The organism is Collimonas fungivorans Ter331, assembly GCF_000221045.1.
Taxonomy (GTDB): domain Bacteria; phylum Pseudomonadota; class Gammaproteobacteria; order Burkholderiales; family Burkholderiaceae_D; genus Collimonas; species Collimonas fungivorans_A.
On record NC_015856.1, the window covers coordinates 3,213,077 to 3,270,747 of the forward strand.

Genomic DNA, 57,671 nt, shown 5'->3' on the forward strand with positions numbered 1-57,671 from the left:
CCGGTTTCCGGACGGCTGGTGGCCGACCTGATATCCGGCCGGCCGCCGGTCGTCGATCCGGCGCCCTACTCGGTAAAACGGTTTTAGAAACGCCGGATTCTCAGCCGCTGCAGATCCGGCTTAAACTTGCATCAAACTCGGGAGAAAACATGATTGTTCGCGGCGGACGCGCCATATACGGAGAGAGCGTCGGCATTCTTGTGCTGGATACGAAGTTTCCACGCATCCCCGGCGATATCGGCAACGCCACCACATTCGACTTTCCGGTGCGTTACAAGGTCGTGGCGGGAGCAAAACCGCAACAGATTGTTGCTACGCCCGATCGGGCCCGCGCGCTGCTGCCGGCATTTATCGAAGCCGCCAAGGAGCTCGAGCACGACGGCGTGCGCGCCATCACCACCACCTGCGGTTTCCTGACCGTAGTCCAGGATGAAATTGCCGAGGCTGTCAGCGTGCCGGTCATTACTTCGAGCCTGTTTCTCGTCCCGCTGCTGAGGCGCATGCTGGGCCCCAGGCGCACCATCGGCGTGGTCACTGCCGATGCGCATAGCCTGTCGGCCAGCCATCTGCGCGCTGCCGGCATCGAACCGGACTGGCGGCTGGTTATCAAAGGAATGGAATCGCGCCCGTCTTTCGGAACCATCCTGGGCACAAGCAGCGATCCTGAGCATGCGCTTGATGTCGACCAGGTCAGGCGCGAAGTGGTGGAAACATGCCTGGCCATGCAGGCCGAAGCGCCTGACCTGGGCGCGTTCCTGTTCGAATGCACCAATCTGCAACCGTACGCGGCGGCAGTGCAAGCCGCCACCGGACTTCCTATCTTCGGCATCTATCACGTCGTCAACCTGCTTCACTCTGGCGCAGTGGCGCCTGGTTTTGCGCACGGCTATCTGTAATCTCAAGCCTGGCCGCCGGCAGACGTGCCGTGGCATATGAACCTCACTCGCGCACCAGCCGCAACCAATGCAAGGTCGAATCATCGTCCGCCGGCAGTGCCGCCCTGAGGCCGCCGAGCTGCTTCATGGCAGCGTCATAACTTGCCTGGCTGTCCGTTTTGCGGGACCTGTGCTCAATTCTCTTGCTCCACTCCTCGCCGAAGTCAGCGATGCGTTCAAGCATCATGCGCAACTCCTGGTCATCATGCATTTCCGCCGCCAGGCGACGCCAGACCGCATTTTTATTCCAGCGCAAAAAACGCATATAGGTAGTGTTCCACTTGCCGAATCGTAGCGGCAAATCGTGCCAGAGGCGGCGCCCGGCCGAAATCCACAGGATGGCATCGATAAACAGGCGATTGTTGTGCGCCCTGGCGCCGCTGTCCCCTGCCTTGCCCGTCATCAGCGGTTCCAGCTTTTCCCACTGGGCATTTCGCAGTTTCATAATGAAGGTGGCCTCGCGCCGGTCCTATTTATTCCGCGTTGCCGCCGCTTCGCGCTGGCGCCGGCGGTTTTCCTGGCAGCGATAGCAGATCCAGCGCCGGGTCTTGTTGCACTCGACGAAATCGCCGTCGGCGGCGGGCACCTCGCCTTGATGGTGCGCGCAGAACCGCCTGCCGGTGGCGTTTGCGGCGGCCTGGGTCACCAGCACCAGCCGGTCCGGCCGCTGTGAATATGCACTCATTGTTGGTCTCCTTTTGCAAAAACAACTTCAGGAAATCCTGTACTTTCCGTGCGACTCAAGCCTGTTCCATAGTGCTGGCGCCGCAACGCCGGGAAGCACCGGCCACGCAACAAGGGAGACGCCGTAAGGCGGGATTGCTGCCGGTTGTCGGGGTTTTTTCATGTGCAGGCACTCGCCGACTGATCCTGCGGGCACTCACCGCTTGCGCGGAGCCGTGCCCTGGCTGTCATCAAATCTTTCCCTTCGCATGCATTCTTACCAGTTGTACCGTGCGCCCACGGCAAGGCCCTGGTCCTGGCCGTGCGCTGCAATGTCGCCGGTATAGTCGACCAGGAAAGCCCAGGCCCCGGCGTGGCTGGCCACCACTCCCAGGTTGAACTGGAGATGGTTGGGGCCGACGCTCGGTCCGCGCACTTCGAATGTCCCAGCCTCGGAAGCGTTGGCGAAGCGATTCGTAAAATATCCCTCGCGGTTGCCGAATGCACGTTGCACCAGGACCCGCGCATGCGGGGTCCAGCTGGTGGGACTGGCCGATTCTTTCGACGCCAGGGTGAAGGTCTTGCCCAGCTGCAACCCGGCGCCGATCCGGGTGTCGGTCACCTGGTCGGCATGCACCGACAATGCGATAGCCGGATCCGTGGCCTGGTCGCGGAAATCGACGCCCGGCAGGCGCACCACATCAACAGCCGGCAGGATCGGCTGCCACACCCATCCTCGCTGGTCTTGTATGGTCCAGCCATGCTCCACATGCAGCGACAAGGCGTTGCCGGTATTGCGCGCCTGGGCTTGTGCAGAAAAAGGCAGCCGCGACATGCTCAAGTCAACCGAGCGTGTGGCGGTGCTCGACAGATGCGTCGCTCCGGCCGAGGCATCCAGGTAATGGCGCTCGGTTGCGTAGCGCAGGTAAAGGCGGCCGTCGATGGCGTTGGTTTGTCCGCGGTAGCCGTTGCCGACGCCGTTCACCGACAGCGTGCCGTAACCGAGCGAGCCGCCCCAGGTCAGGCGTTCGCCGGCGCGCCGGTCCAGGCCCAGCACCAGTCCTGAGCTGTCTTGTCGCCAGGCCGACATCTGGTCCTGTCCGCTCAGGTGTCCGTAGTGGCCGAACACGCGGCCCCAAAGATTGGTGTCGCTGGCTGGAGCATCCGGTTTCGCAGCTGGGTCGTCGCTGCCGACCAGGTAGCTGAGCATGCCGGAGGCGTCGACAGCATGGCCAGGTGCGCCCGAATTGAGCGGCATCGCTGCGGCGATGGCAGCCGTGCCCTGCCGTTCGGCGGCGCGGTCGGTGGAACGCAAGTGCTGGGTCAGGGCCGCGCTGAAGTCGTTGATCAGATACAGCGAGGCGGTCCGCTGGGCGGCATAACCGGCGCCCTCGATCTGTTGCCGGGCCTGCGCCGCCTGGGCGTTGGTGGAGAACTGCAGCGCACCCAGCAGCGGCGCCAGCGCCGAGCCGCTTTGCTGGGAAGCAGAGCTGAGGGCGCTGCCTAGGCCGCAGCCTGCACGGTTGCAGAATGCGGACTTGCCGAGAAACGCTTCGTCGGCGCTGAGTGAAATGCTGTCATTCTTCTGGGTCACGTGGAAACTGATCACGGAATCGTCGAAAGGATGAAAGGCGTCCGTGGCGGGATTGACATCGTAGCCGGCGACCGGCTGGCCTTGCGCATCGGCGCGCACCAGGTGCGCGAAGCGGTTGACCACGATGTTCACATTGGCGGGAGCCAGGCCTTTCTTTTCCGCCTCCTGCAGCTGTGCCTGGAAGCCGGAAGAATAGCCGACCAAAGCGTACGATTGAGCCGTGTGATAAAAGCCGGGAGTCATATGCAGGGCAAGTTGCGCCGTATTGGAACGGATACTCAGCGCACTCATGGAGGTATAGCTACCGCCATTGTAAAGACCGAATCGCAACAAGGCCGGCTGCCCGGCCTGGCCAGGCGCAATATCGAAGGCCAGCGCCGAATAGTCATTCAATCGCGGATTGCCGCTCCAGTCGATCCCCTTTCCGGTCGGATGCAGGACGGCGCGATCCATGAAATTCATGCGCGCCCACAGCTGAGACTCGCCGAGCTGGCCTTCACCTTCAAGGGCGCTGCGCCTGTAAAATGTGTTGACCGGAATGTCAAGGATGCCGCCTCGCAGATGCAAGGCGCTGTCCTGCATGACCAGCGCATCCATAGCGGTATGGATTCCCTTGGGCAGGGTCCATTGGGAGTTTACCAAGGTCATGAAACCAAAAGAATCGCCGGTCGATATGCCCGAAGTGTCGATCAGCGGCGTCGCGCTATATTTTACGAAGGCCCGGATTGCCTTGTTGTAGTCTGAATTCGGATCGGCGCGCTGGCTCTTGGCTTCATCGGGATCATATTGGCTGGGGTCGTTGTAGACGGCGTTCAAGCCCTGCGTGAGCGCCTTGACCCGGTCGGCCGGACTCATTGCGTTGTATATGCTCCGTTCCTGGTCAACCAGGTTGATCAGATAGGGCTCGCCGCTCAGGACGGGGGCAGATCCCTTGGGTAAATAGGCTCCCAGCAGATTCCAGTTGGTCAGCCAGCTGACCAGCGTCGTATCTATCTTTTTAGCGGCAGGGTCATACTTGTTAGCGTAGTTCGGATTGATATTGCCAGACAATGCCTGGCCCGTTATGGTTACAGAGTCCACGGTCGTTTCGGGCGTGCGCTGGGTGACGAAGCCGGTGTTGTAGACATCGTCCTTGGGATAGGCCTTGTACTGTTTCGGGTTGGCGCAGTCCGGGTGGCACCAGAATACGGATGGCGTTTTGCCGGCGGCCGGATCGAACAGCCTGGCATAGGCATTGCCGTGGTCGCTGAAGGCATCGTCCAGCAACTGGGCGTCGGTGGCGGCAAGGTTGCCATTGGCGATCGCTTTCAGAAAATACTGGTAGAAAGAAGTGTTCCGGCTGGAATCCAGATAGCTATCGTGACCGCCGGTCATGCCATGGATGCCAAGAAAGTGGCCGCTGTTGATATCGCCAGGATTCGGCTGGTCGAGGTTCGAAAAGGCGCGCACCGCGCCGCCCGCAAACATCATGGTGCAGGCCGAGATGCAGTAGCCGGAGAAGACCGTCTTCAGGCCCTGGCGCCGCGCCAGGTCGCCAACATCGTAACCGCCGGTTACGGAGCCGCCGTTCGAATTGCGCATCACCAGCGTATCGATGACCCGTCCCTGGGCGCGCAGCCGGGCCAGGTAGTCCGCCAGCACGTAGCCATCCGAAAACACCACGTCGCCCGACAGGAACACCTGGTTCCCATGCACATGCATGTCCATCGCATACGCATGGTGTACGCCCGCCTCCATGCCCAGCGCCCCTAAAATGGCCAGCAACAGCTTGTATTTCATACCCTCTATCCCCTCACGTGTATTCCAGCGCCTTAACGTCCCCACTAGAGATGCCCGTCCAGAATAAAAAAAGGGCCACGCTGCGGCTCACAAAAAAACCTGAACAGGCCTGGCCCCTTTTTTTATCTCGCGGGGCAGGTTAACAAGGCCTGCCGGCAACATCTTCCACAAGAGGAATTTCGCGGCGACTGATTGCTCACTTCTAAACTATCAATAAGGAGTCATGCATATGTGCGGAAACACGGAATTGCCAGAGTCGGCAAGACACGTCTTTGATACCGGCGGCGCAATGTCGGGAGTTGAAATGAATGCTTCTTTTCACTATCAAGGATAGACATGACAGAACACATCGAATTGAAAGGCAGCCTGGCAGCCGCCACGCTCGCCACCCTATTTCTTGTCGCCGGCTGCGGTGACGGCAGCAATACCGGCGCCGACGCCCTGGCAAAACGAAACCAGAACGCGGATGCGGTCAAGCCGCCGGCCCAGAGTTCGGCGACTACCGCCGCCGTCTCCGGCAAGATCACCTATGACTTTGTGCCCGCGGTCGCCAGCAAGGACCAGCAAGGGCGCTGGCAAGCCAAGCTCGACTACGCAAAAACGGTACAAAAACCGGCCCGCAATGTCGTGGTCGAACTGATCGACGACAAGACAGGCAAGGTATTGCTGTCGGCGGAAACCGACGCCCAGGGTGGCTATGCGTTCCAGGCGCCGCTCAATACCGCCGTCCGCGTGCGGGCAAAAGCGCAGATGCTGCGCACAGGCAGCGCAGGACCAAGCTGGAATTTCGCGGTTCGCGACCACTCGTCGGCAGGCTACGGCGTATCGACCAACGGCGCCGCTCTGTTCGCCATGGAAAGCGCCTCCTTCAACAGCGGCAAGCAAGCCAGCATCCATGACCTGAACGCTGCTTCCGGATGGGACGCCACGAAATCGACCTATGCCACATCCCGCTCGGCCGGACCGTTCGCAATTCTCGACACGGTCTACAACGCCAGCCATAAAGTGCTGGAAGCCGATAAAAATCTCGCGTTCCCGCCACTTAACGTCTTCTGGAGCCCGGGCGACACGGACGGCACTTATTTCGGCAGCGAGAGCGGCAAATCCAATTCCAGAGGCTTGCATATCCTCGGCCAGGCAGACGTCGATACCGACGAATACGATGCCGGCGTGATTGCCCATGAGTGGGGACACTACTTCCAGGCCAGTTTCTCTCGCGACGACAGCACTGGCGGCAGCCACGGACAGGGAGACTTGCTCGACATGCGCCTGGCGTTCAGCGAAGGCTGGGGAAATTCGTTTTCCAGCATGGCGCGCAATGATCCGATGTACGTCGACACCAATGGAAAGAGCCAAGGCAAACGCGCGGTAGTTTTCAAGGTCGACGATATTCCGGCGGACGATCCGAAAGCCTGGTTCAGCGAAACAGCGGTACAGTCTGTGCTGTATCGCCTGCACCAGTCGCCGGACATCGGCTTCGGCCCTATCTACCAGGCCATGGCAGCGCAGAAGACATCACCGGCTTTCACCAGCCTGTTTTCATTCGCAGCCGCGCTGCGCGGAAAAATCAATGCGGCCGGCCAGGCCACGCTGGATAGCCTGCTGACCGAGGTCAATACGATAAACAAGGACAATCTAGACATGTTCGGTTCCAAACAGGCGAGCCTTCCAGCATCCATCATTGCTGCCAACAAGGATTTTGTGCTGCCGGTCTACACGCTTCTTGATGTCGGTTTGCAGACCACGGCCCAAACGGCCGGCAAGGAAAGCACAGCATGCAACACGACTGCATACGACGCGGGCAACAATTACAATAAGCTCGGCGTATATCGCTATCTGCGTTTCGGCATCGCGGAAAAAGGCAAATACCGGCTGCGTATCGTCCCCGACCAGGGCCTGGCGCCTTACCTCCAGCTTTATAGCAAGGGAACGGCACTGGCTGGCGACACCGTCAAAAATCAGCTCATTGAAGACCCGAATCATCCCGGCACTTATTATGCGAACTACGATTTGCCGGTGCAAAATGACTACGTAGCCACACTGACCACCGTGGGCGATGCTCCAGGATGCTTTAAGCTCCTGCTCACCCAAGTCAAATGAAAGGGAGAACAATCATGAACATCAAAAACATCCTGGGCAACGGCATGCTGCTGCTTGCAACCCTTGCCTGCCATGCGCAAAGCACCGTCGCCAAACCGCTTCAGCCTGTTGCTCCTGGCAAGGCAGCTGCGAAAAGCCAGCCCGACGGTAAAATCGGGGCGCCCGTCAGCGTCGAACTGATATCCGGCGGCGCCACCAGCAAGAACGTCACGCTGCCGGTGCAGCTGCAATTCAAAACCGACCAGCCCAATACCCCGCTGCAAGTGGAATACCGCAGCAATGACGGTTTGTCGCTTGTCACTCTCGGCACCGCCACGCTGATCAGCAACCAGCAAGGGATCGTGACCGATACGCCGAACGTGCGGGCAACGGCTGACGGCGTCTACGACCTGAACGTGTTCGTCACAGTCGGCGACCGCACACGGGCGGTATCGATTCCCGTCACCGTGGGTAATGCCAAGCCAGTGAAGAAAGCTTCAGGCAAGGCCATGCGCACGCCGCAAGGCGAAGACCTGACGATCATGCCGGCACAAGAGAAGTCGCAATAAGCGACGGCGAGCCGTGCCGGGGATTGACGCAACGACTATCAATCCCCGGCCAAATTCATCATTGCCTACTCAGGCGGCCGGATCGCAGCGGCCGGCGTTTCGTAGATGTATGGCGAGGCCGGCGCAAGTGCTGGTCCAATCCCGCGCAACAAATACCCCCGCTCTGCTTTCTCCACGCTTTCCAGGCCGGTGCCCCGCAATAATCTGGCGAATGCTTCGGTCAGCGGGAAATTTCCTTCCAGGCCCGGACTGCATTTGTTCCGCACCGACTCTGGGGCATAGACAATCGAAATGCCTGCAGTGGCGGCAAACAGCGCCAGTTTCTGGCTCAATGGTCCGGCTGCGATAGCGTAGCTGCGCCCGGCTTCAAAGCCGGTGTTCAGCGCCGGCGCCGGCAGCGCGCTCGCCGCCAGCAGCAAAGCGCACACCTTGATAGCCGCATGTTGTGCATGTTGGAAGGTCATGCCATGTATTCTCTTGTTTGTTCATCGCTAAAGCACTCTTACTTGATTGCCCCGCGAAACAGGAAAAAAGGCCAGTACTTTCCGGACTCAGAAATTGTAGCGGCCAGTCAGCACGATGGTGCGGCCCTGTTCAAAGCCGCTGCCTTCCGGAATGCTGGCGAAGCTGCCGTACAGCTTGCGATCGAAGATGTTCCGCATGCCGAGCGTGAGCGACCATAACCTCGTTTTATAGCGCAGGTTGGCGTCGGTGCTGAACTGGCCTCCTATGTAGGCGTCGTTGATGTTGCGGTAACCGCCGCGGCTGCTCATTCCCAGGCCGTAGCCCCAGCCTCGCCAGCCGGGGCTCTGCAGATCGTAGCTGCTCCAGAAACTGGCCTGGTGGCGCGCCACGCGATCCACCGCAAAAGTAAAATCGGACGGCTGCCCATCCTTGAATCCGGTGTAGCTATAGGATGCAATCAGATTCCAGCCCGGCGCCGGGCTCCCGGCCACATCCAGTTCCGTGCCATAGCTGACTGTCGGCGGCAGTGATCCCAGCGGGCGGGTGACGCCGGCATCGTCGACCTCGCCGTACAGGACTTTGGAATGGGTCGCGCGGAACACCGATGCGGTAAGCAGCAAGCGTTCGTCGAACAGGTTGAGCTTTAATCCCGCTTCGATTGACCTGCCTTCGGTCGGCGGAAAATTATAGATTCCGGCCGGGCCGCCGTTGGGGCCGGGTCCTGAAGCCTGCGCCTGCAGCACAAAACTCTTTTGCTGGTTAACGTACACCATCATGCTGTCGGTCAATTGATACGCCAGGCCGATGTTGTAGACCGGCTTGCTGCGCGGATGCAGCGCGGTGTCGTCGCCGGTCTGCACATCGATGCTGTGGGACCAGGCTTTGGTATAACCGAGATTGGCCAGAAAATGCCAGCGCCGCCAGCTCAGCTGGTCTTGCAAGAACCAGTTATTGGTGTGATAGCTCTGCGAAGGAGAGCCCTGCCACGGGGCCAGGCTGGACTGGGAAACTTCCGGCAGGCTGTCCGCCGACAAGGAAGCCATCACCGAATCGCCAATTTCGATCTGCGGCGCCGCGCGCCAGCTATGGTGAAACGCTAAGCCGGCCAGCAGCACATGTTTTACAGGTCCGGTAAAAAAAATGCCGCGCACGCTGTTCTCGACATTCCAGCCGTAAGAGGTCGCCCCTCCCGCCTGCGGCTGGCAGCCGCGCATGGCTGCACCGCTGCTATCGGCCTGGCTTTGCGCACAATAGTAGGACTCGAAGGAGAGCTGCGTCTTCATGTAGTTGCCCTTGCTCTGCCAGCTCCAGCCGCCGCCCAGTTTCTGCTGCCAGTCGTAGTTGGTGCCGGTGCTGGTGCTGCGGGTGCCGTCGTCAATCGCACCCAAGGGCCCAAAGCCGCCGCTTGCATGCTGGTTGCGTTGGTAACTCAGGCCAACCACCGCGCTCGTATCGCCGTGACGATAACCGAGCGACGGCGCGGCATACACCTCGCGCTCGCTGTCATAACGGCCAGTTGCGTTCGGGTCGCGGTTGCCGGACAGGATCAGCCTGTGGCTCCACGCCTGGTCCTCCGACAGCGCGCCGGCGAGGTCGAGCGTCATGCGCTGATGGCCGTAGCTGCCGGCTTCCAGCGTCAGCTCGCGCATCGCTTCGGCTTGCGGCCGCTTGGTGATGATATTGGCCAGGCCGCCGGGCCGCATCTGGCCGTTGGCGATGATCGAGTCGGCGCCCTTGAGCACGTCGATCCGCTCGATGGCCGCCAGCGGCGTATGCAGCGGCGAGCTGGCGTTGTCGATGGGAGAAGGCCCTTGCTCCAGGCCATTGATGCGGGACGGCGCGACAAACCCTCGGATATAGATGGCGGAATCGACGCCGCGGTTGTAGATGTTCACGCCGCTGACGTCATGCAGGGCATCCAGCAGCGACTGTGCCTGCTGGCTGGCCATGACATCCTTGGTCACCACCTGCACCGATTGCGCGATCTCGGACAGCGGCGTATCGCCGCGCGTAGCGCTGCTGCTGCTGGCGGCGGCAAATCCTTGGGCCGGCTCAGGCGCTTCCGTGGTCCCGGTGACCGTCATTGCCATCAGCACCGTATCCTCTCTTGCGCCTGCTTTCTCGGCCGCTGCAGCGGCGGTCGTAGCGGAAACGGCAGGCGCCGCCGGCGTTGCTGCCCGCAGCAGGTATCCGCCTTCCGCCTTGGCCGCGGCTTCGAGTCCGGTGCCGTTCAGCAGGCGGGCCAGGCCTTCGGCGACCGGATAACGCCCGGCCAGCCCCGGACTATGTTTGTCTTGCACCAGGGCCGCATCGTAGGCAAGCGAAATGCCGGCCTTGACCGCAAACACCGCCAATGCCTGGTTCAGCTTGCCGCCGGCGATCGAATAGTCTTTTGCCGGCTGCCCCGCTTGCGCCCACGCTTGCTGGGGAGTGATCGACCCTGCGGAAACCAGGAAGCAGCAGGCAACGTGCATGCGGATTGCCGTCGATAACGGCAAGGTCGTTCCGGAAATCCGCCGCCGAGAATTTTGTAGAACCATGCAAATTGCTTTCTCGGTTGACTAGACCTGCGTCCGGCCAATGGCCGGATCCAGCTGAAACGCTTGTGCGCGCACCCTAGGCGGCCCTTACAGTGACCCAGTACTGGGTGACTCTCTCTATCCGCACCGGCAGCGCCTTGCTGAGCAGGGTCAGCGCCTGGTCGGTGTCCTTCAGCTGGAAGGCGCCCGAGACGCGTTGCTCCGCCACCGCTGGATCGCAGCTGAGACGGCCGTGGCGATAGCGAGAGAGTTCCTGGACAAAATCAGCCAGCCGCATCTTGTCGGCGTACAGCACGCCTTGCGACCAGAGCGCCTGAGCATCGTCGACCGCCAGCACCGGTCCGGCCTGGTTCGCGGTAAAGCTGCACTGCTGGCCGGCTTGCACCACGACGGCTGCCGCTTTCAGCGGCGTCAGCTCGACTGCTCCCTCGAACACCGCTACATGGCTGCGCATGCCCTCTTGCCGGACATCGAAGCGGGTGCCGAGCGCACGCAGCAAGCCATGCCGTGTCTGCACTCTGAACGGACGCGCCGGCAGCATCCTGTCGGCTGCCGTGGTCACCAGCACTTCGCCGGTGTAAAGCTGGACCAGGCGCTGGCGGCCGTCGAATTTGACATCGACCGAACTGGCGGTATTCAGGATCAGCTGGGTGCCGTCCGCCAGCGCAATCGTGCTGCGCTCGCCGGTTGCGGTCTGGTATTCGGCAGTCCAGTCCTGCCACGGCAGCTTGGCGGCGAGCCAGGCCACCGGCGCTGTGCTTAGCAGCACAACCAGAGCCTTGAGCGCTGCCCGACGCTGCTGCGGATAGGCCGGGCGGTCAAGCACCGGCATGCCCAGTTCGGGCGGGATATCGCTGAACGAGTTGGTGAGCCGTTGCGCGCATTGCCACGCGCGCTGGTGTTCGGGGCTGCGTGAACGCCAGTGCTGCCAGGCTTGCTGGTCGGCTTCGGTAGCGTCGTCGCCATGCAGCTTCATCAGCCAGGTGGCGGCTTCGCGAATGATGGCCGGATTGATCGATGTCTCTGTCATGGCAAGGAAAACGTCAGGCACTGTTCAAAACCCAGCACCATATGGCGCTTCACGGTCCTGACTGAAATGTTCAGCTGCTCCGCGATCTCGGCGTAGGTCAGGCCTTCCAGCTGCGACAGCAGGAAAGTGCTGCGCGCCTTGGGCGGCAGGCGGTCCAGCATGGCGTCGATTTCGAACAGGGTCTCCAGCAGGATGGCGCGATATTCCAGCGACGGCGTCTGTGCTTCAGGCAGCAGTGCCAGCGTTTCCAGGTAGGCGCGCTCCAGCGCTTCGCGCCGGTAGGCATTGGCCACCAGCCCTTTGGCGATCACCGTCAGGTAGGCGCGCGGCTCTTCGATCACCTCGATTGCCGGCTTCAGCAAGACCCGTACAAAAGTGTCTTGCGCGATATCCGCAGCGTGGTCGATATTGCCGAGGCGCCTGCGCAACCAGCCTACCAGCCAGTTGTGATGGTCAATGTACAACGACTGCATCGGCGTGGCCTCCACCTTGGGCATGAGCGGCTCTCCTAACAATGTGCTTCTTTCAAAGCCAAGACAAAATCAAAGATGCTGGCAGTTGCATGAAAACCGCCGGTCCATGTCCGGCGCGGCGTTTCCAGGCAAAAGGAAAACATCGCAGAGATGATTGCGTTTTTCCTCTACTCAATCCAAGACCAAAATGTATGACCAATCTGCGTCGATCGTCAACAAGACGACAGGAACAAAACAACACAATCGCCACTAAACATTTAATTATTTGAACATTTCCCTTTTGCGCTCAGCGATTCTAACCAGCAAAGTCCGATTGTTACCCGATATTTTATTGGACCTCCGCGCGGCGCCGATTCACGCATTTTTACGAAAATGCCGCACATGGATTGCGAGAGACACTATCACTCCGGGAATGAAGCAATATCGAGGCCAAGATGCGGCAGATTGCGCCTGTTTTGGGCTCGGCAAACAAATATGGAAATTTAAAAAAAGAATGGCACTTTTTTTTGTCTCAAGTGGCAAGACTAGTGACAGGTCTTAATGCGTGCAGGAAGATTTTGAGCGAATGTTTACAGTATCCGCTAAACAATCATTGCGATAGTCCAGCGGCAAGCGCGCATTTTGGTGCATCGCGCACCGCTATTGCCTTGTCGGCAAGTGCACAACGGAAACCGGGGATAAGCTGGATATGCCGATTGTTACCTGGCCGGCCAGGCGCCTATGGCAGGCCAGGCGCGCGATCCCAGGAAAATTTTTCCAGCGGACCGGTATAGGGCTTGGCCAGGGGAAACGCCAGGTCGCCGCGCTTGCCTGTCTTCAAACCCAGCTGCACCAGGCTTTCCGCCAGTTTCAGCGCCACCGTCACGCCGTCGATCACGGCGATGCCGAGCTCTTCTGCAATCGCCTTGCAGAGATCGCTCATGCCGGCGCAGCCGAGCACGATGCTGTCGACCCGGTCCTGCTCCATCGCCTGCCGGCATTCGGCCAGGATGATGCGGTACGCATCCGAGCCCGGCCGCTCCAGCTCCAGCACATTCAGTTCGCAAGCGCGCACCTTGCGGCAAAAGCGCTGCATGCCGTATCTCTCGGCCAGGTGCCAGGCGATGCCGCAGGTCCGCTCCAGCGTGGTAACCACGCTGAAACTGCCGCCGATCAGGCTGGCGGCGTGCATCGCCGCTTCGGCGATGCCGATCACCGGGCCGCGCGCGGCTTCGCGTGCCGCGTACAGGCCGGGATCGCCGAAACAGGCGATCACGTAGGCATCGATGCCGGCCGCCTCGCCCTTCCTGATTTCATCGAGGATGCCCGGCACGCTCAGCGCTTCGTCGTAGTGGCTTTCAATCGATGCCGGCCCCATGTCCGGGCTGACCGCGATCACCTCGGTGCCGATGGCGGCGACCCGGCGCGCGCACTGGCCGATTTTCTCGGTCATGCTCCAGGTCGTATTGGGATTGATGATTTTGATTTTCAAGATCAGGCGCTCGCTGCTCCTGCCGCCTTCGGCATTGTCTGTTTATCGCTGATGGTCCAGTAAATCGCCAGGCCGCAGGCCATGCCGATGAACCAGGTGAAATTGGCCAGGCTGGCAAGCGACGGCAGCAATACGCACAAGACCGGAATCACGGCCGACGGAATCAGCGCGATGATGGCCTTGGGGTTATAGCCGTTGCTGTACCAGTAAGCGCCCTTCGGATCCATGCTGTACAGATCGTCGACGATCACCTGCTGTTTTTTCACCAGGTAGAAATCGGCAATCAGGATGCCGAACAAGGGGCCGATGAAGGAACCCAGGATGTCGAGCGTGTAATGGATCACGTGCGGATTGTTGAACAGGTTCCAGGGTGTGATGAAAATCGAGGCGACCGCGGCGATCATGCCGCCCATGCGCCAGCTGATCAGTTTCGGCGCCACGTTGGAAAAATCGAAAGCCGGCGAAACGAAATTGGCGACGATGTTGATGCCGACCGTGGCGATCATGAAAGTCAGGCCGCCCAGCACCACCGCAAAGGTGTTGTCGATATGGCTCACCATCTCTACCGGATCGGTAATCAGCTTGCCGTACAACGGCAAGGTGGCGGCGATGCAGACTACGGTCAACAAGGAGAAACCGAGGAAATTGACCGGCAGGCCCCAGAAATTTCCCCGCTTTACCGATCGGTAATCCTTGCCGTAGCGCGAAAAATCGCCGAAGTTGAGCATGGGTCCAGAGAAATAAGACACTACCAGCGCGGTAGCATTGATCATGATCGGGATCGCCGCCGCGCCGCTGTATTTGATGCCGCCCAGGTTCAGGTCGATATTGCTCCAGCCGGCCTTGCTGATCAGCCAGGCGGCCAGCAGGAACATCACCACGTATACCGCCGGCCCGGCCCAGTCGATGAACTTGCGGATCGCATCCATGCCGGTCCAGAACACGATCGCCTGCAACACCCACATCACCATGAAACCCAGCCAGCCGAGATAGGACAGCCCGGCAAAACCGTATTGCCTGAGGTCGGCGTAGACTGCCAGCTGCGGGAAAAACTTGAGCACGATCAGCAGGAAGGCGCCGGACGCCAGGTAGGTCTGGATGCCGTACCAGGCCACCGCAATCAGTCCGCGGATAATCGCCGGGATGTTCGCGCCCAGTACGCCGAAGGTAGTGCGGCAGATGACCGGATAAGGGGCGCTGGTGACTTGGCTGGGCTTGGCCACCAGGTTGGCGAAGAACTGCACGATCATGATGCCGGCCAGCAGCGCCACCAGCACCTGCCAGCTGCTCAGCCCAAGCGCAAACAGGCTGCCGGCGGTCACGTAGCCGCCTACGCTATGCACATCGGACATCCAGAACGCAAAAATATTGTAGCTGCCCCAGGTCTGTTTTTTCAGCGGCGCCAGGTCGTCGTTGGTCAGCCGGTCGTGGTACGAGGGCTTGATAATCGCATTGTGCTGTTCCATCGTGACTCCTAATCCAGAGTGTTAACAAATCAGGCCGGGCTGGACATCGCCGGGGACTGGCGTTGATTGGCAAAGCTGGTTGACAATGAAACCGCATAAATCATCGACAATCAAATACACAATTGCGCACAATCATTCCTGATCTGTAAGCCAGAATCGTGCCAAGCATTGTAGAAGCCAGGGTAAGCAAGAATAGGATGACTGTATAAAAGGGATTTTTCCGGCTGCGAGACGGGCGATGACAGGGACTTGGAAACCGGCACAAACTGGTGCAAACCCAGCCATAATTGTGCACCTGCCTCGCAATGATGCAATTTTCAAGGAGCTGGACACGCGAAAGCCAAGCTAGCCGTGCAAGCTGCAGGCTTCGGACTTATACTGTTGCCATGTCAATGGGAAAATGCTGCGATCCATGTATAAATTGTGCACAATACCGATATTGAATACGCTTGTAACCGAACCGGAGGCCGCGGCATGAGCGCAGTTCCCAGAGACGAGCAGGCCGAATTGAGCAACGATGAAATCGATGCTCGGATCCACCTCGCCATCATCGACGCTATCCTCGACCACCAGCTGCCGCCGGGAACACGCCTGGTAGAAGCGCCGCTGTGCGAAGCATTCGGCGTCACGCGCGGCACCTTAAGGCGGGTTTTTGTGAAACTGGCGCATGAGCGCGTGATCGACCTGCAGCCCAACCGCGGCGCGGTGATCGCCATGCATGACGTGAAGGAAGCGCGCGAAGTGTTCGAGGCGCGCGTCATCCTCGAAGGCGGCTCGGTCAAGAGCCTGGCCGGCAAACGCAAGGTGTTGCCGGAATTGCGCGCGCTGGTGAAACGCGAGCATGCATTGCGCGAACAAGGCAGCTGGGGGGAATGGATACGCCTGTCGGGCGAATTCCATATCAAGCTCAGCGAAGCCAACCAGAACAACATCGTCAGCGCCTACCTGCGCACCCTGATCGCCCGCACTTCGCTGCTGATAGGCTTGTATGAAACGCCGAAGCGCAACAGCTGCTCGGCCGACGAACACGGCGGCATCCTGGATGCGATCGAACAAGGGGATGCGGAACGCGCCGCCAGGCTGATGGAGCATCACCTGGGCGAATACGCCTCCGAGCTGTTGACCGAAACCAGCCAGCCCAAGGAAGTCGATTTCGCCAGGCTGTTTTCGCCGGTGCGCGCGGCCTGACGCTTCTTTCCCGGGCTTAGTCTTTGCCGTTGGCCTGGTCGTCCAGGCTTTTCAGGAACTGCATTTTCTCGGCGATCTTGGACTCCACTCCGCGTGGCACCGGCTGGTACCAGCCGGGGTCGCCTATGCCGTCCGGCAGATAGGTCTCGCCGGCCGCATAGGCATGCGGTTCGTCGTGCGCATAACGGTACTCATGGCCATAGCCGAGTTCCTTCATCAGCTTGGTCGGCGCATTTCTCAAGTGTACCGGCACTTCCCGCGACTTGTCCTTGCGAACAAACGCCATGGCCTGGTTGAAGGCGTTGTAGCCGGCATTGCTCTTGGCCGCGATCGCCAGGTAGATGACCGCCTGCCCCAGCGCCAGCTCGCCTTCCGGCGATCCCAGCCGTTCATAGGTCGCCGCGGCGTCGTTGGCGATCTGCATCGCGCGCGGGTCGGCCAGGCCGATATCTTCCCAGGCCATGCGCACGATCCGGCGCGACAGGTACATGGGATCGGCGCCGCCGTCCAGCATGCGGCACAGCCAGTACAGCGCGCCGTCCGGGCTGGAGCCGCGCACCGATTTGTGCAAGGCTGAAATCTGGTCGTAGAAATTATCGCCGCCCTTGTCGAAGCGGCGCGCATTCAGGGTCAGCGCATTTTGCAGGAATTCGCTGGTGACCTGGGTCACGCCGGAAGCCTTGATGGCGCTGCCGATCTGCTCCAGCAGGTTGAGCAGCCGGCGCGCATCGCCGTCGGCATAACCGATCAGGGTATCGACCGCGGCCTCGTCGAACTGCAGGTGCGACAAGACCCGCTCCTGCGCACGCGCCAGCAGCAGCTTCAGTTCATCCTCGGTCAGGGCCTGCAGCACATACACCTGCGCCCGCGACAGCAAAGCCGAGTTGACTTCAAACGAGGGATTTTCGGTGGTGGCGCCGATGAAGGTCACCAGGCCGGATTCGGCATACGGCAGCAAAGCGTCTTGCTGAGACTTGTTGAAGCGATGGATTTCATCGACGAACAGGATCGTATGCCTGCCTTGCGCCAGGTTCTGCTGCGCCTGTTCCATCGCCGCGCGGATATCCTTGACGCCGGAAAACACCGCCGACAGCGGGATGAATTCACAGTCGAAGGCATTCGCAGTCAGGCGCGCCAGCGTGGTCTTGCCGACACCGGGCGGCCCCCACAGGATCATGGAATGCGGCTTGCCGGATTCAAACGCCAGCCGCAGCGGCTTGCCCGGCCCCAGCAGGTGGCTCTGCCCGATCACCTCGTCCAGGGTCGCCGGACGCAGGGCTTCGGCCAGTGGCGGTGTGGGTTCTACTTTGAAGAGATCGGACATGGTTCGGTGAAAAATGGTCTTTGTTTGAAAAATCAAATGTCATGCAGCATCTGTAAAGCTTGGCGGCCGGCCCCGAAACCTGCCGGCTGCGCCCCGGTGCGCGAAGACGGCGATTGTGAGAGAATCCCTGTCGATTTCGACCAGCTCTCCGCCCCGCCATGCCCTTTGTCGTCACCGATTCCTGCATCCGCTGCAAATACACCGACTGCGTCGAGGTCTGCCCTATGGATTGCTTCCGGCAAGGGCCGAATTTCCTGGTGATCGTGCCAGAGGACTGCATAGACTGCTCGATGTGCGTGCCGGAATGTCCGGTCGGCGCGATCTACAACCAGGCCGACCTGCCCGACGAACAGCGCCATTTCGCCGAAATCAACGCCCGCCTTGCCGCCCATCCGGACTGGAAACCGATCACTCGCTCGCAACCACCGTTGCCTGACCACGAAGCCTGGCGCGAGGTCGCCAACAAGCTGGAATTCCTGGAACAGGCGTAGGGTGGGCAGTTTTTTCCCACGCGCCACTTAAATCTGCGTGGGCACCCGTGCCCACGCTACTGATTCAATACATCCGCCCCCTTGGGCACGACAAACTGGAACTGCCCGGTCGACAGCGGCGGATTCTTGACGAAATTCTTGAAGGTCAGCAGCGATACCTGGCCAAACGAATCGCGCAGTTCCATCGCCTGCGGCACACCGTCCTTGAGGCCGATGCCGATATGGTCGAAGGTGGTGTCCTTGGCTTTCGGCGTCGCTTCCAGCCACTCCATGCCATCCTTGGCCTGGCCTTCTTTCAGGACAAAGTTCTTTTCCAGGTCGTTGCTGCCGAACAGGATCGCCGCCGGTGAGGAACCGAGCGCATTGCCCAGGCTCTTGGTGGTGACCTGGTTCAGGTCCTTGTCGTAGATGTACAGCTTGTCGCCGTCGGCTTGCAGCACCTGTTCGTACGGCTTCTGGTAAGTCCAGATGAACTTGCCGGGCCGGGCGAAGATGAAAACGCCGCTGGAAGTGCTGGTGACCTTGGGCGCCTTGCCGGCGTCGATTTTCACCAGTTGCTGCGAGAATTCACCCTTGGCCGACTGCGTGCTGCTGACGAACGACTTGAACTGCTCCAGCGCACTGGCATGGGCCAGCGACGGCAGCAGCGCCATGCTCAGCGACAGGCCGACGATCAGGCGGCCCGATTTGAACTTGGCGAACATGTTGCTCTTGCCGGCCAGGCTGGCGATGATTTTCTTTTGCATATCTTATTGCTCCGTGTTGCTATTCCCCGCCGGCACCAGGATTTCCCGGTTGCCGTTGGATTGCATGGTTGAAACCAGTCCGCTTGTTTCCATCTGCTCCAGCAAGCGCGCCGCGCGGTTGTAGCCGATGCGCAGATGGCGCTGCACCAGCGAAATCGAGGCGCGCCGATTCTTCAGCACCACCGCCACCGCCTGGTCGTACAATTCGTCGCCTTCGCTGCCGCCGGTCGCCGCGCCGCCGAGCGGGCCGTCGGTGCCGTCTTCCAGCACGCCGCCTTCCAGTATTCCTTCGATGTAGTTCGGCTCGCCCTGTTCCTTCAGGTAGTCGACCACCCGATGCACTTCTTCATCCGAGACGAACGCGCCATGGACCCGGATCGGCAAGCCGGTGCCGGGCGGCATGTACAGCATGTCGCCCATGCCGAGCAGCGCTTCCGCTCCCATCTGGTCAAGGATCGTGCGCGAATCGATCTTGCTGCTGACCTGGAACGCGATCCGGGTCGGCACATTGGCCTTGATCAGGCCGGTGATCACGTCTACAGATGGGCGCTGCGTCGCCAGAATCAAGTGGATGCCGGCGGCGCGCGCCTTTTGTGCGATACGCGCGATCAGCTCTTCCACCTTCTTGCCGACCACCATCATCAGGTCGGCCAGCTCGTCGATGATGACGACGATGGTAGGCAGCTTTTCCAGCGGTTCGGGCGCATCCGGCGTCAGGCTGAACGGATTCGGGATTTTTTCTTCGCGCTTGTCGGCGTCCGCGATCTTCTGGTTGTAGCCGGTCAGGTTGCGCACGCCCATCTTCGACATCAGCTTGTAGCGGCGCTCCATCTCGTTGACCGCCCAGTTCAGCGCATGGCCGGCCTGGCGCATGTCGGTCACCACCGGCGCCAGCAGGTGCGGGATGCCTTCGTAGATCGACAGCTCCAGCATTTTCGGGTCGATCAGGATCAGGCGCACCTGGTTCGGATCGGATTTATAAAGCAGGGACAGGATGGTGGCGTTGATGCCCACCGATTTGCCCGAGCCGGTGGTGCCGGCCACCAGCAAGTGCGGCATCTTGGCCAGGTCCGCCACCACCGGATGGCCGGCGATGTCCTTGCCGAGCGCGATGGTGAGGCTGGAGACGCCGTCATTGTAGACCTTGGAGCCGAGGATCTCGGTCAGGCGCACGATTTGACGTTTGGGGTTGGGCAATTCCAGGCCCATGAACATTTTGCCGGGGATCACTTCCACCACGCGGATCGAAGTCAGCGACAGCGAACGCGCCAGGTCGCGCGCCAGGCCGACGATCTGGCTGCCCTTGACGCCGGTCGCCGGTTCGATTTCGTAGCGGGTAATCACCGGGCCGGGATAAGCGGCCACCACTTTCACCTGCACGCCGAAATCGGACAGTTTTTTCTCGATCAGGCGGCTGGTGAATTCCAGCGTTTCGACGCTCACGGTCTGCTGCTGCGGCGGCGCTTCGTCCAGCAGCGACAACGGCGGCAGGTTGGTGTCCGGCAAATCGGTGAACAAGGTGGTTTGCCGCTCTTTTTCCACCCGCTCCGATTTCGGCACGGCAACTACCTGCGGCTCGATCCGGATCGGCGACGCCACCACGATCTTGGCGCGCTCCTGCACCACTACTTCTTCACGCTTGACGGCGGCGACCTGCCCGACCTTGCGGTCTTCGCGCGCGACATAAAAATTCTTCAGCCACAGCAGCCCGTTTTCGATGCCGGCACCGATGCGCTCGGCCACGGTCAGCCACGACACATGGAAAAACAGGCTGATGCCCAGTGCGAACAACAGCAGCAGGAACAAGGTGGAGCCGGTAAAACCGAGCGCGGTTTGCGCGCCGCTGCCGATCAGCTGCCCCAGCACGCCGCCGGGCGCGCGCGGCAGTTGCACGTGGCTAGCCAGCCATTGCATGCGGGTATATTCGAGGCCCAGGCTACCCACCAGGATCAGGACAAAGCCGGCGCCGCGGATCAAGCCTTCGTGGCGATGCTCGGGTTCGGCGTTTTTCTCAACCACAAAACGCTGCGAAATGCGGCGGTAGCCCTGCCACAAGGTGCGCAGCAGCAGCGCGCACCACCACCAGGCCGAGGCGCCGAAGACAAACAGCATCAGGTCCGACAGCCAGGCGCCGATGCGGCCGCCCCAGTTATGCATGCGCGGCACCAGGGTGCCGTGCGACCAGCCCGGGTCGGACTTGGAATAGGTGGCGAAAATGATGATCAGATAGGCTGTGATGACCGCATAGACGATCCAGCGCGCTTCATACAGCAGCCGGACCAGGCGGCTCGGCAAAGGCTGCGCCTCTTGCGGCTTGGTGTTGCGGGTATAGGCTTGGCTTGTTCTAGTCATAAATCCGGTTGGTGTTACTTCGTTATCACTTTACAGGTGCGCGGAATGCATTCGCAAGTTGAAATTATGCACCTAATACCTATATATATAACCAGTGTTTGATGTTTCCATTTGAAACATGAGCAAAAAACCAAGCTTGGGGAGCAAGGATTTTTGATGCGCCGCCACTTGAAAGCGTCGGCTCGACTATAATCTTACCGAGTTTTTGAGCGCAATTTGATGATCTTGACAATATTTATCCGCCGCCAGCGGCCATAAATCCGCATTCATCATCTGATCAGCCGGGGACAGCATCATTCGCCGCAAGTCTGTGCTGGCGGCAACCCTGTCCGACAACTGTTTTTGATATCTGTTACCTGAGGCACACGATGACCACTACCAAACCCGCCAAGCACGCCCATGTCCTGATCCTCGGTTCCGGGCCCGCCGGCTACAGCGCCGCTGTCTACGCCGCCCGCGCCAACCTGAAGCCGGTCCTGATCACCGGCGTCGAGCAAGGCGGCCAGCTGATGACCACTACCGACGTCGAGAACTGGCCCGGCGACCCGCACGGCGTGCAAGGTCCGGAACTGATGCAGCGCCTGCTCAAACACGCAGAAGAATTCAACACAGAGATCATTTTCGACCATATCCACACCACCAAGTTGTCGGAAAAACCATTTCGCCTGATCGGCGATTCGGGCGAGTACACCTGCGACGCCCTGATCATCGCCACCGGCGCCTCGGCCCAGTATCTCGGCCTGCCGTCGGAAGAAGCGTTCATGGGCAAAGGCGTCTCGGCCTGCGCCACTTGCGACGGTTTCTTCTACCGCGGCCAGGAAGTCGCCGTGGTCGGCGGCGGCAATACCGCGGTGGAAGAAGCGCTGTACCTGTCGAACATCGCCAGCAAGGTCACCCTGATCCACCGCCGCGACAAGTTCCGCGCCGAACCGATCCTGGTGGACCGCCTCAACGCCAAGGTGGCGGAAGGCAAGATCGTCATCAAGTACAACCACACGCTGGATGAAGTCACCGGCGACGCCAGCGGCGTCACCGGCATCAACATCAAGTCGGTGGCCGACGGCAGCGTCACGCCGATCACGCTGCACGGCGTCTTCATCGCCATCGGCCACAAGCCGAACACCGGCATTTTCGACGGGCAGCTGGAAATGCACAACGGCTACATCAAGACCCGGACCGGCCTGGAAGGCATGGCCACCGCCACCAGCGTGCCGGGCGTGTTCGCCGCCGGCGACGTCCAGGACCACATCTACCGCCAGGCCATCACCAGCGCCGGCACCGGCTGCATGGCGGCGCTGGATGCCCAGCGCTTCCTGGAAGATTAAAGGTCACGCGTGGGCACGGTGTGCCCACCCTACCCCGCCGCCTTTCACCATCAGCAGACGCATATATCATGGCCGGCCCGATCAAAGACTTCAGCGCCCTCAAATCGCTGCGCAAGGAAATCAAGGCGCAGGACGAAGCACGCCAGGCCGCCGCGGCCGAAGCCAAGCGCCGCGAGCAGGAAACACGGCGCGACGCCGACATCTTCCGCAGCAGCATCGGCAACGTCAAGCCGCTGGCGGTTCCGCCCAAGTTCACGCCTGACATCCCGCGCCCGCTGCCGATCGCGCGCCAGCACCTGGCCGACGAGCAAGCCGCGCTGGCAGCATCGCTGTCCGACGATTTCAACATCGAAACCCTGCTCGACACCGACGAAACGCTCAGCTTCGCCCGCAACGGCATCGGCCCCGACGTCATGCGCAAGCTGCGGCGCGGCCACTGGACCATCCAGCAGCAGCTCGACCTGCATGGCCTGCGGCGCGAAGAAGCACGCGAAGCCCTGGCCGAATTCCTGCGCCTGGCGGCCAAGCGCGGCTGGCGCTGCGTACGCATCATCCACGGCAAGGGACTGGGTTCCATCAACAAGGAGCCGGTGCTGAAATCCAAGGTCCGCAACTGGCTGGTGCAGAAGGAAGAAGTACTGGCCTTCTGCCAGGCCACCGCTGCCGAAGGCGGTTCCGGCGCCTTGCTGGTGCTGCTCAAGGGCCAGGCCGCCTGATTCGTAGGGTGGACACCTGTGCCCATCCTACTAAAACAAACCCATCTGGCCCGACAAGCGGTCTTTTTCCGGCTGCACGTACGGCCGCTTGAAACGGCTCGTATCCAGCGTGCCGAACGAACCGCCGTGCGTCATGCCGAACCTGAGCACGGCCTTTTCAAAACGCTGGCGCAGCAGATCGGCCCACACGCCCTCGCCGCGCATGCGGGTGGCAAAATCGGCGTCATAGTCGGCGCCGCCGCGCATCTCGCGGATGCGGTTCATCACGCGGTTGGCGCGCTCCGGAAAATGCGCCTGCAGCCAGTTCTTGAACAAGGGATTCACCTCCCACGGCAGACGTAAAACGGTATAACCGGCGCGCACCGCGCCAGCCTCGGCGGCCGCCTCTATCACGCGTTCCATGTCCGGTTCGGTGATGAACGGAATCATGGGCGCCACGCTGACGCTGACCGGGATGCCCGCCTCCGCCAGCGTGCGGATGGTGCGCAGGCGCCGCGCCGGCGTCGCCGCCCGCGGCTCCAGCGTGCGGGCGATGGTCGCATCCAGCGTAGCGATGGTGACCGCCGCCACCGCCTGCCGCTTGGCCGCCATGGCGGCCAGCAAATCGATATCGCGCTCGATCAGCGACGATTTGGTGATCAGGGCCAGCGGATGTTCGCAATCGTGCAGCACCTGCAAGATGCGCCGCGTCAGCAGCAATCCGCGCTCGCAAGGCTGGTAGGCATCGGTGTTGATGCCCAGCGCGATCGATTCGGCGACATATGACGGCCGCGCCAGCTCCCGCTGCAACAATTCCGGCGCATTCACCTTGGCAAAAATCCGGCTCTCGAAATCCAGCCCGGGCGACAGTCCCAGGTAGCTGTGGGTCGGCCGCGCGAAACAGTAGATGCAACCGTGCTCGCAGCCGCGATAGGGATTCAGCGAGACATTGAACGGCAGGTCCGGCGAGGCATTGCGGCTGAGGATGCTCTTTGCCTGTTCTTCGGTGACGATGGTGCGCAGCGCTGCCGGTTCATCCAGTTCATCTTCCGCCGCCCAGCCGTCGTCGAACTCCTCGCGCTGCGCAACTTCAAAGCGGCCTTGCATATTGCTGGTCGCGCCGCGGCCCTTGCGCGCCACGCCGGCAGGCTGGAACTGGATTACCTGGGGAAAAGGCTTTTTTTGATAATCTGACATCGCGGCGCTAATATACTGTACATATATACAGTATATTAGCGCAAATCCTGCCTTTTGCAATGGCTACATCCAGTTCAGGGCAGCCTAAAGACTTAGCGGCGTCTCGGCGCGTTTGCGGCGCAACCGCTGCACCATTCTGTCCATATACAGATACACAACAGGCGTCGTGTACAAGGTCAACACCTGCGACAGCAGCAAACCGCCCACCATGGCGATGCCCAGCGGCCGCCGCAGCTCTGATCCCGCGCCCGCACCCAACGCCAGCGGCAATGCGCCCAGCAGCGCCACCATGGTAGTCATCATGATCGGCCGGAAGCGCAGCAGGCATGCCTTGTAAATTGCCTCTTCGGGCGACAGGCCGCCGGCTTCCTCCACGATGGCGACGTCGACCATCATGATTCCGTTCTTTTTGACAATGCCGATCAGCAGCATGACGCCTATCAGCGCCACCAGCGAAAAATCGTAATGCAGCAGGATCAGCGCCAGCAGTCCGCCGATGCCGGCCGAAGGCAGGGTCGACATGATCGTGATCGGGTGGATAAAACTTTCATACAGGATGCCAAGCACGATGAAAATGGCCAGCAGCGCCGCCAGGATCAGGAACGGCTGGTTTGCCAGCGATTCTTGAAACGCTTGCGCGCTGCCGGCGAAAATCGAGCTCAGGCCGGCAGGCTTGGCCATCGAACGTTCCTTCGCATTGATGGCGTCGATGGCGTCGCCCAGCGCCTGCCCTGGCGCCAGGTTGAACGACAAGGTCGAAGCTGGAAACTGGCCGTCGTGGTTGACCGTCAGCGGCGCCGATGAATGTTCGAACCTGCTTATGGCGCTGAGCAGCACCGGCACGCCGCTCTTGGACGGCACGTAGATGCGGGCCAGCGCGCTTTCGTCGAGCTGGAAGCGTGGATCGACTTCCAGCACCACCCGGTACACACTGACCTGGGTGTAAAAGCTCGCCACCTGGCGCTGGCCGAAGGCGTCATACAAGGTATCGTCCACCGCCTGCGTGTTGACGCCGAGGCGCGCCATCGCCTCCCGGTCCAGAACGATTTGCAGGCGCGGCGCCGTCGGCTCGCTGTCGCCTTCGACGTCGCGGATCTGCGGGATTGTCCGCAGCGCCGCCAGCATGCGCGGCGTCCATAGCTGCAGTTCGGCCAGGTTGGCGTCGCGCAGCGTGTACTGGAATTGCGTTTTGCTGACGCGCGCGCCGATCTGCAGATCCTGGCGCGCTTGCATGTGCAAGGTGATTTCCGGAATATTCCTGACCCGCTTGCCGATGCGGTCGATGACTTCGTATACCGAGGCACGGCGCAGCTCAAACGGCTTCAGGTCGATCAGCAGCCGGCCGACGTTAAGCGACGGATCGCCCTCGATCCAGAAATAGACGTTCTGGATATCCGGATCTTGCCGCACCGTGTTCGCCAGCGCTTGCATCTGGCGCAGCATCGCCGGGTAGGAGATATCCGGCGAGGCTTCGGTCACGCCGGCGATCAATCCGTTATCCTGCTGCGGGAAAAACCCTTTCGGGATATAGACATAAATGCCAAGCGTGACCACCAGCGTCGCCAGCATCACGCCCAGCGTCAGGCGCTGGTGCCGCAGCACCGTGCGCAAGCCGCCGGCATAGGCCTGGCGCATGCGCTCGAGAAAATGTTCGCAGCGCTGGTGGAACCAGTCGCTGCGGTGTGTTGACTGGACGCTCAGGAAGCGTGCGCACAGCACCGGGGTCAGGGTCAGGGAAACCACGCCGGAGATCAGGATGGCGATGGCGGCAGTATCGGCAAATTCGCGGAACAAGCGCCCTACCACGCCTCCCATGAACAGCAGCGGGATGAATACCGCCACCAGTGAAATCGTCATGGAAAAAATCGTAAAGCCGATTTCATGCGAACCCTTGAACGCTGCCGCCTGCGGTTCCATGCCCTCTTCCACATGGCGCAGGATGTTTTCCAGCATCACGATCGCATCGTCCACCACAAAGCCGATCGAAATCGTGAGCGCCATCAGGGAAACGTTGTCCAGCGTGTAGCCAAGTCCGTACATGGCGGCCATGGTGCCGAACAGGGACAGCGGGATGACGATCGCCGGGATCAGGGTGGCGCGGATGCTGCCCAGGAAAATGTAGACGACGAACACTACCAGCAGGCAGGTCAGGAACAGCGTAAATTGCACGTCGCTGACCGATGAACGTATGGTCTGGGTGCGGTCGCCCAGCAGCACCAGGTGCAGCGAAGGCGGCAGGTTGCGCTCAAGCGCAGGCAATGCTTCTTTTACTTTCGCCACGGTAGCGTTGACGTTGAATCCTATCTGCTTGTGCACATCGATCATGACCGCCTGGTGCTGGCCCAGCCAGGCACTCTGCTTGACGTCCTCCACGCTGTTGACGATGACGCCGGCATCGCGCAGCTTGACTGTGGCGCCGTTGCGCGACGTCAAGGCAATGGCGCCATATTCCGCCGACTGGCTGAGCTGGTCGTTGGTATCCAGGGTGATCGATTGACGGCTACCGTTCAAGGTCCCCTTGGGGCCGTTGGCAGTCGCTTCAGCTATGCGTTGGCGTACGTCTTCCAGCGTCAGGCCCATCGCGGCGACACGGTTCGGGTCCATCTGAATACGCACCGCGGGTTTTTGCCGGCCGTGGTAATCGATCGCACCTACACCGCGTACGCGCGCAATCTCGGGCGTCAGGAAATTCTCGACATAGTCATCGACCTGGCCGATCGGCATGTTGTCGGCATAGACCGCGATCGTCATCAGCAAGGCATCCGACGGATTTTTTTTCTCGAAGGTCGGCGGATGCGGCAGGTTCTTGGGCAGGTCGCCAAGCGCTGCGTTGATCGCACTTTGCACATCCAGCGCCGCCGCATCCACGCTGCGCGCCAGGTCGAACTGCACGCTGATCGAGCTGGCGCCGAGCGAACTGGTCGAGGTCAGGGAGGTGACGCCGGGCAGGATCGCCAGCGCCCGCTCCAGCGGCGAGGTAATCGAGGAGGCGACTGTTTCCGCGCTGGCGCCAGGTAAATCGGTATTGACAGAAATCGTCGGGATGTCAACCTGGGGCACGCCGGCTATCGGCAATTGCGTATAACTGGCGATACCGATGAACAGCAGCCCTATCATCAGCAGGAATGTGGCTACCGGGCGCCGGATAAACCATGCGGAAAGGTTCAAGGTCTCGATCCAGGTTAGCGTGAAACCACGCTGTTTGTCGCAGGCTTGACCTGCGCCGGCGGCGCTGGCGCGGCCTTGACATCGACGCGCGCTCCCGCCTGCAGCTGGAACTGCCCTTCCACCACGACCCGTTCGCCGGCGGCAAGCCCGGCCAGGATCACGGTCCGCTCATCCGATACCGGCCCGACCGTGACTTCCCGCGATTCGGCGATATTGTCAGCTGTAACGATATACACGAAAGGATGCTGCGCTCCGGTCTGGATCGCCGTCGACGGCACCGATATCGCATTCGGCAGATCGTTCAGCACCACGCGCACCGACGTGAACGCCCCGGGCCACAGGTTTTCCTGGGCATTCTTGAAGATCGCCTTGCAGCGGATGGTGCCGGTGGCGACATCGATCTGGCTGTCGATCAGCGTCAGTTCGCCCTCGTCCAGCACCTGCCTGCCGTCGTCCGCCAGCGCCAGCACGGGCAGAGCCTGGCGTTCCTGCTGCCGGCGCAAGACCGGGAGCAAAACCTGGGGCAGCGAAAAGACCATGGCGATCGGCTGGATCTGGCTGACGACCACCAGACCGTTGACATCGCCGGCGTGCACCAGGTTGCCGGCATCCACCAGCCGGGCGCCGAGACGGCCGTCGATCGGGGTGCGGATCGTGGTGTAGCCCAGCTGCAGCTGCGCCAGATCAATCTGGGCCTGGTCGCCGTCAAGGGTGGCGCGCAGCTGGTCCAGCTGCGAGCGAGTGGTGTCGCGAATCTGCGTCGTGCCGGAATCGTGCTGCACCAGGAATTCGTAGCGCTCCAGATCGCGCCGGGTGTTGACGAACTGGGCGCTGTCTTTCTGCTTTTGCGCCTGGGCCGCGTGCAGTTGCACTTCAAAAGGTTGACGGTCAAGCTCGATCAGGACATCGCCGCGTTTGACGTTCGCGCCTTCCTGGAACAACACCTTGTTGATTTGAGCGTCGATGCGCGCGTGCACCACCACGGTATTGAGAGCCTGCACCGTAGCGGCGCTGTCGAGGTAGCTGCGCACGTTCTTCTGCTCTGCCAGCGCAACTTTGACGGCAACCGCTTTTCCCGCGCCGCCGCCCTGGCCGGCGCTCTGGCCAAACAATCCAAAATGGGCGCCGGCGATGTACAACCCCGCCGCAGCGACTGCCGTGCCGACCAGCCACCGAGATTTTGCCAGTTTCATTCTTTGTCTTTTTGATAGAGGGATGAGCGCGTTACAGATCGACGCATCAGCGATGCACAGCGCTCCGACGCGAGCAAAGCCCAAGCAGCGGAGATTTTATGGCGGGACATTGCTGGCGCCGGGACATGCGCACAACTCTGCGCGAGTGCGAATTTATCAAGCGATACTTAGCCGAAACTTAGCCGTGGCCAGGAATCACTTGTCCAAAAGTCTTGCCTCGACAGCATCTTCTGCCCTACGAGGTTGCAGAGAACCACCTTCGAGCCAACTCTCGACCCGGACTATCTCCTCTTTCTGCGCTTGCGCGGCATTTGACTCTTCATGCGGCCGTCTTTGACTGAAAGAGGAGGACGGACAGGCAGCAAGCCTGCCCTATAGGCGAAATGGCAGGAAACGCAGGAAATAAATCAGGGGAATACAAAGCAGGATAGCCAGGGCGCTGCTGATCACACTCCAGCCGAGCGCGTAATGATAGTCGTTCGTAATGATATGCAAGGAAATCGCTGCGCCGCGCACCAGGCCCAGGAAAACGAAATGCGCCGGGAAAATCACCAGCGTATTGTCTGAAAGCCAGCCGGCTATCCCTGACGCCGGCAATAACTTGGAAATACATAAAACGGCGGCGATCCCGAACAGGGAAACCGGCAGGTAAAGCAGCGGTTGCGCACCGAAATACATGGTGGCCAGATCTACCCTGTCGTTCAATTGCCCGAGACCGACCAGCAGCGCACAAGCAATCAGGCCCGCCAGGAGCAGATTGCCGGCGCGCATATTGTCAAACCAGGCGCGTTCGCGGACATACTGTCCGATGGCGTAAAACGACAGCGCCGGCCACATCGTATCCAGGCCAAGCAGCAGCCTGTATGGCGGACGGCTGACGGCCAGCGTGACGGCAAATCCGAGAATTACAAACCAGCAGGTGGCGGCGCTCAGGTTCAACAGCTTGCGCGCCGCCTGGTACACGATCACCGTCGCCACCAGGCAAGGAAAGAACCAGAGCGGCGGATTGATATACAGGTCCGGCTCCAGGCCAGTCAGCAAGCCGGCGATGGGGTCGTACCACAGACGTCCGGCAGACATTGCGGCCTTCGCTCCGATGTTGCGGGTAGCCAGCCAATACAGGTAAGCGAAGCAGAAAAACAGGAAATACGGCCAGGCCAGGGTGCGCAATATTTTTTTTGCATTGCCGTACACGGACTCTTCCAGTTTTCCTGGCTTGAGCAAGAATCCGGAAATGAAGAAAAACAACGGCACGTGGAAGCTGAACAGCAGGCGCACCATGTAGTCCGACAGGCCTTTGCTGTGGCCGATAACGATCAGGACAATGCCGATGGCCTTGGCATTGTCGATGAACACGTAGCGAGCGGCTGTGCCCGGGTTGAGCGATGAACGTTGGAGCGATGGAAAAAAAATCATCGGGAAAACTACGGGAAAGGCAGCGCCGCATCCGGCTTGACGGCCAGGATTACGCGCTTGAATTCCGCCTGTATGCGCAGCAGCGCCGATGGCGACTCGGCTTCGAAGCGCATCACGATCACCGGCGTGGTATTGGATGAGCGCGCCAGGCCGAAGCCGTCCGGATATTCGACACGCAGGCCGTCGATTTTGATGATGTCGTCGGCGCCGGGGAATGTCGCCTCGCCTTGCAGTTTTTCGATCAGGCTGAAGTTCTCCCCTTCTTCCAGTTTCAGCTGCAGCTCGGGCGTGCTGGACGATTGCGGCAACGCGTTCAACACCGCCGACGGATCGCTTTCGCGGCTCAGCAGTTCCAGCAGGCGCACGCCAGCGTACAGGCCGTCGTCGAAACCGTACCAGTGGTCCTTGAAGAACACATGGCCGCTCATCTCGCCGCCCAGCGGCGCCCCGGTTTCACGCATCTTGGCCTTGACCAGCGAATGGCCGGTCTTCCACATCAGCGGCTTGCCGCCATGCGCGGTAATCCACGGCGCCAGGTGGCGCGTGCATTTGACGTCGTACAGGATCTCGCGGCCCGGATGGCGTGTCAGCACGTCCGCGGCAAACAGCATCAGCTGCCGGTCCGGATAGATGATCTGGCCATCCTTGGTGACCACGCCGAGGCGGTCGCCATCGCCGTCGAAGGCCAGGCCGATTTCGGCGTCCGAATTTTGCAGGGCGCGGATCACGTCCTGCAGGTTCTCCGGATGGGCCGGATCGGGATGGTGGTTGGGGAAAGTGCCGTCCACTTCGCAGAATAGTTCTTGCACCTCGCAGCCGAGCGCACGGTACAGCTCGCCGGCAAAAGCGCCGGCGACGCCGTTGCCGCAATCGACCACGATCTTCATCTGCCGCGCCAGCTTGGTGTCGCTGACGATGCGCTGCAGATAAGCCTGCCGGATGTCGTGCTGGCGGTAGCTGCCGCTTGGCACAGATATGGTTGCCTCGACGCTGCCGTCTTCGATGGCCTGGTACAGCTGCTGGATGGTCTCGCCATATATCGCCTCGCCTGCCAGCACCATCTTGAAGCCGTTGTAATCAGGCGGATTATGGCTGCCGGTGACCATGATGCCGGACTGTGCGCCCAGTACATGGGTCGCAAAATACACCATAGGCGTCGCTACCAAGCCCAGATCGACCACATCCACACCGGCATCGCGCAAGCCGGCAGCCAGGGCGGTGGCAAGTTCAGGTCCGGATAAACGGCCGTCGCGGCCGATAATCACCGTTTTTTCGCCCTTGGCCCGGGCGGCGGTGCCGAAGGCCTGGCCGATCTGGCGCGCGATGCCGGCGTCCAGGGTTTTACCGACGATGCCGCGAATGTCGTAAGCCTTGAATATGGAATTTTGAATCGGGAGCATAGTGTTGTACCAGGTTGGCTGCCTTAGCAGCGTTTATAGATGTCTTCGAAACGCACGATGTCGTCTTCTCCCAGGTAGCTGCCCGACTGCACCTCGATCAGGTGCAGCGGCAGTTTCCCTGGATTCTCCAGCCGGTGCCGGACGCCGATCGGAATGTAGGTCGATTCGTTCTCGGTCAGGAATTTCTCCTCGTCGCCGCAGACAATGCGCGCCGTGCCGCTGACCACCACCCAGTGTTCGGCGCGGTGGTGATGCATCTGTAGCGAAAGTTTCCCGCCCGGATTGACGGTAATCCGTTTCACCTGGAAGCGGTCGCCGCCGTCGATGCCTTCATAACAGCCCCACGGCCGGTAGACACGTATGTGGTTCATGTGTTCCGTGCGGCTGTTTTTCTTCAGGGCTTCGACGATTTTCTTGACGCCTTGCACCTGGTCCTTGTGCACTACCAGCACCGCGTCCTTGGTTTCCACCACCACCGTGTCCTGCATGCCGATCACCGCCACGAAGCGGCTCTCGGCACGGATCATCGAATCGCGGACACCGTCGGTATACACATCGCCGCGCAGCACGTTACCGTCGGCGTCGCCGTCCAGTATCTGCCATAAGGCCGACCAGGAACCGATATCGCTCCAGCCGATGTCCGCCGGCACCACCACCGCGTGCCGGGTATTCTCCATGACGGCATAGTCGATCGATTCCGCCGGGCAGCTGGCGAAGGCGGCCTCATCCAGGCGGCAAAAATCGAGATCATGGTAAGACGCCTGGAAAGCCCGGGCGCAGCTCTCGGCGATCGCCGGCCGGTACTCGCGCAGTTCCGCCAGGTAGCGCGCCGGCTGGAACAGGAACATGCCGCTGTTCCAGCTATAGGCGGCATCCGCCGCAAATGTCTCGGCGCGCGCCTTGTCCGGCTTCTCGATGAATTTCTCCACCGCGTAGCAGCCGTCGATGCCATTGAATGCGGCCTTGGCGCGGCGAATATAGCCATAACCGGTTTCGGCGGCGCTAGGCACGATGCCGAAGGTCGCCAGCGCGCCTTGTTCGACTGCCTGCGCTGCGCACTGGACGGCCTTGTGGAAGGCTTGCGCATCGCCGATCACATGGTCGGCCGGCAGCACCAGCATGATGGCGTCCTTGTCATGTTGAAGCAGGAAATGCGCCGCCACCGCGACCGTCGGCGCAGTATTCTTGCTTTCCGGCTCCAGCAGGATGGCCAGCGGCGCCATGCTGATGCCGCGCAACTGCTCCGCCACCATGAACCTGTGCTCATTGCCGCAGGTGAGCAACGGCGGCATCAGTTCCGGCCAGTCCGCCAGCCGCAGCAGCGTTTCCTGCAGCATCGAATGCTGCGAACGCAACGGCAGCAACTGCTTGGGCATGGCCTCGCGCGAGAGCGGCCACAGACGCGTGCCGGAACCTCCGGCCAGGATCACTGGATAGATTTTCATGGTCAGCTCACCGCGCTTTCATTTTCCGGCAGCCGGTCGCGGGCATCGCCCCAGTCGGGTATGCCGGCTTCAGGCAAACGGCGCATCTGGCCGGCACGGTCTACGCTGTATTGCTTGAATACGATCGCCTCGTCCAGCTGGGCGCCGCCCAGGATCCGGGTGTATTCGAACAATACGCTGCGCACTACTTGCGCGCCGGAGCATATATGGCTGCCATGCCCGATCCAGGTAGGGCCGACGATCTTGCTGCCGGCATCGATGCGGCAGCCCGAACCGATATACACCGGCCCCTCGATCGTCGTACCATCCCAGTCTATGCTGATGTTGAGGCCGGCCCAGACGCCCTCGGCGATCTGCTTGCCGGGTATTTCCAGCTGCGCTACCCGGCCCTGCATCACGTTCTGCAGGACGCTCCAGAAATCGGTGACGCTACCGATGTCTATCCAGTTGAAAAACCGCTGCTGCGCATAGAATGGCAAGCCCTTCTTCGCCATCAACGGAAACAGCTCGGAGCCGATATCGAACATGATATCGGCCGGGATAAGGTCTATCACTTCCGGCTCGAAAATGTAAATGCCGGTGCTGGCGAAATTGGATAAGGCTTCATCTTGCTTCGGTTTTTCCTGGAACGACTCGACCCTGCTTTCCTGGTCCATCACCACGACGCCGTAATTATCGACCTTGTCCCACGGCACTTCCTTGGTAATGACACTGGCCAAGGCCCCTTTCTGCTTGTGCTCGAACAGCGCCGAACTGAGATCGAGGTCGATCAAGGCATCGCCGCAGATCACGATCACGGTATCGTCGAAGAATTGCCCGAACTGCTGGATCTTCTTGATGCCGCCCGCCGACCCCAGGGGTTCCGCCGTCACCTCGCCGAAATCATTGATATAACCCTCGAAGGAATAACCTATCTGCACTCCATACTGGCTGCCGTCGCCGAAAAACTCTTCGATCTTGTGGTGCAGATGGCTGACGTTGACCATGATCTCGCGCACGCCGTAACTGGCAAGATATTCGACCAGGTAAGCCATCACCGGCTTGCCCAGGATCGGGATCATGGGCTTCGGCAGGTCGTAGGTCAGCGGGCGCACGCGGGTGCCTTTGCCGGCCGCTAGAATCATTGCTTTCATGTTTCACCTCACACAAGTTGAATCAAAAACAGGCTGAATCAGTCGTAGGGTGGGCACCTGTGCCCACGCGGACCGTCGGTCATGCAGGGACCGCCTACAGCGTGGGCAGAAGATCTGCCCACCCTAGGTCCAATTGCGTTTTCTAACTGCCGCTTTTCTTGCGGCACAGCAGCAGGAACGTCAGGATATCGAAGGTATAACGACGCAACAGCCGCCGCGGCTCCAGGCACAGGCGGTACAGCCATTCCAGCCGCAGCCTTTGCACCAGGTGCGGCGCGCGCGGCTTATAGCCGCCCCAGAAATCGAACAGGGCGCCGACGCCGACCACGACTTTGGCGTTGAGCGCCTGGCGGTTCACCAGGATCCACTCTTCCTGCATCGGATTGCCCAGCGCCACCAGCACCACTTCCGCCTGCGAACGGTTGATCAGGGCCACCAGGCCATCCCGCTGCTCCTGCAAACCGCGATAGCCGTCGCAGCTGCCGACCACGATCTGCTTCAACGGCCCGCCCACATGCGCTACCGCCTTGTCCAGGATTTCCGGCCGGCCGCCCAGCATGAACACCCGTTTGGGCGCGCCCGTTCCGCACAGGAGGTGCGGGATGAAATCGGTGCCGTTCAGGTTTTCCTTGAACGCCTCGCGGCCGAACAGGAAAGCTGCGATATCCATGCCGACGCCGTCGTTGACGATCGTCACCGAGGCATTCCGCATTTTCTCCAGCAGATGGTTGCAGCGCACGATGAAATTCGTGTTGGCGAAAAACAGCGTTATTTTTTTATTGACCCACATCGCATGCTGCAAGTACCTGGCCAGCACGGAGGCGGTAGTCTTGACCACCGGGAAACCGGCGATCGGGATTGTCTTCTTTGTGTTCATGAAAAAACTCTCCTAAACAGCGTCTCCTGAAAAAAAAGCAAGACGCTTGAACCCATCGCGCTGCCGTCTATCGGGCGCGGCCCAGCCGCATAGCCGACAGCAATAATCCATGCCAGGAAGCGTTGACCGACCTGATCTGCCAGCCGGTGACAACCACCATGAATGGATACAACAAGCAGGCGATAAGGACACCGCCCGCAACCAAGGTCACGTTGCTGATTCCCGGCGGCACCAGCAACAGGTATGCCGTCAGTCCAAGGACCAGGAAGGTGCTGCCCACCAGCGGCGGCGCCAGCGCGTACCAGACCTGCTGCGCGTTGAGGCCGAGCTCGCGGTTGAGCCGGATCTGGGACGGGGGAAAAACCAGCAGGTAGGCGCCGCAAAACGACAGGCTCATGCCAAGCAGGCCGAAGCGGTAGCAGCTCACGGCCAGCACGGTCGCCAGCGTCAATTGGGCAATGCCGAACAGCACCGGCAGGCGGTTTTTTCTTATGGCGAAAAACAGGTAGTCGTTCAGGTGCACGATGGACGACAGCAGGTACAGCAGCGCCAGCACGCTGACCACCGGCGCCGCAGGCAGCCACTTGGCGCCGAACACGGCGGCCACCAGCGGCTCGGCCAGCACCGCCTGGAAACACAGCAAGGGAGCGACGCAGAACAGCGTGATGCCAAGGATCTTCAAGTACCCGCGCCCCATCGCCGCCATATCCGCGCCGGCGTCGGAAAATACCGGCAACGCCACTTTCTGCATGGAGCTGGCGATCACCAGGTACACCGCCGAGGTCACCCGTTTGCCCAGGTTGTACAAGCCGGTGGCGTATGGCCCCAGGAAAATGCTGACCAGCAGCGAATCGCCATTGGTATTGGCAAACTGCAGAATGCCGGTCAGTCCGACCTGGCGGATGTCGCTCCAGTATTTCTTGTTCAATGCGCGGTCAAACACGATGCGCGGCAGCCAGCGGCTTTGCGCCACCACCAGCACCAGCGCCAGCCCGGATGCCGCAACCTGCTGCACCACCAGCGACATCGCGCCCCAGCCGCCGGCAGCAAGCGTTATGCCGACCACGCCGCCGGTCATCACCGAGCCGATCGAGCGGATCGCCAGCTGGCGGAACATCATGTTGCGCACCAGCCTGGCCTCGTAGGCACGCATCAAGCCGAAAAACAGCACCGAAAAGCTCATGCCCTGCAATACCGTTTTCAGCTCCGGCGCCCGATACAAGGAGGAAACCAGGCCTGCCGAAAAAAACATCAGGGCGGCGAGCAGCAAGCCCGCCAGGGTGCAGCATGTAAACACCCAGGAGAAAAACCTGTCGTCCGGCAGGCCGGCGCGTATCACCGGCATCGCAATTGCATCGAACACCACCAGCCGGGTGAACAGGATGAAAAGATGGGCGATGGTCAGCAAACCGAATGCGTCCGGCGCCAGGAAACGTGCCAGCACCGCAAAAATCACGAATGAAATGACTTGCTGTGCGAGATTGTCCACGATCGACCAGATCGATCCGGACGCCAGGCCGCCGCCTGTGCTTTTCTGATTCATCGCATTCCTAGTCTCAGATCGGGCATGGGGTTCTCCATTGCTTGCTAGCCGCGCCAGCCGCGCACGCGCGCCAGCACGCTCAGGTATTTGAAACGCGCCTTGAGGAAATCGCCGCGGGCCAGCGCCAGCACGATGCCGCCGCAGGTCCTCAGGCAGGTAGTCGGGAAATACCAGAACGGATATTTGTTGATCCGCATTACGCGGCCGATCCCGGTTTCATATTTTTTCTGGCGGTGGCAGGCGCTGGCGTCGAAATCCGCCGTCTTCACCGGATGATGCAAGGTCATGTCGACCAGGAATTTCAATTTGAACCCATGCCGCAGGCTGCGCAACAGGTAATCGGTCCCTTCCGCCGCGCCCCACACCGTGCCGGCGCCGACCCCCAGCGATTCGTCGAAACCGCCGACCGTATCGACCACGCGCCGGCGCAGGAAAATGCTGAATTCGATCGCGCCGCGCCAGACGTTATAGCGGTTCAGCAGCGCGCTGTTCTCCAGCCAGCGCCCCTCGACATTGCCGTCGCCGTCGGTGAAGCGGCCGGTAATGCCATCCAGCTCCGGATGGCTGGCCAGCACCGTGATCACCTGTTCCAGCAAACCGTCCGGATACCAGCAATCGTCGTCGGGAAAAGCGATCACGTCGCCGTCGGCCAGGACCAGGCCGGCATTGCGCGCGCGCGAGGCGCCCAGCGCAGCCGAACGCACGTGCCGCAGCGGGAATTTCCGGCGATACAGATCCAGCAGCGGCACCAGCCTGTCGTCGCCGTTCTGGTCGACCACGATCAGCTCAAAATTCCGGTAGTCTTGCGCATCCAGCGATTCCAGCAAACGGGCGACTTCGTCAACCCGCCCTACCGTCGCCAGCACCAGCGAAAATTTCATTTGCATTCCTTTACAATCGTGTCACGCACTGCTACATGCCTTTTTTCAGGATGGTCATTTGCGGCCGTTCGCCGTTGCCGTCGGGCTGCACGCTGAACGGATAAGTCCCCAGCCACTGCCCGGCGGCCCAATAGGTCCAGCCGCCCCAGGCGGAATTGCCCTTGATGGCATCCATCATTGCCGTCAAGGCCGCCAGGCACTGCTGGTTGGCCGGCACCCCGAATTCGCCAAGAAACAGGCGGCGCCGGGTCGAAGTGGCCCACAGGGCGACGTTGGCCATGATTGCGCTCAGGCCGGCCGGCTCCACGCACTCGTTGCCGGTGCCGGAAAAATTCGCGTCCGCGTACTGATGCACTTCGATCATGTAGTTATCGGCGGGATCACGAAAGAAACGGAAAGCGTCTGCATTCGACACCACGCCGTCTTTTGCGTACCAGGAATGGGCGCCGCTCCAGCCGCCGCCGGGAACCAGGATCAGGTGCCGCGAGCCTTTCCTGCGCAAGGCGTTCAGCGTTTCCTGCGCGGTTGCCGCCCATTCCGCGGTCGGTAGTTTGGCCGGTTCGTTCATCAAGCCGAAGGCGACGTTCGCCGGATCCTTGAAATTGGCCAGCAGGCGCTGCCAAAGGTCGGTCAGGGCCGCGCGCGGCACTTGCGGCGAACCGATAGGCTGACCGCGATATTGGCCATAGTTGTGCACATCGAGGATCATGCACACGCCAATCGAACTGGCGGCTGCAACGCTATCCTTGATACGCTGCAGTTCGGCCTGGTCCAGTTCGCCGAACAGCTTCGGCTGCACCCTCTCCCACAGAAACGGCAGGCGGAAGGTGTTCATGCCCATGGATTGGAACAGGCGCATTTCATCCAGGTCCGGGTACACGTAGTCGGTAAATACCTTGCCGGGCAGTTTTTCCGCGGCGAATTCGGCGCCGCTCAGGTTGACGCCGGCCATCGGCTTGCCGTCCATGCAAGCGGCGAACGAAGCCTGGCCAGACAAGGCGCACGCCAGGGTCAATGCGGAGAACAGGAATTTGATCATCTGGTGTCACCTCCTAAGGGCATTGACCGGGATCCGGCCGCCAGCGGAAACGCGGTCAAGAATTTCCGCTTGAACAGGCTGCCCGCGGATTTGATCAGGCGCGCTCCGGGTTTCTCGACCAGCCGATAGTTGAGCCATGAAAACAGCAAGACAAGGACGGCAACCGGCAGCAGGATAAACGTCGGGAACGGCTCCGAATGGATTTTCCGGAGCAGGTAAATAATCGGCATATGCAGCAGGTAGATGGAGAAACTCCATTCACCGCATAAAACCATGGCCCGGTTTGCGAAAAAGACATTACCGACGGCAGACGGGAAGGACAGGCCGAATACCAGGAAGGCGCTGAAAACAGCGGTGAGGATGCTGTTATAGAACTCCTGGTTGCCGGCGAACGGCAGCACTGTCCAGCCCGCCGCAATCGATACCAGAGCGGCAACCGAAACCGCATGCAGGAGCGCGAACCATTTCCGGTTCTGGTCGCGGCTGTCGACATGCGAGCGCATAACGCCGGCAATCATGCCGAACAGGAAATAGTGCAATTTCGAGCCGACGAACGTGCCCGGAAAAATATCGCGGTACGACAGCAGGATCAGGCTGGCGAGCGCCAGGAACAGCAGTCCGGCGACATCGGACCGGCCCAGGAACCGGCTGCCCGCGGCCCAGGCCAGCAGGAACAGGAAGTAGAACTCGACTTCGGGCGTGATGCTCCAGAATACCGACACATTGCCCGAGAAAAAAACATGGCGCAGGATATTCTTCCCCGATATCCCATAGACAAAATTCGGATCGAGATTGACGTAGATGACATAAGAAACCAGGAGAATCACGAGATAGGCGGGGGCAATCCTGGAAAAACGGGAAAACGCATAATCGGCGACGTTGATTGCCGAAAACCGCTTTCCGAGATACAGATAGGCCATGAGAAAGCCGCTCAAGGAAAAGAAGATCGCCACGCCGATTTCACCGAAAAGGTGATTTTTCCAAGGCAGGGCAAACCAGTCCAGCGCGTGGCCGTATACCACCAGCAGCGCCGCCAGCCCGCGCAAGCCCGTGATTGCGTCAATTTTTTCTCTATCCATGGAAAATCCCGGATGCCTTGGGCTGCCGCCTCAACGCACCAGCTCCTTGTACACGTCGATATATTTTTCCGCGATGCGCCGCCAGTCGTAGCGTTCCACGAACTGCTGCATCTGCGTGCGCCGCCGCGCGTAATCGGTCTGCATCTCTTGATGCAGCAGCATCAGGCTCGCCACGTTTTGTTCCTGGGTCGGCGCAGACAGCAGCAGCCCTGCCCGCGATTGTTCAAGCAGGTTGCGGAACGGCGGGATATCGCTCAATACCGGCGTCAGACCGGCGCTCATCGCTTCGATCGGCGCAATGCCGAAGCCCTCATGCCTTGACAGGCAGATGAAGTAGCTAGACTGCGCAATCAGCGCCGCCAACTCATGGTCAGCAGGATTCGCCACGATCTGCACCGCATCCGCAAGGCCGTTCTGCCTGGCCCAAGCACGCAGCTCTTCCGCGCTATGGTCATATTCGCGGCCGGCGATGATCAGCTTCCAGCCCGGTTGGCGCTGCGCCAGCTGCTGGAACAAGGCGAGCGTTTCGAGCAAGCCTTTGTTGACCGACCAGCGGCCGAAATAGATCAAGGTCCGCGTCAGCGCCGGCGCCGACTGGTTGCTGTATTTCTCGACGTTGACGCCGTTTTCGATCACGGCCAGTTTCGGCGGCTTGACGATGCCGGAAAACATGTCGCCGTCGTTGTCGCTGGTGGCGATGATCTTGTCGTACGCCATGGTCGAAGCGCGCGTGATTGTGTTGAAGTAGACTTTCTTGAGCCCGGAAGCGAAGCTGGTATGGAAAAACCCGCCATGGGTCGACGCCACCAGCGGCCGCCTGTGCAGGGGACGGGTCAGCGCCAGGTAATCGAAAAAGAAATCGATGCCGTGCACATGGATCACGTCGGCGTCCGCCACATGCTCCAGCACGCTGGGACACAGCGGATACCTGCTGCTGCCGTGGAACGGCAGGCGCACCACGGCGACGCCGTTGACCAGTGCCTCGGAACTGAGGAATTCGGCGGAATTCCTGAACAGCCGGTTGAGCGTGACCACCTTCGGCAGCTGGCCGTGGTGCTCGCGCTGCTGCCTGGTGATATTCTGCACCACGTCTTCCATGCCCCCGATCGAGGGAGAATACTGGCGCACGATGTGCGTAACCTTAATCGGCCTATCCTTGGGCATGTTGTTTCTCCTTTGCTTTTCCCGACGATCGTGTGGCCGCGCCGGCAGGCGATGGCGAGGAGTCAGCCGCTTTTCCTACAGTGCAGCCGACCAGGAACCAGAGGATGCCGGCGGTTTTCAGCGCAAACAGCGAGGTGCCGCTGACGCACAGGATCAGGGAGATGTACAGCGTGATATAGGCGCGGAAGCGGTTGCCCCGCTCGTCCTCCATCCTCAGCATCCAGAACGGCAGCCATAACAGGAAACACAGCGGCAGACCGAGCCGCGTCAGCAGGGAGGGATAACCCATGTCGCCGAAATTGGTGTTGTAGCCGTCCAAGCCCAGCAGCATGCCGATATCCAGGTCCAGCAGCGTGCGGCCGCTTACGTACAGCCGGCCCAGGAAACTGTCGCTGTACCGGCCGTCGAAGAAGGTCCCGATCAGCAGCAGCATCAGTGCGCTCAGCAGCGGCAATACGATCAGCCAGGTGTTGCTGCTCTTGGCCAGCGGCGAACAGCGCAGCGCGATCAGCACGGCGACCGTGATCATGCCGTAACGCGAGTCGCTCATGATGATCATGAGGGCGGCGGCCAGCAGGAAAAAAAGCATGTCTTTGAACTCTTCACGCCGTTTCGACAAGCCCCAGGCAGCGACGATCACCGCAAAATTCCCGAGCGAAACCGGCTCCAGGAAAACCGAGGATATGCGGTGACTGCCGAGCAGCGACGGCAGTATGGTGCGGCCGATTCCCTCCGGCCTGATCCCGTTCAGCCCCAGCACGCTGTCTTTGGCCCAGTTGGAGCCGGCGGCGAGGCCGCCCTGGTTGACGTAATAGGAAAAGATATTGAAGATGCGCGAATAAAAATCGAGGAAAAACCATTCGGCAAAACCGAAAGCCAGCACCAGCAGCACCGCCAGCTTGAGCAAGCGGTCGGCATACCGGATATCGCCGATCTGGCGGCCGATGCCGTAGAACAGGATAGGAATCATCACGTCCCGGAATCCTTTCGGATCCAGCTGGTTGCGCATGATCGCCAGCAGGAACAGGTAGGCGGCAGCCAGGGCGGCGATGGCGACCAGTTCCAGCCGGATGTTCTTGCTCAGCACCACCATGCACAACAGGTAGATGACAAATTCCGAAAACACCACGCCTGCAGTCGAGATGGCATGGACGTTGGTATGGATGGCGCACAAGGCCGCCTGGTACAGCAGCGCGGCCATGAGTATCCAGAACGTCATCCGTTCGGCCGGCACCGACAAGCTGGCTGAGCGCGGGAAAATATAATCCCTGATGTTTGCAAAATTCTGCATGCGCTTGATCCCCTTTATCAGAAACTCACCAGCACCGAACCCACCACTTCCGTGCCGCTGCGGCGCAGCTGGTCGCTGAAGGCGGTGAGATCGGCCACCCGGGTATGGTCTTTGCGCACCACCAGCAGCACCCCGCCGGCGCGGGCGGCGATAGTCAGGACGTCAGCCGCGCTGGAGCATGCCGGGGTGTCGTACAGGATGACGTCGAAACGGCTGCGCAAAGTCTGGTTCAAGGCGTTGAAGCTGGAGCGGTTGATCAGTTCCTGCGGATTGGGCACCGGCGCTCCGGCCGGCAGCAGCGACAGGTCGGCGAACGACTCGGCGACGGCGAGCGGTTCCAGGCCGGCGCGCCCTGCCAGTACATCGGCCAGCCCATGCCCCGCCGCCAGGTTGAATATCCGCTGCTGGCGCGGCTGGCGCAGGTTGGCGTCCACCAGCAGGGTCTGCAAGCCGAGCTGCGAAAACACGATAGCCAGGTTGGCAGCCATCAGACTGGTGCCGTCGCCCGCGTTGACGCTGGCGATGGCCAGCGTCTTGCGGCTGGCGGTGAACCAGCGCAGCATCAATTGGCTGCGCACCGAACGCAGCATTTCCACTTCGGCGCTGAAAGGCTGGTAGGCGGCAACCAGGGCGGCCGGATAATTTCCGGCGCTTTCCTGATAGGGATAGTCGAACTGGCGCGACAGCACTTGCTGGATATCCAGTTCGCTGACCAGCCCCAGCCGTTGCGCCGCTTCGCCGAAACGCAGCCCCTGTTCCTGCTGCAGCCGCCGCACGCGTTCTGCCTGCTCGGCCGTGAGCTTGCCTTGCTCCACCAGCATGCGGCCCATATTGCCATCCTTGCGGTGCGACATTGCGCTATCAAAGAGAGGACTGACCGGTTTATTCATTTTGTTTCACCTTTCCGGTTGGCGCGCGATCACCGCGATAAAAACAGCTGAGGGAACGCAATCCTGCGCGCCGGCTTGCGCCAGACGATGGTGCCCAGCACCGGCGCATCCAGCACGTTGAGCAGGTCGCTGCCGGTCCTGACGCGCCGGTTTGTCAGTTCCGCCAGCACCGCCAGGGCTAGCCCCAGCATGCTGCCGAACAACAGCGACAGCACCATGTTGAGCGGGATATTCGGGCTGGCGGGGCGAGTCGGCACTGTGGCCGGACTCAGCACGGAGACGTCGGACTGGTTCGACTGCCCTTCCAGTTCGGTCTGGCTCAGGCGCTGGGCGGCGGCATCGTAGGCATGCTGGGCGCTCTCGACATCCTTGGCCAGCACCGCCAGTTCGTCGCGGGCGCGGTTGAGCTGCAGCACCTTGGCGGTCTGCGCCGTCAGCGCGGCGCGGATTGCACCCTCGCGCTGGCGCTGGATGCGGGCGTTGTTGGCGGCTCCCGCATTGGTGGCGCTGATGCTGTTGTTAAGCTCGGAACGCAACTGGTCGACCTCAGCCTTGGCGGCCTGGTACTGCGGATGGTTGCGGTCCAGGTTCTGCGACAGCAAGGCAAACTTCCCTTCCGCCGCCGCCAGCGACGCTTTCAGGTTTTGCACCAGCACGTTGGAAATCACGTCCGGCGAATCGCGGCCGCCGCTGCCCATCGCCTGGCTGCCGCGCGACGACGCCTCCGCCCCCTGCCCTTGCGCCAGCACCAGCTGGCTCGACAGTTCATTGAGGCGTGCGGTCTCGACATCCAGATGACCATCGGCGCTGACCAGGCCATGCTCCTGCTGATAGCGCGACATTTTTTCCTCGGCTTGCTCCAGCGCGGCGCGCAAGGTCGTGGTCTGCTGCGTGAAATAGGTGGCCGCCTGCCGCAACGGTTCAACCTTGATCTGCAGGTTCATCTGCTGATAGGCTGCCGCAATGGCGTTTGCCGCCTGCGCCGTGAATGCCGGATCGCTGCCCTTGGCGGTGATTTCTATCATGCTGCTTTCACGCGAAGGCGTTACATCCACCATCTTTTGCAAGGAATCGGCCAGCCATTCGCGGATCGAACCCTTGCCGTTCGCCACTTGCCGGAAGCGTTGCTGAGTGACCGGACTGTCGGCCAGGCCCAGCATGTCGACCGCCTTCAGCGCCACGCCCCTGCTGCCGACGATATCGACCTGGGTCGCGACGTAGCCGGACACCAGCTGCGCCGGCAGCACCCGGCCCGACACCGGATCCGTGCCCTTGTAGTTAAGCAGCAGCGTAGTCGAAGTGCGGTAGATCCTTGGCAAGGTGAAACTGACCGCGGCAGTGGCCACGACAGCAATCAGCAAGGTCAGCAGGATGACCTTGTAGCGTGCACGCAGGATGCTCAGAAGCTGTGGGAAAGTCATGAAAGCTCCTCTCTAATGGCGGCGTGAAAATGATGGCGGATCAACATCAGAACAGGCTCTCTTTCACATAGACGACATCGTCCGTCTGCAATACTTCGTCGCGCTTGGCGTCTATCATCACGGTATTGCCGTTGCTGTCGCGCCGCTTGATGCGTACTCCGCGCTCGGTGCCGCGCGGCGTCAGGCCGCCCCCGATCGACAAGGCCTGGGCGATGGTCATGTTGCGTTCCAGCCGGTAGCCGCCGGGATGCTGCACTTCACCGTAGATATAGAATTTAGGCGCGCGGTCGACATAGATCATGTCGCCGTTGACCAGGTCCAGGTTCGATTTCATGTCGACGGACTGGATCATTTCCTGCAGGTTGACCACCTGCTTGCTGCTCTTGCCGTTGCGGGTGCGGATCACCACGGCGGTATCGCCGCCTTCCGGTCCGACACCGCCGGCCATCGCCAGCATGTCGGTCACGCTGCGCTTGCCTGCGATCGGATAGCGGCCCGGATGCAGCACCTGGCCGAGCACCGATACCTGCTGGCTTTGCAGCTCGGTGACCGTGACGTTGACTTCCGCCTTGCGCAGGAATCCGCCGCCGGTCAGCATGTCGGAGATTTTTTTCTCGGCTTGCGCAGTCGACAAACCGCCGATGCTGACCGCGCCTATCAGCGGAAAGGTGATGTTGCCGGCATCGCTGACCTTGGTTTCCAGGCTCAGGTCCGGATTCCCGAATACCGAGATCTTCAAGCCGTCGCCGGCGCCGATCGGCGTATCCGCCGCGCTGGCGGAATTGCTGGAAAACGCCAGCAGCAGCGTCAGCAACAACGCCAAGCATAGGTAAGTTCGTCTCATCATGATGGCCACCCCATTCATTTATTGTTCCTTCCGGTACAGGTTATTCATTTGAGCCCCGCGACACCGGACACCTCGATGCTCCTGCGCACCACGGCCTGCTGCTTGCCTGGCGAAGTTGCCGTGACCGGCAAGGCATTGTTATCGATATCGCCGGCCGGTTTCTCCGCGGGTTTCTCTATGTATTCAAGCTTGGCCGCCGCGCGCAGGCGGGTGATTTCTGCAATCGCCGTTTCCTGCATCTTCTTGTTCACCAGGTAGCGTTCGATCTGCGGTTCGGCGGCGTCCGGCGCAACCGGGCTATCCCTGAGTTCGGTCAATGCGCACAATAAATCGCGCTGCCCGTCTTTCATGACAAACAGGCGGTTCCTGCCCAGCGCCTGGAGCCGGCTGCCGACCTCTGGCGGAAGCTCGGCGCTGCTGTAGGAATACTGCCTTTGCACATGGGCGATCTTGCGTTGCCGGAGCCAGGCAGCCACCTGGTTCAGCGACTTCGAGGAATCCATCATGGCTTTCAGCGCCGCGCTGAAATCCTGGTCGGCGATGACCAGCTGTTCAACCTCGAATACCTTGCGGCGCGCAAACATCTCCGGATGCGCGTGAAAATAGCTTTCGATTTCCGCCTTGCCCGGCTGTTCCTGGTTTCCGGCCTTGGATTCCAGGTAAGCCTGTACGATGGCCTGGGTCTTGAACCGTTCGATAATCTGTATCAACGCCGGATCGCGGTCGATCTTGTTGCGCAACGCTTCGTCCAGCAGCAGCTGGCGATCGATCAGCGCCTCCACGGCCTGTTCGCGCACGGCTTGCGGCGGCGCAGTGCCGTCCTGCCTCAGCCGCTTTGCATATTGCAGTTCGACCTCAAGCTGCGGCGCGCTGATCTCTTCGCCATTGATCCTGGCTACCACCTGGCCGTTCTTTTTTTTCTGGTCGTCGCAGGCCGATAAATTTATTACGGTAAGCAGCATCAGGATGCCTATTCCTTTCACGCCTAGCATGTTGTCGATGAGAGACCTGCGGCCTATGCGTTCAGAGCACATCAAGATCCGACTCCTCCGATTCCTGTTATCAAGACAATGTCCACCGGCGCCATTGCGGCCAGCACGCCGATGGTGGCCGGGATCATGCCGCATGTTGTGCGGCCAGCCGCGACGCAGAACCGAAACCGATGGAGGTGCGCATCGGCCGACGGCGAATCTGGTACAGCAGCAAGCTGAGCGCGATCAGGAGCATCGCCCAGCGCGCAGGCTTTTGCGGCGGTTTGGCCCTGAAATCCTTCAGAAAATAAAACAGCAGGTCATCCGGCCCATTGATGCCGACCGCCATTTTCCTGGGAGCCTGGAGCAGCCCGGGGCCGGTCGAAAATGCCGTCGGCACAATGCCGGCCGCAGGCCAGGCGTGAGCGCTGCGTGCGGCAAAGATGTCCGGCGACGGCGCTGCCTCGGGCTGCGCCGCTTCCATCTCCGCCATCGCCGATGCGGAAACAGAAGCGGCAGCTTCGCTTCCGGGGTGATAGCCATACACCGCCGACGCGCTCACGGGTTCCGGCTGTCCGCCCAGCTGGAAAACCGGCGCCGCCGCCAGGCTGGGGCCGCAATAGGCAGCCAGCAGCAAACTCATCGAAAGTACAATTCCTCGCATGATTCCCTCCAGGTAAAATTCATCACATTTCCTGAACCGTCTGATACAAAAACAGTCTCCGCCGACGCGCAGTTACGCCTTCCTGTTGCGCTTAATAAGCGTTATCTTTCTTCAACACCTCTTTGACGGTGCGCACGATGATCCACAGGTCCAGCGCCAGCGACCAGTTGCGCAGGTATTCCAGGTCGAACTCGATCCGCGACCGCATTTTGTCGAGGGTATCGGTCTCTCCGCGGTAACCGTTCACCTGCGCCCAGCCGGTGATGCCCGGCTTCACCTTGTGCCGCAACATGTAGCCTTTGATCAGCTTGCGATACATCTCGTTGTGGGCGACGGCGTGCGGACGCGGTCCGACGATGCTCATGCGGCCTTGCAAAACATTGAAGAACTGCGGCAATTCGTCCAGCGATGTGCGCCGCAGGAAACCGCCAAAGCGTGTCACACGGGCGTCGTTCTTCTTGGCCTGGTCAACCACCGCGCCATCTTCGGCAACCGTCATCGAGCGGAATTTGTAGACGATGATTTCCTCTCCGTTCAGCCCGTAGCGGCGCTGCGCAAAAATGATGCGCCCGGGCGAAGAAAGCTTTACGCCGATCGCGATCGCCAGCATCACCGGCAACAGCATGATCTGGATCAGCAGCGCCAGGACGATGTCGCTGCCGCGTTTGAGGACGCCGCGCAAGCCGATAAAAGGCGTCTCGCAAATGCCGATCACCGGGATCCCCGCGATGTGGTCGAGCCGCGCCTGGATCAGGCCGAAGGTATAGATGTCGGGCACGAAATAGACGGATGCCGTGGTGTCGCGCAATTCCTCCATCAGCGCCAGCACCCGCGGCTGCGCCGACATCGGCAGGCAGATGAAGATGGTGCGTATCTTGTGGGCGCGTACATAGGGACCGACGTCCGAGATCGCGCCGAGATGCTGGCAATTTATCCCCGCCGGACGGACGACCTGGTCGCGGTCATCGAAAAAGCCGCGCATGTCGATGCCGGCATTGCTGCCGGAAGACAGGCACTTGAGGACGTCGTCGATCGGATCGTTGGAGCCGACGATGATTGCCGAGCGCAGCCTAAGCTCACGGCCGAAATGGAAAGCCAGCATGTATGCCGTGAGGCGGCTTGCTAGCAGCGCGAAAGGCGCCAGCGCAAACCAGGCCAGGATGACGCGGTCCGAAAACTCGTAGCGCAGCCCGGTTCCCTGGCCTATCAGGATCAGGATGATGACGGTGATGGCCCAGCCCATGAAGATATCGCCGGCATAGGCGAGCTGCTTGCCGATATGCAGGGTGCGGTACAGGTCGATCTGCTCGTAGACGTAAGAGGAAATGAAGAAGGCGATAATCATCAGCACCAGGTAATCGCCGGTGAATATTTCGTCCTGGGTCATGACGATCAGGTACAGGGAACCAAGGATAATGAGCGGGTCAAGCAGGCGCTTGAAAAAAGAAACCAGCGGGATGTCGTTCTCAGTCATTTCTCCACCCCTAGAATGCATAACGCGTGTTGAGCGTCACGCCGTTGCTGACATAACCGCCCGGCCCGCTTTTCACGGTCTGCGTGCTGCGGATGCCGGACAGCTGGACGCGCCAGCGCTGCGTCGGGTTGTACACCACGCTCAGCGCGGTGTCGCGCAATATATCGTTCTGGTTGATATTGCCCAGGGTGCCGGTCCCGGCCGATGGACCGAAATCCCGTTTCTGGTATTTGACCTGCGCCACCAGCCGGATTTTTTCCGAATACTGCCAGGCCGAGGCAAGACTGGCGCCGCGGTTCAAGGAATAGATGGTGGACAGATCGTCCACCGCGCCGATCTCGCGCCAGCCGGACACGGTGACGTCGATTTTCCCGGTCGGCGACCAGTCCGCCGAGAGACGGGAATTGACGCCGCTGAAGTTCCTGACCGAGGCCGCATCCTGTTTCCTGCTGACCCAGCCGCCCAGGAAGTGCAGCTGCGTCTTGCCGGTGAGCAGCCAGTCGATCTTGGCTTTGACTTCATCCTGGTTATAGCCGTTGAACACCAGCAAGCCGTTGTCCAGTTCCGGATTCGGGAAATCGGCATGCGTATGGCGCAGCTGCAGGCCGATGGTGCTGCCGCTGGCGGCGAGATAATCCAGTCCCGCTTCGGTCTGGTTGCGCGTGTTGTCGAGCGGTTGCTGCGACGCCAGGTCGTACTTCAGTTTTGTGTAAGTCAGTCCGCCGCGCACGCGCCAGCTCGGATGGAACAGCCAGGAACCGTCGGCGTAGGCGTTTTCCTCGGTCCGTATATTGCGCTCCAGCAGATGGAAGTCGATGAAAGGCGTCAGGCCCTGCGAATAACTGGCGCCGACGTTTCCTTCGAAATGGTCGCCCGCATGCCAGTTCCAGTTCGCCGCCAGGTTCTTGTCGTAATGATCGAGTTCGCCGAAGCGGTCGTAGTCGACCTTGGTCACATTCAGGTTGGCTGTCAGGTGCTGCCGGCTGAGCGTCTTGTCGACGGCCAGGCCGAACAGGTAGCGTTGCGTGGTGTCGGACAGGTCGCTGCCTATTCCCAGTGCTTGCGCGGCCGCGGAATTCTGCAGCCTCAGCAGGTTGCTGTCGTAGCCGACGCTGTAGCCGGCATAGGGAGTAATCGCGTCCGCCGGCGGCTGCACGATGTCGGCGGGCGGCATGATGTCGGTCGGCACCAGGTCGCTGGCGCCGGCTTGTGTGGCGACGCAAGAGCATATCGGCAGCAGGATAAAGATTTCCCACGGCGCGATCTTCCATCGCGTTCGGCAAAACTGGGCGCCGGATTTTGAACGTCTGTTCATTACACACCTCTCTAACGCAGCAGCTGCGTCATTAATGCATCGATCCAGACCGGGTATTTGTAGTTTTTTGCCGCGGAAATGACACAGTGGAAATTTCCGTTTATGGATCGATTCGCTTTTCGGAAAACCAGTCAGCGATCAAATATTGAATCTTTCGAAAAACCGGGCCTTGCACCCTCATCGCAGACGGATTCCCGCCTCGGCGACCAGTTGCAGAAAACTAAAGCTGCGCAGCAGGCAACAATGCCTGCATGTATTCAAGCTGCCAACGGCAGCTGTGGCAACGAATGAAATATGAGCGGATGGAAAGAAAAGCAGGAAACGCCGGGTACCGGCGCGATGCCCGGCATGCGGACACCGGTTTGCAAGGAGCGGATTTTATCCTTTGCATCTATGGCAAAGGAGACTCCAGGGCGATCAAGATTCTCACAGAGAGATTGAGCGGTTTTCAGCATGATATTCCCCTTAACAAGATGCTCATCGAGCCCACTGCGGCTCATACTGCAATCTGAATAAAGTTGAAACTGTTGGTCGGTTTCTGACAATCTGAGAACGCCAGAATTCGGTCGGCATTTCTGGAAAAATCGCACTGCGAACGCATGTTGCAGGACAACATAATGACACCAGCATGAGAAATTTAGTTCGGAATTGAAACGATTTGTTACATGTTTCCGCTCATCAGTTCTCACGTTGACAACTACTTCGTTAACTGTTTGAAAATACAGATAAACATTAAATTTCCAATTCAACAAATTTCTTTACACATCCCTTGTAAGCCAATAAACATAAGGCTTTCACAATGTAATGCATTAATCAAACTAAATTTATCAGTGCTCCGATCGACGTGCCTCTGAAAAATTTCCAGACACCTCTTCGTATGCCTCGAGGATTTTTGACAGTCATCCATTGACGCTAGTTTCATTCAAAAACGCCTCATTGTGCAAAGCAATAAATTCATCGCAAAAATCCCTTTACATAAATGGCGACTGCGGATTCAATTAGGTCAATTCGCAGATCACTTCGAGAAATGTTATAAATCGTATGCCCATTAAAACGAAATTCTTTTTCCGAAAAATCGCGAAAGGAAAATTAAAATGTGGAACAACCATGTGAATCTCGCGGTGATGCATTGGCTATCTCAATTCACAGCAATGTCGGCCCCCTTCAACCAGATCGTTCACTACATTTCCGGCTCGAACCTGTTCAAGGGCCTGCCCATCATCGGCATACTCTGGTATTTCTGGTTCAGGGACGCCGATCCGAAATCGGACAGCAGGCGGATCATCGTCGGCACCTTGATCGGCTGCGTGGTCGCGGTGCTGATCGCCAGGACCGCGAACAATCTGGGCCCATACCAGCCGCGGCCTTTCGCCAACACGGCGCTGGCCTACCATGAGCACATCGGCCTGCCGGTGCCTGAGAGCCAGGCCTTGTACATATGGAGCTCTTTCCCCAGCGACCACGCTGCCTTGTTCTTCAGCCTGGCGACGGGAATTTTCCTGATTTCACGGAAAGCCGGTTCCTTGCTATATCTGTATGTGCTGGTCTTCATCGCATTGCCGAGGGTGTACCTTGGCTTGCACTATCCCACCGACATTGCGGCGGGAGCAATCCTTGGAATAGCGTGTGTCGCCTTGCCGACGCGCAGCAGCGTGAGCAAGCTATACGACGCACGCAGCGCAACGCTGCTGGAGCGATATCCCGCGGCCTACCAGACGGCGCTGTTCATCGTCAGCACTGAAATAGGCATGATGTTCGGGGATGTGCGGCTGCTTCTGGAAGGGATAGTGAAATACTTTCCCAGGTAAGGGCGAGGTCTGCGTTGCCAATACTTCTTGCGGCATTGAGCAATTTTGTGGCGCGAGAAGTCATCGAGCTATTTTTTTCCCAACTTGATAAAGTTGCGCAACGCAAGTATATTTGTTGCACTACGCAACTTTTATTGAGGGCGCCATGAATTACTTCAGCTTCCCTGCCAAACCCCGGGAACACACCATCCTGGAACTGCGCGAGTTTTCACGGAAACTGGTGCGTGAGCTGGGTTTCATGCGGCCGTCGCTGGCAGAGAGCGATCTTGCGCCCTCTGCCGTGCACGCCATCATCGAAATCGGCCTGGTGCCAGGCATCCAGGCGCGCAACCTGGCTAGCGTGCTGCGGCTGGACAAGTCGAATACCAGCAGGCAGGTGGCAAAACTTGAAGCACTGGGACTGATAAGGCGCGAGAACTCGGACGACGACGGCCGCTCTTTGATGCTCTATCTGACCAGCGAGGGCCAGAAACTGCGCAAGAAAATCGACCGGTTTGCCACCGACCAGGTATCCGGCGCATTGCGGCAGCTGAGCCGCGCCGATCAGCAAACCCTGGTGCGCTCGCTTGCGCTTTACACCGATGCGCTGACGCAGAACAACGCCGGCAAGGCGCCGCCTTCGGGCGCATCGATAGACGAGCAGATCCTGCAGGGCTACCGGCCCGGATGCATAGGCGATATCGCCAGCCTGCATGGACGCTACTATGCACAGACCTCGGGCTTCGGCGTTTTCTTCGAAAGAAGGGTGGCGACCGAACTGGCCGCATTTGCCGAGAAACTGCCCTGCGATGGCAAGGCGCTCTGGCTCTACGTCGAAAACGGCAAGACGCTGGGCTCGATCGCGATAGACGGCGACACGAGCAGCGGCGTCGCCCACCTGCGCTGGTTCATCGTCGACGATACATTGCGCGGATCAGGCGTCGGCCGCCGACTGCTCTCGCTCGCCATGGATTTTGTCGACGGCAGCTTCGACCAGACCTACCTGTGGACCTTCAAAGGCCTCGACGCCGCACGCCACCTGTACGAGTCGTCAGGTTTCAAACTGACTGAGGAAGCCGAAGGATCACAGTGGGGAACCGTGGTTGTCGAACAAAGGTTCAGCCGCCGCTCGGCAAAAAAGCGCCGCTGACACGCACGACAGGCTGAGACAGCAGCATCGTCAGAACGCCCACACCGGCTGGCGTTTACCGAGGAAGGCGTCGATCCCCTCGCCGGCATCCTGCTCCATCATGTTGCGCGCCATGACCTCGCTGGCGTAATCGTAGGCCTCGTCCAGGGCCAGCTGCCGCTGGCGGTAGAACATCGATTTACCGTAGCGCACCGCCGCCGGGCTTTTTGCCACGATTTCGCTTACCTTGCGCGCTACCGCTGCGTCCAGCTCTTCTTCGGCTACGGTTTCGTTGATCAGTCCCCAGTCAGCCGCCGTGGCGGCGTCGATGAAACGCCCGGTGACCAGCATGTCGAATGCGCGCTTTGGCGAAATATTGCGCGACAGGGCCACCGCCGGCGTCGCACAGAACAAGCCGACATTGATGCCGGAGACGGCAAACCGCGCAGTCTCCGCGGCAATCGCCAGGTCGCAGCTGGCGACCAGCTGGCAGCCGGCGGCAGTGGCGACGCCATGCACCCGCGCAATCACCGGCACCGGCAACGCCTGGATGCTTTGCATCAGCCGGCTGCAGCGAAGAAACAGCTGCCGGTAACAGTCCAGTTGCGGATGGCTGCGCATTTCCCGCAAATCGTGCCCGGCGCAGAAAGCTTTGCCGGCGCCGGCCAGGACGACGCAGCGGATGGCGGGATCGGCGGCGATGGCATCGATCTCGTGCTGCAAGGCATCGAGCAGCGCCTCGGACAAAGCGTTGAATTGCAGCGGCCGCTGCATCCGCAATGTCGCCACGCCGTTGCTGTCTTCCCTCTGCAGCATGGTCAAAAGATTAGCTTCCATCGATATGCTCCCGAGCCGGTTGGTTGATCCTGTCATGCGCCGGATTATTTTACCGCGCCAATCGATTGCCCTATTGAATTGGCGCATGGTCTAGCCGTTCGGTTTCTTTGACGTGGTGCGAGGTCTGCGGCTTGATGAACAAGGCAACCACCGCCGGATGTTTTGCCAGCACGCGCTTTTCCAGTTCAATCACGCAAGCTTCTATGTCGGGCGAACGGAATTCATCTGCAAATTCCAGGCTGAGCGCGGCCAATATCTGCTGCGGCGCCAGGTGCACGGTGACCAGGTGATGGGCGTGCACCACGCCGTCGACATCTCCGGCTATGCGCAAGATTGAATCGAGCGTGCTCTGATGCGCGCTTTCGCCTATGAGCAAGCCCTTGGTTTCGCGCGCCAGTATCAGCGCGGTGGCCGTCAGTACAAGGCCGATCAGTATCGACGCGACGCCGTCCAGGACCGGAAGTTTCAGCGCAACCGAACAATACACGCCGATAAAAGCGATCAGCAACCCTGCCAGGGCGGCGCTATCCTCCAGCAGCACGATGAAAGAAGGCGGATCCTTGCTGTGCCGGACCGCCCGCAACAGGCCGATGCCGGGCCTGCCTTGCTTGAACTTGCACAGCGTGAACCCCCATGAACTGCCTTCGAACAGAGCCGATAGCGCGAGCACTGCATAATTGACATGCACGTCCTCAATCGCTTGCGGCTGCAGTATATGTGTCACGCCTTCATAGATGGATACCCCGGCGCCCAAGGTGAAAACCAGAAGTGCAACCACGAAACTCCAGAAATAAATCTCGCGGCCATGGCCCAGCGGATGATCGCGGTCAGGGCCGCCGGCGCTGCGGCGCATGCCATACAGCAGCAGGATTTCATTGCCTGTATCGACCACCGAATGGATGCCTTCGCTCAGCATGGCAGAGCTGCCGGTCCAGGCAGCGGCCACGAACTTGGTGGCGGCGACCAGCAGGTTGCCGGCAAGCGCAACATAGATGATCGTGCGCGATGAATTTCCTGAGGGGACAGCCATTATATTTAAAGAAAAAAGCGGGCGCTGGACCGGATGATATTCAAGCAACAAACCAGGCCCCGCTGCCGTTTCTACCGGGAGATGCCAATACGATATTCGACAATCGTGTTCCGGTCTGTACGCTAAGTAACAAAAAGGCCGGGCAAAGACACGCAGCCGTTTTCCGGATAAAGTAGTCCGGGCGTTTCCCCACCTTCACTTAACGGAGATCGTCATGAGTCAATACAAGATCGCAGTAGTCGTCGGCAGCCTTCGCCGCGATTCGTTCAACCGCAAGCTGGCCAGCGCCATCGCCAAGCTGGCGCCGTCGGACTTTGTATTCGAGCAGTTGCAGATCGATGACCTGCCCCACTACAACCAGGACGACGACGGCAACCAGTCGGCGCCGGTCAAGCGGCTCAAGGCTGCCGTCAGCGCCGCCCAGGGCCTGCTGTTCGTGACGGCCGAATATAACCGCTCGATTCCCGGCGTATTGAAGAATGCCATCGACCAGGCTTCCCGCCCCTATGGCCAGAGCGCCTGGAAAGGCAAACCGGCCGGCATCCTGGGGGTATCGGTCGGCGCCGTCGGCACGGCGCTGGCGCAACAGCATCTGCGCAATGTCCTGGCCTACCTGGATGCGCCGACGCTGGGCCAGCCCGAGGCTTTCATCCAGGCCAAGGACGGCTTGTTCGATGACGCCGGCAATATCGGCGAGGACAGCAAGAAGTTCCTCCAGGCCTGGATGGACAGTTATGTCGCCTGGGTAAAAACACACAACGCCTGAGCAATGCCCTAGTCTGGAGCGTGCAAAAGCCTGAGGAAACGGCGTTCGGCGACGCTCAGGCCTGACTTGCGCGGCGGCGGCCGGTCCGGCGGCAGCCAGCGTGCCGGCGCCGCGCCCGTCAGCAGCGCCAGCACCCGCGGATGGATGTAGGATTTGCGGCAGACCGTGACCGTATTGCCAAGGCGCGCGGCCACCTCGGCCAGCAACTGGTTCACGATCGCCTTGCCGGGATCGGGATTATCGCCGGTTGCAATTCCGCGCCAGAGCTGCAAGGCGTGCACGCTGCCATGCCAGGTGCGAAAATCCTTGGCCGTGAATTCGCCATCGCTGGCGGCTTGCAGATACTCGTTCACATCCGCGGAGCCGACGCTATGGACGGCGCCGTCGTCGTCCAGGTACTGGAACAGTTCCTGGCCCGGCAATATCTGGCAGCGCTTCACTACCCGTGCGATGCGTTTGTCCTCCAGCCTGACTTCGTGCGCAATGCCGCTTTTCCCGCGGAACCGCAGCCGCAGCTTGCTGCCGCTGACCGCAACATGGCGCTTGCGCAAGGTGGTCAGGCCGAAAGAAGCATTGCTGCGCGCATATTCGTGATTGCCTACCCGCATCAGCGTCGTATCCAGCAAGTGCACGATTGCGGCCACTACCGTCCGGTGCAAAACCCGGGGGCCGGCGAGCGCTTCCAGGTCGCGCGTTACATTGGCCCGGATGCGCGGCAAGGCGGCGCCGAAATCGGCCATGCGGTCGAATTTGGTTTCGTCGCGCGCCTGGCGCCACTGCGGGTGATAAAGGTATTGCTTGCGGCCGCGCGCATCGCGCCCGGTAGCCTGGATGTGGCCGCGCGCCGACGGGCAGATCCAGACCGCGGCGTACGCCGGCGGGATGGCCAGCTTGCGGATGCGCTCCAGTTGCCGTGCATCGCTCACGCGCATGCCGTCGGCCTGGCGGTAAGTGAAACCCTTGCCTTTACGCAGGCGGCAGATACCGGGGGCGCCGTCGCTGACATATATCAGCCCGGGCGGCACTGTCTGCGCGTCGCCGGCGGCAGCTGCGCCCATGCGGCTCAGGCTCAGACTCAAACTCGGACTCAGGCGCCGGTCCGGCGGCCGCCCAGCGCATGCTCCAGCTGCGCCTTGTTCATCTTGGAACGCCCCTTGACGCCGCGCTGCTTCGCCTCATTGTAGAGTTGCGCGAAAGTGCGGCCGCCGGCGCCGCGGTGCGAACGCAGGCCGCCGCGCCGGCCGGCCGATATGTCTTTTACCGACGAGCCGCTGGCCTGTTCCGCCTCGCCGTGCTGCGCCCTTTCCTTGTTGACGGTACGGGCGGCGATCTCTTCCGCGAGCTGGTTACGTTTGCCGTGCTTGACCAGGCTTTCCTTGATATGCGCGTACTGGCGTTCGCGCTTCTTGCTCCATGCATTTGCCGGCATGACAATTCCTTTCAAAAAAACAAACTGAATGTTTTCCCTCGGCGGCGATGAGCGCACGCCGCCAGGGTGCCCGATAAGTCACCTTATAAAACGTATCGCGTTGCGGATCGGTGCGTTATTCAACATTGCGTTGAATCTTTTTGCCGTGATGGCAAAACCAAAAGAAAGGAAACACGTTTCCCTGCCCGCTTTGTTGGTTAGCGTACAGATCGTGCCGCCCAGGGCTCCCATACTGACAGCTCCAGCGGCAGCTGCCGGCTTGCGCAGCCGTCTTGACGCAGCCATCTTGAATCAACAACGTTTTCTGTAGGGTGAGGAGGTATTGCCATCGATCAATCAATCATCTGGTACCTGATCGTCGGCGCCTTGCTGTTGTCCATGGGCCTGATGGCTTCCCTGCTGGATCGACTGCCGGTCAGCCCGGCCATGTTTTACCTGCCTGTCGGCTACATTCTCGGGCCAGCGGTGAGTGGCCTGATCAATGTCGCGCCGGCCCAGCATGCCGAGTTGCTGACCACCTTGGCCAAGCTGGCGCTGCTTTTGTCCCTGTTCACTGTCGGCCTGAAATTGCGCCTGCCGTTCCGCGACCGCATCTGGCGCCTGCCGCTGCGGCTGGGCGTGCTGGCGATGCTGGTGACGATTCCGCTGCTAACGCTGGCCGGCCTGTTCATCTTCGATCTGCCGCTGGGCGCGGCAATCCTGCTGGGCGGCATCCTGGCGCCGACCGACCCGGTGCTGGCTTCCGACGTCCAGATCAAGCACGTCAGCGACCGCGACCGCATCCGCTACAGCCTGACCGGCGAAGGCGGCCTGAACGACGGCACCGCCTTTCCGTTCGTGATGCTTGGCTTGGCGTTGCTCGGCGTGCCCGCGGCGGCTGCTTACACCAACGATTACGCCATGCTGCATATCGCCTGGGGTGTGCTGGCTGGGCTGGTCGGCGGCTGGTTTCTCGGCTGGCTGCTGGGACGGCTGGTAGTCGGCTTGCGGCGGCAGTTCCGGCTGGCGCTGGGGATGGAAGAGTTCCTTGGCATCGGCCTGATCGCGCTGGCCTATGGCGCGACTGAACTGGTGCACGGCATCGGTTTCCTGGCGGTGTT

Annotated in this window: 51 protein-coding genes (2 of these 51 running past the window's edge); 13 read left to right on the forward strand and 38 right to left on the reverse strand. The window is 60.5% G+C overall.

The genetic code is table 11. From position 1 onward, the window contains the following. Positions 1 to 87, forward strand: partial view of an NAD(P)/FAD-dependent oxidoreductase gene (locus tag CFU_RS13925; protein WP_014006678.1) — the end only. The gene continues 1,197 nt to the left of window position 1, outside the view; 87 of the gene's 1,284 nt are visible here — the last part of the coding sequence; its start codon lies off the left edge, out of view; the stop codon is at positions 85 to 87. Positions 88 to 149: 62 nt separating this feature from the next. Beyond that, a complete protein-coding gene (locus CFU_RS13930) occupies positions 150 to 896 on the forward strand; it encodes an aspartate/glutamate racemase family protein (protein ID WP_014006679.1) in 747 nt (248 codons plus the stop codon). Positions 897 to 939: 43 nt separating this feature from the next. Here CFU_RS13930 and CFU_RS23365 read toward each other — a convergent pair whose 3' ends face one another. The 3 genes from CFU_RS23365 to CFU_RS13945 form a co-directional block, all read right to left on the reverse strand. Further along, the gene (locus CFU_RS23365; protein WP_190275157.1) at positions 940 to 1,338 is read right to left on the reverse strand and encodes a transposase; all 399 of its coding nucleotides are present in this window, start codon (positions 1,336 to 1,338) and stop codon (positions 940 to 942) included. Between the two features lie 66 nt (positions 1,339 to 1,404). Beyond that, a complete protein-coding gene (locus tag CFU_RS13940; protein WP_014006681.1) occupies positions 1,405 to 1,620 on the reverse strand; it encodes a hypothetical protein in 216 nt (71 codons plus the stop codon). A 255-nt stretch (positions 1,621 to 1,875) separates the two neighbouring features. Continuing rightward, the gene (locus CFU_RS13945) at positions 1,876 to 4,971 is read right to left on the reverse strand and encodes an autotransporter domain-containing protein (protein WP_041742064.1); all 3,096 of its coding nucleotides are present in this window, start codon (positions 4,969 to 4,971) and stop codon (positions 1,876 to 1,878) included. Positions 4,972 to 5,307: 336 nt separating this feature from the next. Here CFU_RS13945 and CFU_RS13950 point away from each other — a divergent pair, with 336 nt between their 5' ends. Then, a complete protein-coding gene (locus tag CFU_RS13950) occupies positions 5,308 to 7,071 on the forward strand; it encodes a hypothetical protein (RefSeq protein ID WP_014006683.1) in 1,764 nt (587 codons plus the stop codon). A 14-nt stretch (positions 7,072 to 7,085) separates the two neighbouring features. Then, positions 7,086 to 7,619: a hypothetical protein gene (locus CFU_RS23370; protein WP_050808592.1), complete on the forward strand. Its 534-nt coding sequence runs from the start codon at positions 7,086 to 7,088 to the stop codon at positions 7,617 to 7,619. A 65-nt stretch (positions 7,620 to 7,684) separates the two neighbouring features. Here the strand turns inward: CFU_RS23370 and CFU_RS13960 are convergent, their stop codons facing one another. The 6 genes from CFU_RS13960 to CFU_RS13985 all read right to left on the reverse strand — a co-directional run bounded on the left by CFU_RS13960 (position 7,685) and on the right by CFU_RS13985 (position 15,064). Continuing rightward, complete coding sequence (locus tag CFU_RS13960; protein ID WP_014006685.1) at positions 7,685 to 8,083, reverse strand: STN domain-containing protein; 399 nt, start codon at positions 8,081 to 8,083, stop codon at positions 7,685 to 7,687. 87 nt (positions 8,084 to 8,170) lie between these two features. Further along, positions 8,171 to 10,582 carry a TonB-dependent siderophore receptor gene (locus CFU_RS13965; RefSeq protein ID WP_238531314.1) on the reverse strand — a complete coding sequence of 804 codons (2,412 nt, stop codon included), beginning with the start codon at positions 10,580 to 10,582 and terminating at the stop codon, positions 8,171 to 8,173. Between the two features lie 118 nt (positions 10,583 to 10,700). Continuing rightward, positions 10,701 to 11,654, reverse strand: coding sequence for a FecR domain-containing protein (locus CFU_RS13970; RefSeq protein ID WP_041742066.1), 954 nt, complete (start codon positions 11,652 to 11,654; stop codon positions 10,701 to 10,703). Further along, on the reverse strand, positions 11,651 to 12,151 hold the full coding sequence (locus tag CFU_RS13975) for a sigma-70 family RNA polymerase sigma factor (RefSeq protein ID WP_041742067.1): 501 nt from the start codon (positions 12,149 to 12,151) through the stop codon (positions 11,651 to 11,653). Before CFU_RS13975 ends, CFU_RS13970 begins: the two co-directional genes overlap by 4 nt. A gap of 694 nt (positions 12,152 to 12,845) precedes the next feature. Further along, the gene (locus CFU_RS13980; protein WP_041742068.1) at positions 12,846 to 13,598 is read right to left on the reverse strand and encodes an aspartate/glutamate racemase family protein; all 753 of its coding nucleotides are present in this window, start codon (positions 13,596 to 13,598) and stop codon (positions 12,846 to 12,848) included. Between the two features lie 2 nt (positions 13,599 to 13,600). Then, on the reverse strand, positions 13,601 to 15,064 hold the full coding sequence (locus tag CFU_RS13985; RefSeq protein WP_014006692.1) for an NCS1 family nucleobase:cation symporter-1: 1,464 nt from the start codon (positions 15,062 to 15,064) through the stop codon (positions 13,601 to 13,603). Between the two features lie 474 nt (positions 15,065 to 15,538). Between CFU_RS13985 and CFU_RS13990 the strand changes: the two genes are divergently transcribed. After that, on the forward strand, positions 15,539 to 16,252 hold the full coding sequence (locus CFU_RS13990) for a GntR family transcriptional regulator (RefSeq protein WP_014006693.1): 714 nt from the start codon (positions 15,539 to 15,541) through the stop codon (positions 16,250 to 16,252). A 16-nt stretch (positions 16,253 to 16,268) separates the two neighbouring features. On the opposite strand, the gene CFU_RS13995 is transcribed toward CFU_RS13990, so the two are convergent. Continuing rightward, positions 16,269 to 17,576, reverse strand: coding sequence for a replication-associated recombination protein A (locus CFU_RS13995; RefSeq protein ID WP_014006694.1), 1,308 nt, complete (start codon positions 17,574 to 17,576; stop codon positions 16,269 to 16,271). A gap of 158 nt (positions 17,577 to 17,734) precedes the next feature. Between CFU_RS13995 and fdxA the strand changes: the two genes are divergently transcribed. Then, positions 17,735 to 18,067 carry a ferredoxin FdxA gene (gene fdxA / locus CFU_RS14000; RefSeq protein WP_014006695.1) on the forward strand — a complete coding sequence of 111 codons (333 nt, stop codon included), beginning with the start codon at positions 17,735 to 17,737 and terminating at the stop codon, positions 18,065 to 18,067. Between the two features lie 56 nt (positions 18,068 to 18,123). Here fdxA and lolA read toward each other — a convergent pair whose 3' ends face one another. Beyond that, entirely contained in the window at positions 18,124 to 18,771 is a 648-nt protein-coding gene (gene lolA / locus CFU_RS14005) for an outer membrane lipoprotein chaperone LolA (RefSeq protein WP_050808748.1), read from the reverse strand. Positions 18,772 to 18,816: 45 nt separating this feature from the next. Then, complete coding sequence (locus CFU_RS14010) at positions 18,817 to 21,165, reverse strand: DNA translocase FtsK (RefSeq protein WP_014006697.1); 2,349 nt, start codon at positions 21,163 to 21,165, stop codon at positions 18,817 to 18,819. A 368-nt stretch (positions 21,166 to 21,533) separates the two neighbouring features. On the opposite strand from CFU_RS14010, the gene trxB reads away from it, so the two are divergent. Further along, the gene (trxB, locus tag CFU_RS14015) at positions 21,534 to 22,490 is read left to right on the forward strand and encodes a thioredoxin-disulfide reductase (protein ID WP_014006698.1); all 957 of its coding nucleotides are present in this window, start codon (positions 21,534 to 21,536) and stop codon (positions 22,488 to 22,490) included. Between the two features lie 68 nt (positions 22,491 to 22,558). Beyond that, positions 22,559 to 23,206: a Smr/MutS family protein gene (locus CFU_RS14020; protein ID WP_041742069.1), complete on the forward strand. Its 648-nt coding sequence runs from the start codon at positions 22,559 to 22,561 to the stop codon at positions 23,204 to 23,206. 30 nt (positions 23,207 to 23,236) lie between these two features. Here the strand turns inward: CFU_RS14020 and CFU_RS14025 are convergent, their stop codons facing one another. The 22 genes from CFU_RS14025 to CFU_RS24555 all read right to left on the reverse strand — a co-directional run bounded on the left by CFU_RS14025 (position 23,237) and on the right by CFU_RS24555 (position 50,048). Then, positions 23,237 to 24,382 (reverse strand): PA0069 family radical SAM protein, encoded by a 1,146-nt coding sequence (locus tag CFU_RS14025; RefSeq protein ID WP_050808593.1) that lies wholly within the window; start codon positions 24,380 to 24,382, stop codon positions 23,237 to 23,239. An 84-nt stretch (positions 24,383 to 24,466) separates the two neighbouring features. Further along, complete coding sequence (locus CFU_RS14030) at positions 24,467 to 27,550, reverse strand: efflux RND transporter permease subunit (RefSeq protein WP_014006701.1); 3,084 nt, start codon at positions 27,548 to 27,550, stop codon at positions 24,467 to 24,469. Positions 27,551 to 27,564: 14 nt separating this feature from the next. After that, the gene (locus CFU_RS14035; RefSeq protein WP_050808594.1) at positions 27,565 to 28,743 is read right to left on the reverse strand and encodes an efflux RND transporter periplasmic adaptor subunit; all 1,179 of its coding nucleotides are present in this window, start codon (positions 28,741 to 28,743) and stop codon (positions 27,565 to 27,567) included. Between the two features lie 372 nt (positions 28,744 to 29,115). Next, complete coding sequence (locus tag CFU_RS14040) at positions 29,116 to 30,159, reverse strand: acyltransferase family protein (protein WP_014006703.1); 1,044 nt, start codon at positions 30,157 to 30,159, stop codon at positions 29,116 to 29,118. Positions 30,160 to 30,167: 8 nt separating this feature from the next. Then, on the reverse strand, positions 30,168 to 31,559 hold the full coding sequence (locus CFU_RS14045) for a phosphomannomutase/phosphoglucomutase (RefSeq protein ID WP_014006704.1): 1,392 nt from the start codon (positions 31,557 to 31,559) through the stop codon (positions 30,168 to 30,170). A gap of 23 nt (positions 31,560 to 31,582) precedes the next feature. Continuing rightward, entirely contained in the window at positions 31,583 to 33,004 is a 1,422-nt protein-coding gene (locus CFU_RS14050) for a mannose-1-phosphate guanylyltransferase/mannose-6-phosphate isomerase (protein ID WP_014006705.1), read from the reverse strand. Positions 33,005 to 33,006: 2 nt separating this feature from the next. Further along, on the reverse strand, positions 33,007 to 34,137 hold the full coding sequence (locus CFU_RS14055) for a sugar phosphate nucleotidyltransferase (protein ID WP_014006706.1): 1,131 nt from the start codon (positions 34,135 to 34,137) through the stop codon (positions 33,007 to 33,009). 142 nt (positions 34,138 to 34,279) lie between these two features. Further along, the gene (locus CFU_RS14060) at positions 34,280 to 35,014 is read right to left on the reverse strand and encodes a WecB/TagA/CpsF family glycosyltransferase (protein ID WP_014006707.1); all 735 of its coding nucleotides are present in this window, start codon (positions 35,012 to 35,014) and stop codon (positions 34,280 to 34,282) included. 67 nt (positions 35,015 to 35,081) lie between these two features. Continuing rightward, complete coding sequence (locus CFU_RS14065) at positions 35,082 to 36,557, reverse strand: lipopolysaccharide biosynthesis protein (protein ID WP_014006708.1); 1,476 nt, start codon at positions 36,555 to 36,557, stop codon at positions 35,082 to 35,084. A 44-nt stretch (positions 36,558 to 36,601) separates the two neighbouring features. Then, a complete protein-coding gene (locus tag CFU_RS14070; RefSeq protein WP_041742070.1) occupies positions 36,602 to 37,438 on the reverse strand; it encodes a glycosyltransferase family 2 protein in 837 nt (278 codons plus the stop codon). Between the two features lie 31 nt (positions 37,439 to 37,469). After that, positions 37,470 to 38,477, reverse strand: a complete 1,008-nt coding sequence (locus tag CFU_RS14075) for a glycoside hydrolase family 5 protein (protein WP_014006710.1) — start codon at positions 38,475 to 38,477, stop codon at positions 37,470 to 37,472. Beyond that, entirely contained in the window at positions 38,474 to 39,556 is a 1,083-nt protein-coding gene (locus CFU_RS14080; RefSeq protein WP_014006711.1) for an acyltransferase family protein, read from the reverse strand. Before CFU_RS14080 ends, CFU_RS14075 begins: the two co-directional genes overlap by 4 nt. Before the next feature lie 30 nt (positions 39,557 to 39,586). Then, the gene (locus tag CFU_RS14085; RefSeq protein ID WP_014006712.1) at positions 39,587 to 40,720 is read right to left on the reverse strand and encodes a glycosyltransferase family 4 protein; all 1,134 of its coding nucleotides are present in this window, start codon (positions 40,718 to 40,720) and stop codon (positions 39,587 to 39,589) included. Next, positions 40,707 to 42,011: a hypothetical protein gene (locus tag CFU_RS14090; protein ID WP_014006713.1), complete on the reverse strand. Its 1,305-nt coding sequence runs from the start codon at positions 42,009 to 42,011 to the stop codon at positions 40,707 to 40,709. The genes CFU_RS14085 and CFU_RS14090 overlap by 14 nt, the downstream gene beginning before the upstream one ends. A gap of 17 nt (positions 42,012 to 42,028) precedes the next feature. Next, entirely contained in the window at positions 42,029 to 42,901 is an 873-nt protein-coding gene (epsG, locus tag CFU_RS14095) for a chain length determinant protein tyrosine kinase EpsG (RefSeq protein WP_014006714.1), read from the reverse strand. Between the two features lie 29 nt (positions 42,902 to 42,930). Next, a complete protein-coding gene (gene epsF, locus CFU_RS14100; protein WP_014006715.1) occupies positions 42,931 to 44,322 on the reverse strand; it encodes a chain length determinant protein EpsF in 1,392 nt (463 codons plus the stop codon). Between the two features lie 46 nt (positions 44,323 to 44,368). Then, the gene (epsE, locus tag CFU_RS14105; RefSeq protein ID WP_041743510.1) at positions 44,369 to 45,166 is read right to left on the reverse strand and encodes a polysaccharide export protein EpsE; all 798 of its coding nucleotides are present in this window, start codon (positions 45,164 to 45,166) and stop codon (positions 44,369 to 44,371) included. 47 nt (positions 45,167 to 45,213) lie between these two features. Continuing rightward, the gene (locus CFU_RS14110) at positions 45,214 to 46,131 is read right to left on the reverse strand and encodes an EpsD family peptidyl-prolyl cis-trans isomerase (protein WP_050808595.1); all 918 of its coding nucleotides are present in this window, start codon (positions 46,129 to 46,131) and stop codon (positions 45,214 to 45,216) included. A gap of 154 nt (positions 46,132 to 46,285) precedes the next feature. Then, complete coding sequence (locus CFU_RS14115) at positions 46,286 to 46,804, reverse strand: hypothetical protein (protein WP_148264846.1); 519 nt, start codon at positions 46,802 to 46,804, stop codon at positions 46,286 to 46,288. A 91-nt stretch (positions 46,805 to 46,895) separates the two neighbouring features. After that, on the reverse strand, positions 46,896 to 48,278 hold the full coding sequence (locus CFU_RS14120; RefSeq protein ID WP_041742073.1) for an undecaprenyl-phosphate glucose phosphotransferase: 1,383 nt from the start codon (positions 48,276 to 48,278) through the stop codon (positions 46,896 to 46,898). A 10-nt stretch (positions 48,279 to 48,288) separates the two neighbouring features. Continuing rightward, positions 48,289 to 49,593 (reverse strand): XrtB/PEP-CTERM-associated polysaccharide biosynthesis outer membrane protein EpsL, encoded by a 1,305-nt coding sequence (epsL, locus tag CFU_RS14125; protein ID WP_014006719.1) that lies wholly within the window; start codon positions 49,591 to 49,593, stop codon positions 48,289 to 48,291. A 257-nt stretch (positions 49,594 to 49,850) separates the two neighbouring features. After that, positions 49,851 to 50,048, reverse strand: a complete 198-nt coding sequence (locus CFU_RS24555) for a hypothetical protein (RefSeq protein ID WP_148264847.1) — start codon at positions 50,046 to 50,048, stop codon at positions 49,851 to 49,853. 639 nt (positions 50,049 to 50,687) lie between these two features. Between CFU_RS24555 and CFU_RS23375 the strand changes: the two genes are divergently transcribed. Both CFU_RS23375 and CFU_RS14140 read left to right on the forward strand, forming a co-directional pair. Continuing rightward, a complete protein-coding gene (locus CFU_RS23375; RefSeq protein WP_014006720.1) occupies positions 50,688 to 51,401 on the forward strand; it encodes a phosphatase PAP2 family protein in 714 nt (237 codons plus the stop codon). 145 nt (positions 51,402 to 51,546) lie between these two features. Next, entirely contained in the window at positions 51,547 to 52,530 is a 984-nt protein-coding gene (locus CFU_RS14140) for a bifunctional helix-turn-helix transcriptional regulator/GNAT family N-acetyltransferase (RefSeq protein ID WP_041742075.1), read from the forward strand. A 30-nt stretch (positions 52,531 to 52,560) separates the two neighbouring features. Here CFU_RS14140 and CFU_RS14145 read toward each other — a convergent pair whose 3' ends face one another. Then, positions 52,561 to 53,346 carry an enoyl-CoA hydratase gene (locus CFU_RS14145; RefSeq protein WP_014006722.1) on the reverse strand — a complete coding sequence of 262 codons (786 nt, stop codon included), beginning with the start codon at positions 53,344 to 53,346 and terminating at the stop codon, positions 52,561 to 52,563. A gap of 70 nt (positions 53,347 to 53,416) precedes the next feature. Then, positions 53,417 to 54,376, reverse strand: a complete 960-nt coding sequence (locus tag CFU_RS14150) for a cation diffusion facilitator family transporter (protein WP_041742076.1) — start codon at positions 54,374 to 54,376, stop codon at positions 53,417 to 53,419. Positions 54,377 to 54,590: 214 nt separating this feature from the next. Between CFU_RS14150 and CFU_RS14155 the strand changes: the two genes are divergently transcribed. Further along, positions 54,591 to 55,142: an NADPH-dependent FMN reductase gene (locus CFU_RS14155; RefSeq protein WP_014006724.1), complete on the forward strand. Its 552-nt coding sequence runs from the start codon at positions 54,591 to 54,593 to the stop codon at positions 55,140 to 55,142. 8 nt (positions 55,143 to 55,150) lie between these two features. Here the strand turns inward: CFU_RS14155 and CFU_RS14160 are convergent, their stop codons facing one another. Together CFU_RS14160 and CFU_RS14165 are read right to left on the reverse strand one after the other, a co-directional pair. Next, positions 55,151 to 56,221, reverse strand: coding sequence for a DNA topoisomerase IB (locus CFU_RS14160; protein WP_014006725.1), 1,071 nt, complete (start codon positions 56,219 to 56,221; stop codon positions 55,151 to 55,153). A gap of 8 nt (positions 56,222 to 56,229) precedes the next feature. Then, on the reverse strand, positions 56,230 to 56,571 hold the full coding sequence (locus CFU_RS14165) for a hypothetical protein (RefSeq protein ID WP_041742078.1): 342 nt from the start codon (positions 56,569 to 56,571) through the stop codon (positions 56,230 to 56,232). 28 nt (positions 56,572 to 56,599) lie between these two features. Between CFU_RS14165 and CFU_RS24560 the strand changes: the two genes are divergently transcribed. Continuing rightward, positions 56,600 to 56,881 (forward strand): hypothetical protein, encoded by a 282-nt coding sequence (locus CFU_RS24560; protein ID WP_148264848.1) that lies wholly within the window; start codon positions 56,600 to 56,602, stop codon positions 56,879 to 56,881. A gap of 56 nt (positions 56,882 to 56,937) precedes the next feature. After that, on the forward strand, positions 56,938 to 57,671 hold the 5' portion of the coding sequence (locus CFU_RS14170) for a cation:proton antiporter (protein WP_014006727.1). It continues 565 nt past the right edge of the window; the window shows 734 of its 1,299 coding nt (coding positions 1–734); it begins with the start codon at positions 56,938 to 56,940; its stop codon lies off the right edge, out of view.

Excerpts from the sequence above, each read along its gene's own strand:
- CFU_RS13930 (WP_014006679.1), top strand. The coding sequence starts at position 150 with ATGATTGTTCGCGGCGGACGCGCCATATACGGAGAGAGCGTCGGCATT.
- CFU_RS23365 (WP_190275157.1), bottom strand. The coding sequence starts at position 1,338 with ATGACGGGCAAGGCAGGGGACAGCGGCGCCAGGGCGCACAACAATCGC.
- CFU_RS13940 (WP_014006681.1), bottom strand. The coding sequence starts at position 1,620 with ATGAGTGCATATTCACAGCGGCCGGACCGGCTGGTGCTGGTGACCCAG.
- CFU_RS13945 (WP_041742064.1), bottom strand. The coding sequence starts at position 4,971 with ATGAAATACAAGCTGTTGCTGGCCATTTTAGGGGCGCTGGGCATGGAG.
- CFU_RS13950 (WP_014006683.1), top strand. The coding sequence starts at position 5,308 with ATGACAGAACACATCGAATTGAAAGGCAGCCTGGCAGCCGCCACGCTC.
- CFU_RS23370 (WP_050808592.1), top strand. The coding sequence starts at position 7,086 with ATGAACATCAAAAACATCCTGGGCAACGGCATGCTGCTGCTTGCAACC.
- CFU_RS13960 (WP_014006685.1), bottom strand. The coding sequence starts at position 8,083 with ATGACCTTCCAACATGCACAACATGCGGCTATCAAGGTGTGCGCTTTG.
- CFU_RS13970 (WP_041742066.1), bottom strand. The coding sequence starts at position 11,654 with ATGACAGAGACATCGATCAATCCGGCCATCATTCGCGAAGCCGCCACC.
- CFU_RS13975 (WP_041742067.1), bottom strand. The coding sequence starts at position 12,151 with ATGCCCAAGGTGGAGGCCACGCCGATGCAGTCGTTGTACATTGACCAT.
- CFU_RS13985 (WP_014006692.1), bottom strand. The coding sequence starts at position 15,064 with ATGGAACAGCACAATGCGATTATCAAGCCCTCGTACCACGACCGGCTG.
- CFU_RS13990 (WP_014006693.1), top strand. The coding sequence starts at position 15,539 with ATGAGCGCAGTTCCCAGAGACGAGCAGGCCGAATTGAGCAACGATGAA.
- CFU_RS13995 (WP_014006694.1), bottom strand. The coding sequence starts at position 17,576 with ATGTCCGATCTCTTCAAAGTAGAACCCACACCGCCACTGGCCGAAGCC.
- fdxA (WP_014006695.1), top strand. The coding sequence starts at position 17,735 with ATGCCCTTTGTCGTCACCGATTCCTGCATCCGCTGCAAATACACCGAC.
- lolA (WP_050808748.1), bottom strand. The coding sequence starts at position 18,771 with ATGTTCGCCAAGTTCAAATCGGGCCGCCTGATCGTCGGCCTGTCGCTG.
- CFU_RS14010 (WP_014006697.1), bottom strand. The coding sequence starts at position 21,165 with ATGACTAGAACAAGCCAAGCCTATACCCGCAACACCAAGCCGCAAGAG.
- trxB (WP_014006698.1), top strand. The coding sequence starts at position 21,534 with ATGACCACTACCAAACCCGCCAAGCACGCCCATGTCCTGATCCTCGGT.
- CFU_RS14020 (WP_041742069.1), top strand. The coding sequence starts at position 22,559 with ATGGCCGGCCCGATCAAAGACTTCAGCGCCCTCAAATCGCTGCGCAAG.
- CFU_RS14025 (WP_050808593.1), bottom strand. The coding sequence starts at position 24,382 with ATGTCAGATTATCAAAAAAAGCCTTTTCCCCAGGTAATCCAGTTCCAG.
- CFU_RS14035 (WP_050808594.1), bottom strand. The coding sequence starts at position 28,743 with ATGAAACTGGCAAAATCTCGGTGGCTGGTCGGCACGGCAGTCGCTGCG.
- CFU_RS14040 (WP_014006703.1), bottom strand. The coding sequence starts at position 30,159 with ATGATTTTTTTTCCATCGCTCCAACGTTCATCGCTCAACCCGGGCACA.
- CFU_RS14045 (WP_014006704.1), bottom strand. The coding sequence starts at position 31,559 with ATGCTCCCGATTCAAAATTCCATATTCAAGGCTTACGACATTCGCGGC.
- CFU_RS14050 (WP_014006705.1), bottom strand. The coding sequence starts at position 33,004 with ATGAAAATCTATCCAGTGATCCTGGCCGGAGGTTCCGGCACGCGTCTG.
- CFU_RS14055 (WP_014006706.1), bottom strand. The coding sequence starts at position 34,137 with ATGAAAGCAATGATTCTAGCGGCCGGCAAAGGCACCCGCGTGCGCCCG.
- CFU_RS14060 (WP_014006707.1), bottom strand. The coding sequence starts at position 35,014 with ATGAACACAAAGAAGACAATCCCGATCGCCGGTTTCCCGGTGGTCAAG.
- CFU_RS14065 (WP_014006708.1), bottom strand. The coding sequence starts at position 36,557 with ATGAATCAGAAAAGCACAGGCGGCGGCCTGGCGTCCGGATCGATCTGG.
- CFU_RS14070 (WP_041742070.1), bottom strand. The coding sequence starts at position 37,438 with ATGAAATTTTCGCTGGTGCTGGCGACGGTAGGGCGGGTTGACGAAGTC.
- CFU_RS14075 (WP_014006710.1), bottom strand. The coding sequence starts at position 38,477 with ATGATCAAATTCCTGTTCTCCGCATTGACCCTGGCGTGCGCCTTGTCT.
- CFU_RS14080 (WP_014006711.1), bottom strand. The coding sequence starts at position 39,556 with ATGGATAGAGAAAAAATTGACGCAATCACGGGCTTGCGCGGGCTGGCG.
- CFU_RS14085 (WP_014006712.1), bottom strand. The coding sequence starts at position 40,720 with ATGCCCAAGGATAGGCCGATTAAGGTTACGCACATCGTGCGCCAGTAT.
- CFU_RS14090 (WP_014006713.1), bottom strand. The coding sequence starts at position 42,011 with ATGCAGAATTTTGCAAACATCAGGGATTATATTTTCCCGCGCTCAGCC.
- epsG (WP_014006714.1), bottom strand. The coding sequence starts at position 42,901 with ATGAATAAACCGGTCAGTCCTCTCTTTGATAGCGCAATGTCGCACCGC.
- epsF (WP_014006715.1), bottom strand. The coding sequence starts at position 44,322 with ATGACTTTCCCACAGCTTCTGAGCATCCTGCGTGCACGCTACAAGGTC.
- epsE (WP_041743510.1), bottom strand. The coding sequence starts at position 45,166 with ATGAGACGAACTTACCTATGCTTGGCGTTGTTGCTGACGCTGCTGCTG.
- CFU_RS14110 (WP_050808595.1), bottom strand. The coding sequence starts at position 46,131 with ATGCTGCTTACCGTAATAAATTTATCGGCCTGCGACGACCAGAAAAAA.
- CFU_RS14115 (WP_148264846.1), bottom strand. The coding sequence starts at position 46,804 with ATGCGAGGAATTGTACTTTCGATGAGTTTGCTGCTGGCTGCCTATTGC.
- CFU_RS14120 (WP_041742073.1), bottom strand. The coding sequence starts at position 48,278 with ATGACTGAGAACGACATCCCGCTGGTTTCTTTTTTCAAGCGCCTGCTT.
- epsL (WP_014006719.1), bottom strand. The coding sequence starts at position 49,593 with ATGAACAGACGTTCAAAATCCGGCGCCCAGTTTTGCCGAACGCGATGG.
- CFU_RS24555 (WP_148264847.1), bottom strand. The coding sequence starts at position 50,048 with ATGCTGAAAACCGCTCAATCTCTCTGTGAGAATCTTGATCGCCCTGGA.
- CFU_RS23375 (WP_014006720.1), top strand. The coding sequence starts at position 50,688 with ATGTGGAACAACCATGTGAATCTCGCGGTGATGCATTGGCTATCTCAA.
- CFU_RS14140 (WP_041742075.1), top strand. The coding sequence starts at position 51,547 with ATGAATTACTTCAGCTTCCCTGCCAAACCCCGGGAACACACCATCCTG.
- CFU_RS14145 (WP_014006722.1), bottom strand. The coding sequence starts at position 53,346 with ATGGAAGCTAATCTTTTGACCATGCTGCAGAGGGAAGACAGCAACGGC.
- CFU_RS14150 (WP_041742076.1), bottom strand. The coding sequence starts at position 54,376 with ATGGCTGTCCCCTCAGGAAATTCATCGCGCACGATCATCTATGTTGCG.
- CFU_RS14155 (WP_014006724.1), top strand. The coding sequence starts at position 54,591 with ATGAGTCAATACAAGATCGCAGTAGTCGTCGGCAGCCTTCGCCGCGAT.
- CFU_RS14165 (WP_041742078.1), bottom strand. The coding sequence starts at position 56,571 with ATGCCGGCAAATGCATGGAGCAAGAAGCGCGAACGCCAGTACGCGCAT.
- CFU_RS24560 (WP_148264848.1), top strand. The coding sequence starts at position 56,600 with ATGTTTTCCCTCGGCGGCGATGAGCGCACGCCGCCAGGGTGCCCGATA.